Raw genomic sequence first — 57,671 nt, forward strand, 5'->3', positions numbered from 1 at the left:
AAATCCGGGCAGCGCTCGGCCGTGGTCGGGGAGTGTCGGGCGCCAGCACTACCACCGTGATGCGTAGACTGTAGACCCAACGCCCCATCGCGGCTCGTCGGAGAATGGCCGTTCGGGGCGGAGATACCGGCGGCGCGCACACCGGGCAACTCATTTCTCCAGCTTTGCCAGCCATCGCAAGTGCAAGCTCAGGCTGGCCCAAGGCGCACCGAAGACGATCAGGAAAGGCATAACCAGCAATAGTCCGGGGTCCCACCCAATCGCCGCAAAGAGCATCGCCGCAACTGCCGCCGCCTGGACTGCAGAAACAATGGGCAAAGCCTCCAACCAGGCAGCTTTGGAACACAGCCCCTGGGAACCTGCAGTCCGCCAGGTGTTCGCCAGCATCGGCGCTGTGTAGGCACTCCATACCGACATGAGCGCCCAACTTGCGGCGGCCATCAGAAACACTTCCGATGGCTGGCGGCTGAGCCATGCCATCAGAAGCACCAACGCGATCAATGCCCCCGCCAGAGCACATGGAATGGAAAACAGCAGGAGATGCAGAAGCAAACCAACAGGCTTCTGGCGACCCGGCGTGTTCATGGGCTACCCCGGAATGAAGACTGCGGAAAGGTTGAGCGGCAGGTTTTCCGCACACCATGCAATTTGTCTGAAAGTCAGCTGCGTGGGAGAGTCGACGTTCGTGCTCCCTGCGCAGCCACACCAGCCGCCCCTCCATCACAAGCAATCGCGGCCCATGCCCGAGCAACTCCAGCGTCGATATCTCTCATTGCTTGACGGTGATCTACAACGTGGCGGCGACCATGCCGAAGGCGAATCGGCACGCCTGGCTCAGGGGAATACCTGCTGGCACGGTCATGACTGAGTCGCAACAGCACTTGAGAAGGGCCCAACCAGCAAACTCGGCTTCACTTCACTTGTCCGCTGGCTTTCGACAGCCATCGGAAGTGGCAGGCAAGGCTGATCCAGGGAGCCCCCCAACCGATTGCCAATATCAGCAGTATCGGATGCACTCCAAGACTTGAAACTGTTATCACCAACGCGGACACAGCCTGAGCAGCTGAAACTAGAAACAGCGTTCCCAGCACTGGCGCGGCGGGCTTCAATCCATCCGGTCCGTGCATCTGCCACGTGTTTGTGAGCTGGTAAACAGGCGGGATCGCCGTCACGGAGAGCAGACCCCACATCGCAAGCAATCCAAGAACTGCGCTGTTGTCACCGCCACGCGCCCATACCCCTAGCAGCAACAGCAGCGAACCCAACAGGCCAGCCAACGCGCAGGGAATGGAAAAAAGAAGGCTGTGGAGAAGCAGGTAGAGGCCGTGTCGGCGGCGCCAGGGTTGCATCGGGGGCTCCTTTCAGTAGTTCGGAAGACCCTAGTTCTGACGCCTGCAGCACACCATGCAATTTCTCTGAAACTTCCAACCACCAGTCACACAGCGTCGGTCGCGCCCCGGCGCAGCCACACCAGGTGCCCGGCCATCACCAACAGCGGTGGGCCAAAGCCGAGGAAGCCCAATGTCGAGATCTCCCCGTGCTTGAAGGTGAAGTACAGCGTGGCGGCGACCACGCCCAACGCGGCCAGCACGCCCAGCGCCAGGCCGGCCCAGGCGGCAACCGGTGATTGGCGAAGGCCGGCAACACCGCGCCACAGGAACAGCCCGCTCAGCCACAGCCACGACAGCAGGCCGATGATGCCGGCCGACGACCACAGCAGCAACAGCGTGTACTCGTCGCCCGTCAGGTACTTGCCGTCCCATACGGCCATCAGCCCCAGCACGGCACCCGTGCCGCCTGCCGCCACGGTGGGCAGGCCCACCAGCAGGCCGGCGATCGCCATCCAGCGCTTGTGCAGGCGCTCATCCATGCGTTCGATGTCCTTCCATGGGCCACGTCATGCCCGGCGCTTGATCCACACCAGCATCGCAGCCGGCACCAGCATCGACGGGCCCAACAGCAGCAGGGCGATGCCTTCGGCGTGGACGGTGCTGCTCCACCACAGCGCCAGCCCCAGCGGGGGCACGGCGGCAAGACCGCCGGCCAGCAGCATCCACCACCAGAGGCGATGCACCTGCAGCCCGGCACGCCCCTGCAGCAGATACCCGGCGCTGAGCCACAACCAAGCCAGGCAGCCGGCAATGCCGGCCAGGCCCCACAGCGGCATCACGGTCACCGCAGCCAGCGTGCCATGGCCGAACTGGCCCAGCCCCGTCAGCAGCAGCATCAGTGCCGCAACGCCGCCGGCCACCAGGCTGGGCAGGCCGAACAGCACGGCCAGGGTGGCGTACAGGTATTTGAGGCGGCGCTCATCCATGCGCGATCGCTGCAATGCCGGGGTCAGAGCCCTTCCCTGCGGGAAGGGGTCCGACCCCAACCCGATCAGCCGTAGACCGGGTACTTGCGGCACTGCGCGCTGACGGCGTCGCGCACGCGGGCAATGACAGCGTCGTCGTTCGGTGCATCGAGCACGTCGGCAATCCAGTTGGCCAGGTCCACGCAGTCCTGTTCGACGTAACCACGGGTGGTCACCGCCGGGGTACCCAGGCGCAGGCCCGAGGTCACGAACGGCGAACGCGGGTCGTTCGGCACCGAGTTCTTGTTGACGGTGATGTGGGCCTTGCCCAGCGCGGCTTCCGCGTCCTTGCCGGACACGTCCTTGCCGATCATGTCCACCAGCATGAGGTGGTTCTGGGTGCCGCCGGAGACGATCTTGTAGCCGCGCGCGATGAGCGTGTTGGCCATCGCCTGGGCGTTCTTCACCACCTGCTGCTGGTAGGTCCTGAAGGCCGGTTCCAGCGCTTCCTTGAAGGCCACGGCCTTGCCGGCGATGACGTGCATGAGCGGACCGCCCTGGATGCCCGGGAACACGATCGACTGCAGCTTCTTGACCAGGTCTTCGTCGGCGCCCTTGGCGATGATGATGCCGCCACGCGGGCCGCGCAGGGTCTTGTGGGTGGTGGAGGTCACCACGTGGGCGTGCTCGAGCGGGCTCGGGTAGACGCCAGCGGCGACCAGGCCGGCCACGTGGGCCATGTCGACGAACAGGTAGGCACCGACCTTGTCGGCGATGGCGCGGAAGCGCGCCCAGTCGATCACCTGCGAATAGGCCGAGAAGCCGGCAACGACCATCTTCGGCTTGTGCTCCAGGGCCAGGCGCTCGACTTCGTCGTAATCGATCAGGCCCTGGTCGTTCACGCCGTACTGCACGGCGTTGAACAGCTTGCCCGAGGCATTCACCTTGGCACCGTGGGTGAGGTGGCCGCCGTGGGCCAGGCTCATGCCGAGGATGGTGTCACCCGGCTGCAGCAGGGCGAAGTACACGGCCTGGTTGGCCTGCGAGCCGCTGTGCGGCTGCACGTTGGCGTAGTCGGCACCAAACAGCTGCTTGAGGCGGTCGATCGCCAGCTGCTCGGCAATGTCCACGTATTCGCAGCCGCCGTAGTAGCGCTTGCCCGGGTAGCCTTCGGCGTACTTGTTGGTCAGCTGGCTGCCCTGGGCTTCCATCACCGCCGGGCTGGTGTAGTTCTCGCTGGCGATCAGCTCGACGTGGTCTTCCTGGCGCTGGGTTTCAGCGGCAATGGCCTTGGCCAGTTCGGGATCGTAGGATTCGATGCGGACGTCACGCGGGAACATCGGGTACTCCAGCAGGCAGGGAAAGGGGTACGGCTCAGCCCCTGATTGTAGCCCCGCACCGGCCCGCCGGGGCCGAAAAGGACGGGGCCGGCACTTCCGAAGGAATCCGGCCCCGTGCATGCCAGTGGATCCACGCCATGCGTGGACGTGGCCGCCGGCTCAGCGGCTGTTGATGATGTAGTCGGCGATGATGCCGGTTGCCACCGCCACCAGCAGCATGTTGCCGCGGTCATCGCGGATCCAGTGGTGCCCATGCGGCGGGCGGCGCAGGTGGTAGCGCGGGTAGTCGTTCACCACGTAGATCGGGCCACGGTAGTAGTCGCGGTAGCGGTGGCCGACCTTCCAGCCGTAGCCAGGGCCATAGGCCGGTCGATAGACCACGCGCGGCGGCGGTGCCGGGCGGTAGTAGCGGTCATGGTCGCGGTGCCAGTCGCGGCGGTCGCGTTCCCAGTCGCGCCGGGCCTCACGGCGGTCGCGTTCCCAGTCACGGCGGTCCTGTCGCCACTCGCGGCGGTCCTCGCGCCACTCGCGGCGGTCGTGGCCGCGACGGTGGTCGTTGTCGGCGAAGGCGGGAGCCACGGCACCGAGCGCCAGCACAGAGGCCACGGCGCTGGCCATTACTCGATTGATGCGCATGTCAGACCTCTGTTTGGGTGGTGGTGAGCCCATATTGCGCAACCGATCTGAACCGTTTCCGGCTGGAAACGCTTCCCGCTGCAGGACTGTGACGGAGTATTCAGGCCACGGCCAGCCGGCGCCCCTGCGCCGGGCGCGGCCCGGAACCGGTTCCGGCTATAATTGGCGGTATTCCATTCCAGTCTGTGCCCGCTGCCGCAACGGGATGTTCCCGTGACGGGTCGGGTGCAGGGCCGCGCCTACGGAGACCTCATGTCGTCGCAATACATCTACACCATGAACCGCGTGTCCAAGGTGGTCCCGCCCAAGCGGCAGATCATCAAGGACATCTCGCTGTCCTTCTTCCCGGGTGCCAAGATCGGCCTGCTGGGCCTGAACGGCGCCGGCAAGTCCACCGTGCTGAAGATCATGGCCGGCGTGGACACCGATTTCGAGGGCGAGGCCCGCCCGCAGCCGGGCATCAAGGTCGGCTACCTGGCGCAGGAACCGGAACTGGACCCGAACAAGACCGTGCGCGAGTCGGTCGAGGAAGGCGTGGGCGAAGTGCTGCAGGCGCAGGCTGCGCTGGAAGCGGTGTATGCCGCCTACGCCGAGGAAGGTGCCGACTTCGACGCGCTGGCCAAGGAGCAGGAGCGCCTGGAGGCGATCCTGGCCGCCGGTGATGCGCATACCCTGGAAAACCAGCTGGACGTGGCCGCCGATGCGCTCCGCCTGCCGCCGTGGGATGCCAAGATCGCCAACCTGTCCGGTGGTGAAAAGCGCCGCGTGGCGCTGTGCCGCCTGCTGCTGCAGAAGCCGGACATGCTGCTGCTGGACGAACCGACCAACCACCTCGACGCCGAGTCGGTGGAATGGCTGGAACAGTTCCTGGCGCGCTACACCGGCACCGTGGTGGCCGTTACCCACGATCGCTACTTCCTGGACAACGCCGCCGAGTGGATCCTGGAACTGGACCGCGGCCGCGGCATTCCGTGGAAGGGCAACTACACCGAATGGCTGGTGCAGAAGGATGAGCGCCTGAAGCAGGAAGAAAACCAGGAAAAGGCCCGCCAGAAGGCGATCCAGAAGGAACTGGAGTGGTCGCGCCAGAACGCCAAGGGCGGCCGTTCCAAGGGCAAGGCCCGTCTGGCCCGCCTGGAAGAGCTGCAGTCGCAGGATTACCAGAAGCGCAACGAGACCAACGAAATCTTCATTCCGCCGGGCGAGCGCCTGGGCAACATGGTGATGGAGTTCAAGAACGTCTCCAAGAAGTTCGGCGACCGCCTGCTGATCGACAACCTCTCGATGCTGATTCCGCCGGGCGCGATCGTCGGCATCATCGGCCCGAACGGCGCCGGCAAGTCGACCCTGTTCAAGATGATCACCGGCCAGGAAAAGCCGGATTCGGGCGAGATCGTGATCGGCCCGACCGTGCAGCTGTCCTACGTGGACCAGAGCCGCGACAAGCTGGAAGGCAACCACAACGTCTTCCAGGAAATCGCCGGCGGCCTGGACATCCTCAACATCAACGGCATCGAGATCCAGTCGCGCGCCTACATCGGCCGCTTCAACTTCAAGGGCCAGGACCAGCAGAAGATGGTCGGTTCGCTGTCCGGTGGTGAGCGTGGCCGCCTGCACATGGCCAAGACCCTGCTGCAGGGTGGCAATGTGCTGCTGCTGGACGAACCGTCCAACGACCTGGACATCGAAACGCTGCGTGCGCTGGAAGATGCGCTGCTGGAGTTCCCGGGCAACACCTTCGTGATTTCGCACGATCGCTGGTTCCTGGACCGCATCGCCACGCACATCATCGCTTTCGAAGGCGACTCGCACGTGGAGTTCTTCCAGGGCAACTACCGCGAGTACGAGGAAGACAAGAAGCGCCGCATGGGCGACGACGCTGCGCCGAAGCGCCTGCGCTTCAAGGCGCTGAAGTAAGGCAACCGGAAAGGCCGCGCTCGCGCGGCCTTTCTCCTTTCGGTAGGTCACCACCGTTGGTGGTGACGCTTCAAGGCGTACCGACCAACGGTCGGTACCCACCACCAACGGGTCGAGATTCCCCATGTCCCTGTTCGAGCGCCTGTTCCAGCTGCAGCAGCACGGCACCACCGTGCGCACCGAGCTGCTGGCCGGTGTCACCACCTTCCTGACGATGTCCTACATCGTCTTCGTGAACCCCGAGATCCTCGGCACCACCGGCATGGACGCCGGCGCGGTGTTCGTGGCCACCTGCCTGGCTGCTGCACTGGGTTCGGCGGTGATGGCGCTGGCCGCCAACTTCCCGGTCGGCATGGCACCGGGCATGGGCCTGAACGCGTTCTTCGCCTTCACCGTGGTTGGTGCTGCCGGCCTGCCGTGGCAGCAGGCGCTGGCGGCGGTGTTCATCTCCGGCCTGGTGTTCCTGGTGCTGTCACTGACCGGCGTTCGGGCATGGCTGGTATCGGGCATTCCTTCGTCGCTGCGCTCGGCCATCGTGGCCGGCATCGGCCTGTTCCTGGCGATCATCGCGCTGCAGAAATCCGGCGTGATTGTCGGCAATGAAGATACGCTGGTGGCACTGGGACCGTTGAACACGGCGCCGCCGCTGCTGGCACTGGCCGGCTTCCTGCTGATCGCGGTGCTGGAAGCGCGCCGCGTGCGTGGTGCGATCCTGATCGGCATCCTGGCGGTGACCGGCGCCGGCTGGGCATTGGGCGATGTGCAGTACCAGGGCCTGGTTTCGCTGCCGCCGAGCCTGGCGCCGACCTTCCTGCAGCTGGACCTGCCGGGCCTGCTGCACCACGACGGTGGTGCGCCGATCGCCGTATTGCTGCAGGTGGTGCTGGTGTTCGTGCTGGTGGAAGTGTTCGATGCCACCGGCACGTTGTACGGCGTGGTCGGTCGCGCCGGCCTGCTGAAGCTGCCCGGCGCGCAGAAGCGTTTCGGCCGCGCGCTGCTGGCCGACAGCACCGCCATCGTGGCCGGTTCGGTGCTCGGCACCAGCAGCACCACGGCCTTTGCCGAAAGCGCCTCGGGCGTGCAGGTGGGCGGCCGCACCGGCCTGACCGCATTGGTTGTGTCGGCACTGTTCCTGGCCGCGCTGCTGTTCTCCCCGCTGGCGTCGATGGTGCCCAGCTATGCCACCGCACCGGCGCTGCTGTTCGTGGCCGGCCTGATGCTGCGCGAACTGGTGGAGGTGGACTGGAGCGACCTGACCGAATCGGTGCCGGCCGCGCTGTGTGCGCTGGCAATGCCGTTCACCTACTCCATTGCCAACGGCCTGGCCTTCGGCTTCATCGCCTATGCCGCGCTGAAGGCGGGCACCGGCCGCTGGCGCGAAGTGCATCCGGCGGTGTGGCTGGTGGCGGTGCTGTTCACCCTGCGCTACGCGCTGGAATGATGCCTGGCTGAGGGTTGGTCGGAGCCCACTGCGCTGCGTAGGTACCTGACCCCGCAGCGCTGCAGCTACCAGCGCGGCTGCAGGCGGCCGTCGGTGGCGAAGCGCCAGCGTCCTTCGGCCCAACCCACGCCGAACAGGGCCAGCATCTGCGAGTAATAGGCCGGTGCATCGGCGCGTTGCTGCTCGGCGCTGGGCAGGCTGGCCCGCAGCGACTGCGCGCGCTCCGCTTCGCCCTGCGCGATCAGATAGGGCAGCAGGGCCGCGCGGAATCCGTAGTTGCCTTCGCCCTGCCCCTGGCCACTGCGGGTGTCGATCTTTTCCCACATCGGTGCACCACTACGCAGGCGCTGCAGCGGTCCGGACAGCGCCGCCAGCTGCGCGCGGAACAACGGATCGCGCGATGCGGTCATGCCTGCCCAGGTGTAGCAGCGGATGGCGTCGTAGCCGCCGACCGCACCGCGCACCGGATCGACGACGAAGCGATCGCCTTTCCACGCCGCCCAGTCCGGTGCGAACCCGTGCGGGCTGCTCTGCTGCAGCAACTGCACGCTGTTGCGCGCCAGCGCCTGCCACGGCCCGCTGCGATCCTCCGCCGCAAAGCGGCGCAGCAGCGGCAGTGGCAGATAGCTGGGGTTGACCCGCGTGGCGTCCCCTTCAATGAACCCCTGTGGGCCTGGCAACAGCATTGGGCCGAGCCCGGGCAGATCCACGATCTCGCGCGCCCGCACCTGCACCAGCATGCCCTCCGCGATGGCCTTCAGCGCCGGACGGCGCCACAGCCGCGCGCCTTCCAGCAGCGCGTAGGCCAGCCAGAGATCGGAGTCCGAGGCCGGGTTGTCGTCCAGCACCCGCCAGGCGCCGGCGTCATCGCGTCCCCACAGCCAGGCCGGCAGGCGCTTGCCCATGTCGCCACCGGCAAGGTTGTCCTGGGTCCAGCCCAGGATGCGGTCGAACAGCGCCTGGTCGTTGTCGACCAGGGCGAAGAACAAGGCATAGGACTGGCCTTCGGAGGTGCTGCGCTGATCGTCCTGGCTGCGATCGATCATGCGCCCGTCGCGGCTCAGACTGCTGTCGAGCAGTACCTGCCACGCCGGCCAGCGCGGGGCGGGCGCGGCCTGCACACGGCACACGCCGAGCAGCGGCAGCGTGGCGACCGCCTGCAGCAGGCGCCGTCGCCGCAGGTCAGCGGAATTCGCCATACGGCACCAGTGGTGATACGGGCAGCGGCAGGTTTCCCTGCCAGGGCTTGAAGGTGTAGCGCAGGTAGAGCTGGAACGAATTCGGCGAGAAATCGCGGCTGCGCTGGAGGGTGCCGGCAGCGCCCAGCACGAAGTGGTCGCCGAGGCGGCGCTCCACCGCGCCGTACAGGCGGTACCCGGTGCCCGTGCTGCTGCTGTCACCGGTGTACAGGCCGGCCTCGTCCAGCCGCAGCGGGCCGTACTGCGGCTCAAGCTGTGCAATCACGCGCTCGATCAAGGCCTGGTCGGGGAAACGGCTGATCGACGAGGTACGCGCACTGGACACACTGACCGAGCCATCCAGGCGCACCGACCACACGTCGTTGCGCCAGGCAAAGCTGACCGGCAGGCTCAGCGATGCATAGCGCTGCGGGCTGTAGTAGCCGCCCTGGCCCAGCGAGTAGCCGCCCAGGTCCTTCTGGTAGCGCCAGTACATCGCGGTGGTACCCACATCCAGCCGCATGTCGGGGCTCTGGATCAGCTTGTGGTACCAGCCCACCATCGCGCGTGCGCGGGTGTTGTCGACCACGTTGTGCCCGGTCAGCCGATGCCAGCTCCAGTTCGACCACACGCCATCGCGGCCGCCCTGGTCGTAGCCGAGGCTGAAGGTCACGCCGTTGGCGGTGACGCCGCCCCAGCTGATGCCGCTGCGCGGATCAACCGCACCGGCCTGCGACAGCAGCGAATTGGTCATCGGCCGCCGCGACAGCGTGGCGCCCCAGCCGAAGCGCCCGAGGTCGCCATTGAGGGTGACACCGCCAAGCCAGTTGCCGACCACGTAGTTGGACGGGGTGTGGCCGATATCGACGTTCCAGCGGTCATCCAGGGTGCGCCAGCCGACGGCGAAGCCGGCACCGGAGGTGCGCCGCTGGTGCACGAAGCGGGTGCAGCCCGGTGCGCGCAGGCGGCTGTCGTCGGCCTGCAGCAGATCCAGGTCACAGCTGCCGAAATCCTCGTCGTAGGCGCCGCTCTCATCGGTCTGGAAGCGGCCCGCATCGAAGCTGGCCTGCTCGATGCGCGCCCAGCCCAGGCCACCGGCGAATGGCGCGTCCAGATGCGCGATGCGGGTATCGCGCGACAGCCGCGAAATGCCCGGCGTGCCATCGCTGCGGCGACCGGTGTCCTGCATCACCGTCAGGGTGGGATTCTCCTGCTGGTACAGGGTTTCCACATCGCTGCGCAGGCTGCGCCGCAACCAGTCATCGCCGGCTGTCTCGCGGCTGGCCAGGGTCAACGCGCGGTTGTCGCGCGGCGTGACCTGGCCGGGAGCCAACACGCCGTTGTCGGCCATCGCCTGCGCGTACATGTCCAGCGCCTGCTGCGGATCATCGCGGCGCACCAGCCGTGCCGCATCACGCCAGGACTGTGCGTCGGGCCCGGTCTTGCGCGCAAGCAACGCGCGCAGGATCGCCAGGGCCTTCGTGTCCTCGCGCAGGTCGGTCCAGATGGTGGCGAGCTGACGCTGCTGGCCGATCTCGTCATCGTCCACTGCCGGCGGTGCGTCGTGCATCTGGCGGCGTGCGCTGGCCAGATCGCCGGTGCCAATCCAGGCCTGGACCTGGCCCAGCTGCGCATCCACATTGTCCGGCTGTGCGGCAAGCACGCGCTGGTAGTAGTGCAGCGCCTGCGCGTGATCGCCGCGCAGGCGCGCCCACTCGGCCATCATCAGATCATTGTCGGTGCTGGGCGGTTGCTGCTGCAGCAGCGCGATGGCTTCGGCCTCCCTGCCCTGCGCACGCAGATCCCACAGATGATCGACCAGCTGCTGCCGCTGCAGGCGCGCCGACAGCGCGCGGATGTCGTCGTTCCACTTCGCCTGCGGCAGCGCGTCGAGTACCGCCAGCGCCTGCGGCAGCCGATCGTATCCCGACAGGTAGAGCGCCTGCGCGTAGCGCGCTTCGGCGCTGTCGTTATGCGTGGCCATGTCGGCCACCGCCGCGTCGGCCTCGTCCTGCCGGCCAGCGGCGCGCAGCTCGTTGGCCAGCGCATAGGCCAGCCATGCATCGCCCGGCAGTTCGCCGCGCAGCTTCTGCCCCAGCATGATCGCGGTGGTCGCATCACCGGCAGCCAGCGCCTGCTCGCGACGCTCACGCAGGCGGCTGATCTGGAGCTGGCGCAGGTCTTCGGCATACAACCTGCGTTGCGCAGCGGGCAATGCGTTGATGAAGGCTTCCAGCCGCTGCGGGTCGGTGCGGCCGTACAGCTGCACCAGCTTGCGGATCACGTTGGCATCGTTGGGCGCCATCCGCCGCGCAACCTGCAGCTGGCGTTCGGCTGCGGCGTCGTCACCGCGGGCCACGGCCACGTCGACCAGGCCCAGTGCAGCATTGACGTCGCGGGGCTGCTGGCGATGCGCCTGCGCATAGAGGCGCTCGGCCTCGTCCAGCCGGCCGGCCGCCAGCGCCGCATCGGCCTGGTCCAGCTGCAGCCAGTAGCGGGTGCTGGCGATCAGGTCGCGCCACTTGTCGTTGCTGTCGCCGGCCGGGGTGGCCTGCACCGCACGCTGGAAATAGCTGATGGCCTGCTCGCGGCGGCCCTGGCGCATCAGCGCCATGCCCAGCCCCCCCAACAGGTCGAGCTCGCGCGGATAGCCGCGCAACGCCTGCAGGAAAGCGCGCTCGGCCTCTGCATTGCGGCCTGCGTCGAGCAGCTGCTGGCCGCGCAGGCCGGCGCGCCACGCCGGGTCGCTGACCCGCTTGTGCTGGTCGGTGTAGCGCTCGCGCACCAACGCGATGTCGGCAAACGCTGGGTTGCGGGTGATGAAGTCCTGCAGCCGGCGCACGCTGCGGTCGTCGGCCGGCTGATCCTTCAGGTAGGCCCATTCGGCGTCCGCCGCCATGCCGCGGGCCTCCGGATTACGCCCCATGCGCTGCAGCGCGGCGAGCGCCTCTGCATCGCGGCCGGCAGCGAACAGCATCTGCGACAGCGCCTGCAGCAATGGCACATTGCCCGGATAACTGCGGTCCAGTTCGCCCAGCGCACGGATCGCCTGTGCACGCCCATCCGCCTGGCCGCCGCGCAGGCGCCAGTACTCCAGGCCCAGCTGCAGGCCGGGTGGATCATCGTTGAACAGGCGGCGGTAGATCGCCAGCGCTTCGGCGCTGCGACCACCGGCAGCGAACAGGCGCGCCTGCTGCAGATCCTGCTGCAGATCACCGCGGTAGGCCCTCCAGAGGCGTTCGCCGGCGGCCAGTTCACGGGTACCTGTACCGATCTCGCGCAGGCGCTTCAGGGTCGCCTCGGCATCCTGCAGCTTCTGTTGCGAGAGCTGCACTTCCAGGATCGCCACCAAGGTGCCGCGATCATCCGGTGCCAGCATGCGCAGCCGCGCCAGTGCGTCTTCGATCAGGCTCTGGCGACCGGTGGCCTCACCGATGCGCACCTGCTGCAACAGCCACTGGCGCTGCTCGGCGACGGTTCCGCCCGGCGTATCGGGCAAGGCCTGCGCCGCGCAGGGCCCGGCACCGGCCAGTCCCAACAGGACGAGGCCGGACGCGGTGACCAGCGGATGCCGCGTACGTGCCATCAGTGCCCCGGGTCCAGGCGCTTGGCCGCGACCCAGCGCAGCGCGCGCCACAGCAGGAAGGCGACCATCAGCACCACCAGCGTGGCCAGCACCGCCAGCAGCGCCGGGTGGTCGGCCAGGTGGTACCACAGCAGCAGCCACCACGGCAGCGCGCCAACGTAGTAGTGATCACCGACGAACTGGCTGTGAATGCCCGAGGTACGCAGGATCGCCACCGATCCGGCGATGGCTTCGCGCTTGCCGGTATCGCTGAGCGCATCGTGGAGCAGGCCGTAGTCGGCGGCATTGCTGGCGGCCAGCGAAACGATGCTGCGCTGCGCATGCGTCGGTGACTGCATGCCGATGATCGCGGCAAACGGTGCCTGCGCGCTCACTGCCACTTCGGTCACCGCTGGATCGCCATCGCGGCTGCCACGGCGGGCCTGTTCCATCGCCTGCTGCGGCGACGGAGACTGGCCATTGAGCAGGCGCGTGCGCTGGTCGTCGATCAGCAGCGACAGCTGCTGGCTACCGCGCAGTTCGGCCGGCAGGGCGCCCAGCATCAGCAGGTCCGCATCCAGCGCGCTGGCCTGCTTCCAGTCATCGGACAGGCGCAGCCCATAGGCCGGATAGCCGCTCTGCACGCCCAGCCCACCGATCAGGTTCAGCAGCAGGCTGACCTGTGCCTCGTTGGCTTGGGGCGGCACCAGCACGACAGTCTCCGACAGATCGGCCATGCGGGTGAAGGGGAATCCACTGAGCGCGAACGCGGACAGGTCCGGCAGGCCCATGTAGTGATGGAATCCGGAGAAGTCGATGGTCGAGTCGTCTTCGATCGCTGCCTGCAGGTTGGGCGGCAGCACGGTCTGGCAATGATCGCGCTGCGCACTGCCCATCACGCTGGCAAAGTTGAAATCGAAACGCAGCTGGTTGCGGTCGCCCAGTTTGAGCGCCGGAATCAGCAGGCGACCGTCATCGGCACCGGCATCGCCGGCCAGCACCGGCAAGCGGATTTCCTCCAGGCCCTGCTTGCCGTTGCGGCGCACCAGCGGGAAGCTGGAGATGAACTGGTCGTTGATCGCCACGCCCAGCCGCGACTCATCGCTGCCAAACGGGGGCGTGTAGCGGTAGCGCAGGTTCAGCGGAATACCCTGGTTGCGCCAGATGAACAGATCCGGCGGCAGGTTGAGGTTGACCGTGATCGGCTGCGGCGACACGCCGTTGGCATGCAGTTGTTGCGGATAGTCGAGCAGTTCAGCCAAGCGGACGGCGCGGTCGGTGCGCACCCAGTTCGGTGCGTCGTACGGCTTGCGCGGGGCCAGTGGCTTGACCTCATCGACACTGACCTGGCGGCCGCGGAACAGCACGTTGCCGGCCGCCATCGCAGCCACGGCCTTCTGCAGGTCGTCATCGTTGCGGCCCAGCACCAGCAGCAGCTTTCGCTGCGGATCCTCCGGCAGCGACATCAGTTCGATCATCGGGCCCTTCACCGGAGCATGGTTGGCGATCACCGGCGGGAACCTGCCGTTGACCGCCAGCACCACCGCGTGGCCCTTGTCCGGCAACGTGCCGAAGCTGACCGGGAAACGTGCCTGGCGCCACCAGCCGGACAGGCTGCCGAAGTACGAGGACATCACCGCCGCCGCCCGCTGCTGTGCCAGGCTCGGCGCAGCGGCGAACACCACTGGCAGTTCCAGCCGTGCTGTATCACGCGGATCGAAGAACGGCAGCGGGAAGTTGGCCAGGTCGTCCTGCATCGCCAGCGGCTGGCCGCCCAGGCGCAGCGTGCTGTTGCTGGAGAGATTGACCCACAGCGAGCTGTGCGTCGGCTCTTCGCAGATGTCGGTGTAGTGGCCGACGAACTCCAGGCGGACCTGGTTGAAATCAGCAATCAGGCGCGCGTCCAGCGGTAGCTTGGCCTGCACCGGGCGGCCCAGCTGCTCGTTGCTGATCGGCACCACACCCATCATCGCGTCGTTGAGATAGACCCGCAGGTGCGACAGGGTCGGCAGCAGCGACGGTGAAGGCGTGAAGCTCAGATCCAGCTCGGCATCGCGGACCAGGCGGTCACGGCGGACCTGGAACTCGAAGGTGGTGGCATTGCGCACGCCCGACAGCAGCGTGTCCTGGCGGCGCCCCAGCTGCGCGAAGGTGTTCTGCCGCTGCCAGGGCCAGGCGCTGCCCGCCCAGGTCTGCGCCAGCGCGGGCTCGGTACCGGTGGCAGGCGTGGTGGCTGGCGCGGCCGGCACCCCCGGCGCCGGCGGAGCGGCAGGCGCGGTAGTGGGAGGGACAACCGGCGCCGGGGCAGGCGCGCTGTTGCCTGACGCCACGGGCAGGGCCAGCAGGGGCAGCAGCAGCCAACGCAGAGAGGACGGACGGGTCATGGACGAAGCCCTGGATCAGCGGCTGGGTCAGCCGGGTGGGAAGGAAGCGGACGTTGCGGAGCAAAACTGGCCAGCCATCGCAGCAGGCGACGGTTCCAATGTGCGGGGCGGTCGAGGTCGAACGGTGCGAAATCACCCATCCGCCGGTAGCCGCGCCAGCCCAGGACCAGCACGCTCCACAGGCTGCGCGGCAGGCTCTTGGGCTGGTAGCCGGCGTGCCAGTCAAGCCAGGCATCGGCGCGGGCGAAGGTGCATTGGGCGAACTCGACGCGCTGGCGCTCGTCCTCGAACAGCAGCAGCAGGCCCAGTCGCTGGCCGACCGTGCGTTGCACGCGCGCCGGGAATGCGAACTCGCGGCGACCCCGCCCCAGCAGCACCTGCACGCGCTGGCCTTCGGCCAGCTGTGCGTCTTCGCCGAGTTCGACGCCCACGCCATCGTTGGAGTAATCCTGCAGCACGCCGCGCAGGCGGCGGCCATCGGGCACCTGCAGCGCCATCGGCAGACGGGTGGTGACGCGATGCGTGCGTCGCACCTGCTGCACTTCGGCCGCCACCGCCAGCGCACCGCCGATGATCAGCAGGTTGTACAGCACCCACAGCGAACTCACGATCACCGTGCCACGTTCGTCAAGTGGGCCGTGCACGAAGCGCCACACGGCAAAGCACAGGCCCAGCACGTTCAGCAGCGCCAGCACCAGGTAGGGCTGCGCCACGCGCCAGTCGAAACGATCGCCGGCCTGGGTACCGCCCTTGTCGGTGACGTTGAACTTGCCGCGCCCCGGACTGAACAGCGCCACGGTGGTGGGCCGTGCGATGTACCAGGCCAGCACCGTCTCGTACACCTCACCCCAGAACGGACGCCGGTACTTGCCCTGGATGCGTGCGTTGGTCAGGCTGGCGTGGGCCATGTGCGGTACCACGAACAACAGGATGGCCAGCGCCGGTGCGTAGATGATGTACACATGCAGCAGCAGGAACGCCAGCGGCGCAGTGAGGAACACCAGGCGCGGAATGCCAGCCAGGAAATGCAGCATCGCGTTGGCATAGCAGAAGCGCTGGAACAGGCTCAGGCCCTTGCCCAGCAACGGGTTGTCGATGCGGAAGATCTGCACCATGCCACGCGCCCAGCGGATGCGCTGGTTGACGTGTGCGCCGAGGCTGTCGGTGGCCAGGCCGGCCGCCTGCGGAATACGCAGGTAGGCCGAGTTCCAGCCCTTGCGGTGCAGCCGCAGCGCGGTGTGCGCATCCTCGGTGACGGTCTCGGTGGCAAACCCGCCGATGGCATCGATGGCTTCGCGCCGCAGCACCGCGCAGGAGCCGCAGAAGAACGCCGCGTTCCACAGGTCGTTGCCGTCCTGCACCAGGCCGTAGAACAGCTCGCCTTCGTTGGGATCGCTGCGGAACACCTGCAGGTTGCGTTCGAATGGATCGGCCGAGAAGAAGTGGTGCGGGGTCTGCACCAGCGCCAGTTTGGGATCACGCAGGAACCAGCCGCAGGTGATCTGCAGGAACGACCGCACCGGCAGGTGGTCGCTGTCGAAGATGGCCACCAGCTCGCCATCGATCAGGGTCAACGCATGGTTGAGGTTGCCGGCCTTTGCATGGCGGTTGTCGGCACGGGTGATGTAGTTGACCCCGGTGCGCTCGGCGAATGCGCGGAATTCTTCGCGCTTGCCATCATCAAGGATGTGGATGCGCAGCTTGTCGGCCGGCCAGTCCAGGCCCATCGCCGCGTACACGGTGTGCCGCACCAGCGCCAGGTCTTCGTTGTAGGTGGGGATCAGCACATCCACCGTCGGCCACTGGCGGATATCGGCCGGCAACGGCGCCGGGCGGCGCCGCAGCGGCCAGGCCACCTGCACGTAACCGAGCATCAGCACGAGCCACGAGTAGGTTTCCGCCGCCAGCAGCACCACGCCACAGACCAGGTCGAAGGTGCTGTTCCAGTTCAACGTGGCCGTATAGCGCCACCACAGGTACCGGCAGGACACGGTGATCGACAGCACGACCAGCACCAGCGTCGCATAGCGCCCCTGCATGCGCCGCACCAGCAGCGCGATGGCCCACAGCAGCACCACGAACACGAACTGCGCCAGATAGGTGAACGGCTGGGTGATGCACAGCGCCGCCAGCCCCAGCGTGGCCAACCCGACCAGCAGGGTCAGCAGGTGCCGCGAACGCGGCGACAGGCTGCCCATCTTCCGGCCGAACCATGCCGCCACGCGGCTGTTCCAGAATTCACTGGGTGCATCGCGCATGGCGCGCAGGTAGCGCAGGCGGCCGCGACCGGCCGCACCGCGCAGTTCGGCAATGCGTTCGCGCCGGGCCCGGGCCAACCGTTGCCGCCTCAGCGAGGGCTGCGGTACCAACCGCACCACCGACAGCCACATGGCCTGGATCAACAACCGCAGTGGATCGCCCGGGCGCCAGCGGCGGTCACCCTGGATCTGCGGGAAGGCGTTGCGCAGGCGCGGGGCCTGTGCCTGCCATGCCGGCCCTTCCAGGCGCAGGAACGCCCAGCCCACGCACTGCAGCAGCCACAGCAGCGAGCGGGTTGGCCAAGGCGCATGCACGCGTTCGCGCAGGCGCCCCCAGTCCAGGTAGTAGACGCGGGCGCCCATCAGCGTGTCCCCGCAACGGGCTGGCGCCGTGCGGCCTCGGCCAGGCACCACAGCACCAGGCCATCGACATCGGCAGCGGCCAGCGAATCGGTCGCATAGCGCCCAGTGGCTGCTTGCTGGCCAGCGCGGAGGGCACCCGCGCATCCTCGTGCAGCGGCTGCGGCACCAGCCGCGGGCCGTGCGCGTGCAGCCACAGCTGCATCAGATCGCGCTGCACCGGGATGACCGGGTCATAGCGGTTGGCCAGCAACAGGCGTGTGTCCTCCGGCTGCCGCTGCAGGAACACGTGGCTGACCGGATCGACACAGGCCAGGCGCAGCGGCAGCGTGCAGCGCACGTGCTGGTTGATGGCCGCTGCATGCGCCGGCAGGCGCTGCGGCAGGTCGAACAGGATCCAGTCGAACTGGGTCTCCAGCAGCGGAATGCGTTCGGCCCAGGTGCCCGGTGCCTGTTGCAGCTGCTGTTCGATGCGCATTGCGGCCTCGCTATCGACGCGACCATAGGGCAGCACCGCAAGTCCTGCTGCAACGGCGTAGGCGGCATCACGCCAGTCCGTGCCGTCCAGCTGCGCGCGCCCCCAACCGTTGTCCACGTCGGCAGGCAGCCCCAGGTGCAGGCCGAGCATCTGGTCCGGACTGCATTCGACCAGCAGGACGCGCTGGCCCTGCGCGTGCAAGCCCTGGCCGAGTGCGGCCAGCACCGTGGTGACACCGGTTCCGCCATGGATGCCCTGCAGCGACAGCACGGTGCTCATCGGCGCGGCTCCAGTTCGGCCAGCAACGGCCAGCGCGCCAGCGCCTGGGCACGCTCATGCTGGGCAGAGAAGTCCACGTAGGGCAGCCCCGGCATGCCCAGGCTGCGCCGCAGCAGGTCGATATCGTCCTCTTCCACGGACAGCGTGACCGGTACGGCAAGGATGTCGGCAGGCATCAGCGTGCCTCCTCGGGGTAGGGGCTCCAGGCCTGGCTGCCCTGCAGCTGCAGCCAGGGCTTGCCGGCGTACTCGATGACCTTGGCGCCTTCGTTTTCCGACACCGACGGTGTCTGCGGCAGCCCCTTCAGCAGGCTGTCCCAGTTGCGCTCGCTCGGCGGCGACTGGGCATTGAGCGCGTACACGCGCGAAACCAGCTCGGACACGGCCAGGTAGCTGCTCGGTTCGGGGACATGACGCGGGCCGCCGGCCGCCGGCGCGCCCATGCCGATCAGCTTCACGCCCACCGGCACGTGGGTGATCGACGGGCTGGGAATCTCGCGCATGCCCGGAATCTGCATGCGGTCGCCATGCAGGGCCGCGCCATGCTCGGGTACCACCACGATCATCGCGCGGCGGCCACTCTTCTCCACCGCATCGACGAAACCGGCCATGTCGCCCAACACCATTTCCGCACGTGCCTTGTAGTCGGCGGCATTCGAACGGCCATCGGCGCCGACGATGCGGTTGCCATCGTGCAGCGAAATCGTGTTGTAGAACAGCGCCACCTGCTGGCTGGACCCGGCCAGCCGCTGTTTCCACCACGCCATCAGCACATCGCCATCGCGGCGCAGCGGCGACTTGTCGAACGCCACCAGCGCTTTAGGAAACGCGCTGATATCCATCGGCTGTGCCTGCAGCCCGCCGTACTGGTGCAGTTCACCGATGAAGTCGTCGAAGTGACCGTCGTGGTTCATCGCCAGCTCGCTCTGGAAGCCCAGACGCTGCAGGTTCGAGAACAGCTGGCACTCGGCCGGCACCGGATCGAACAGCCCGGTATGCGAGGTCTGGCCACAGCTGGCGCGCAGCAGGCGGATCGCCGCCGGGCCGCTGTAGGCGGTTGCCGAGTTGAAGTCGTCGAACACCACGTCCATGTGGTCGAGCAGATTGTTCTGGCGCAGCCCCACTTCATCCAGATCGCTCCATGCCAGCGAGCAGATGTTGAGGATGATGACGTCGAACGGCGCGCCGCTGCCCGGTGCGGGGAAGCTGGTCTTGAGGCTGGCCTGCTGCTGGTAGAAGCTGGCCAGCCATGCATTGAGCGTCTCGTTGTTGGCCGGCGGCAGGCCGGCACCTGAGGTGCCTCCGGCGCTGGCGGTGGCCGCGGTGGCGGTACCCTGCCCCCAGTTCCAGCCCGCCGGCATCGGTATCGCCATCACAGCCAGGCCAAGCATGCCCAGCACGCTCAGAGTGGTGATGCGCAGCCACGGCTTGAGCAGTACGTAGGCCAGCACCAGCATCGCCAGTACCGCCACCATCTGCCAGTTGATGAAGCGCTGGGCCAGCTCGAGCCAGTAATCCGCCGAGAAGTCCAGCACGCCAGGTTGCACCAACAGGCGCCGGAACGGCGGCCACCAGGTGTCCTGGTAGTACAGCGCCACGCCCACCGGTACCGCAGCGACAGTACGCGCGATGCGTGCCCAGCGCCAGCGCAGTGGAACCAGCAGCGCGCCCAGGAACAGCAGGTTGGGCAGGATCTTCAGATCCAGCGCGCCCATCCAGGCCAGTACCACCTTGGACAGGAAATACAGGTTCCAGCCGCGCAGGTCGGCCCAGGCGAAGGGCGATGCGGGAGCCACCTGCGGACTCATGCAGCCCCCCGCGGCGCACGCAGGCGTACACCGGCGCGGCGCAGGTGGCGAGGGGGCAGCCAGCGCGCGGCACGGCGGCGCAGCGCACGCCACAGCGTACCGAGCATGGCACCGAAGGGAATCATCACGAGCGCACAGGCGACGATCAGGGTCCAGAGTTGCTGGTCGGTGGTCATGCGCGATCTCCCAGTCGCAGCGGCTTCGGGACAGTGAAAACAGGCGCCTCCAGCGCCGGGGCCACCGGCGGCAGGACGGCGGGGGCTTCGGGCAGGACCTCGGCCTCCGGATCGCTGCTGCCGGCGTTCATCGCTGCAATGTCGTATTCGGCCAGACGCTGGTAGCCATCGAACAGCTCCCGCCAGGGCAGGCGGAACAGATTGCCCAGGGCCTGTTCGACCGCATCACGCCGGCACCCGAACAGGAACAGGCGCACCTGCCCGCGGTAGACACAGGCCAGATCGCCCTGGCGGCGGATGCGCAGCTGCTGCAACGTCTGCTCGGCGCGCAGGCCGGCCACCGGCTGCAACGCCAGCACGGCGCTTTCCACCGCGCTGCCGTCCTGGTCGATGCGTTCGCCGGCGATCTGGCGGAAGCGTGCGGCGTTGACCAGGCCGCTTACCGGTGGCGGCCGATGCGCACGGATCAGCGGCTCCGGATCGTCAGCCAGCTGGCCCTGCCAACGCTGACGCTGCACGGTTTCCAGCAGGGTCAGCAGGCGCGGCAACGGCGTGGCTGACGGCACTACCAGGCTGCAGCCGCACTGCATCAGCAACCGCTCATCAGCGTAGCGCAGGCAGGGCTGCAGCTCGCGCACCACCAGTTTCAGTGCATTGCCACGTTCCCGGCGCAGGCGGTGCAGCAGTCGGGCCAGTGCATCCACCTTGGCGTTCTCGTCGATGGCCAGCACTACGGTGGCCTCGCGCGCCTGCAGCGCGGCCGGCAACAATCCAGCCCAGCCGTCATACAGGTGCCAGGCTGCCGACAGTGGCGGCGCACCGTCCAGTACTTCGGTCTGGGCCAGGAAGACATCGCGATCACTGCCACTGGTGGCATCGACCCCAGTCCCGGCGGCATCGGCCTCGGCCAGATGGCGCAGCCCGCGGCTTTCCTGCTCGACGCCGAACGATCGCTGGGCCACCACGCCATGGCTGTTGGACCAGTAGTGCAGCAGCAGCTGCAGGGCACCACGATGCGGATGCAGCTGGGCCACACCGGCGCAGCTCCGGTTCAATGACAACAGGCGCGGGGCCAGGGTCGCCACTTCGCCATGGCACAGCAACAGCAGCACCTGCTGCGCCTGCCCGGCCCAGTCCTGCAGCTGCTGGCACCAGCGCGCCAGCCGGGCATCATCCCAGCCGTCCAGCGCCGCCACCGGGAACTGCACCACGCTGAGCCGGGTGCGCCCCGAGGCGGTGCGCGGCAGATCGCCGGTCAGCCCGCGCAGCGCCTGCTGCATGCCGTGATGCGACCGCTGGAACAGCCGCAGGCGGGCCGGCCCCTGATCGGCCGGCAGCAGCGTCAGCATCGATTCGGCCCCCCGCCCCAGCGTGACCAGCACGGCCTCATCCAGTGCGTCGGCCGTGGCCAGCACACCGGCACCGAGCAGATCCGTCGGCGCGCTGCCCGCGGCAACGACCCAATACAGGCCCCCGCTGCGCATCTCCACCAGTTCGGTGGGCAGTCCGGCAATGGCAAGGTGTGTTGCTGGCACGCCGGATCCTTTCATTGCCCCTCACCCAGACCGACGGCCCGGCAGCGGGGGCGCTGCAGTGGAGAGGGGATCATTTCCATGACGCACATCACATTCATGTGTCTGTACGGCAATGATAGCCCTGATCTTCACGTCTGCGGGATCAAGACGCAGTCAACGCCCCCCGCGGAGCGGGGGGGTGAGGCTCCAAACTCAGCAATGGGAGACCTGCGCTACTCGTACTGGATGGTGAACGTCGCCTGCCCGTTGGCGGTGCCGGCACCGACGGTACCTGCCTGGGTCTGCACATAGCGCGCGCGCAACGGCAGCGCCATGACGCTGGTACCCGGCGCCGTAGTGCCGACGTTGATGGTCTGGCCGAAGCGCACTTCTCGCTCGGTGCTGCCGTCGCGCTGGACCATCTGGATGCCGATGCGCGTGGCGCTGTTGCTGGTCGCGCTGAGCTTGAGCACGCCCGGCATGTTCGAGCTGTCCTGGTCGGCGTCGAGGCGGATGCCGATCTTGCTCTGGTAGGCGGCCACGTTGCTGCCCTGGCAGTTCAGGCGGATCTCGAAATCGCGATCAGCGGCCTTGGAGCCGACACCGGTGAAGGTGGTGTTGGGCACGCTGCCGAAATCGACGGCGATGTTGCGGCTGCCGGCCTGCACTTCGCAGGTGGGGCTGACCACGGTGGTACCCGAGCCCTTGAACGTCGAGGTCAGCTCCGGACGGCCAGGACCGTCGCCGTCGAGATAGTAGGTGGTGAAGCGGCCGTTGGGCGCGATGATGCCCGAACCCGTCTGCGCGGCGGTCTTGATCAGCTCCACGCGGAAGCGGCCACCATTGAGGGTCAACGTCCGGTTGCCCCCCAATTGCAGCGTGTGCGGGTAGTAGGTCTGGATGGTGCCCGAATCACGATAGACACGGATACCCACTCCCGCTACATCGGTCGCATAGACGTTGCTGAAACCCGGGACTGCGTTTTGCTGTGCGGCGTTGACGAAACGCCCGTTGGCACTACCGCCCCAGCGATCGCAGTAACCGATGCTGTCGCGCTGGTTGATCGGCACGATCAACTCCTTGATCACACCACCGACGGGCAGGCTGGGCAGGATCACGATCTGCCCCATGTCCATCTGCACGTCCTGCGCGACAAAGCCCTGCTGGGTGATATAGCAGGTCGCCAACGCCGGGCTGGCCACGGCGATACCCCCCATCACGGCCATGGCGGCAAGCAGGGTGCGGCTGCGGGAAGAAATCATCGGCATGCTGCCTCCAGCGGGATGAAGCCGGTCTTGGACGCATCGGCGCCCGACGGAACCTGGTAATCGATGGTGCAGCGCTGGTCTGCACCGGCGCCCCACTCCACCAGCAGGCGGCCCTGGCTCTTTTCACTGCGCACGTACAGGCGGCCACCCTGGCTGACCATGCCCACCGGCTGGCCCTGCTCATCCTTGACCTGCGCACCGAACGGCATGCTGCGGCCATCGGCATTGCGTACCTGGATCAGCAGCGCATTGCCTTTGCGGGTATCGAAGCGCAGGTAGCTGATGGCACCGGCGAACGGCGCGATCGACTGGCTGGTGCTTTCCAGCTCGACGTCATGGGCCATGCCCTGCGGGTCAAGGGTGACGGTGTTGAGGCGGTACGGCGATACGTACGGAACCACTGCATATCCACGGCCATCTACGCGCAGGCCCGGGGCGTTGCTGACGATCGCATCGCGCGCACCCGGCGCTTCCACCAGCACCATGGTGTCGCCCCGCTGCGGAGTGAAGGTGAAGCCGCCCGGATGCACGACCACGCTGCCGTTGGCACCGACCGAAGCCTGGCGGAAATCGCGCGAGTGGCTGTAGGTCGCGTTCAACGCGGAGTAGCGGCTGCGGTACTCGGCGTTGCCGACCGCCGTGGTGCCCCCCTCGCGGGAATCGGACAGCGCCACGCCGTAGCTGAAGTTGTTGTCGACGCCGGCCGACCCGGTGATGCCGACGCGGCTGTTGTCGTAGCCACCGCGATCGCGCATGCCCAGGTCGGCGCTGAACGATACCGGGTGAGTGCCACGGCCCAGCGGCACGCTCATCGACAGCAGGTACTGGGTGTCGGAACGGCCGAGCACGCCCTCTTCGGTGCGCAGCGCCGAGAAGCCGTAGTTCACCGAGCGCCAGGCGTTGTTGTAGCCCACCTGGTACTGCTTGGAGGTGCCCGAACGATCATAGAAGTCGCGCACCGAGCCGGTCACGTACAGCGCGCCGCCGCGACGTCCCAGCGGCTGGTTCAGCGTTATCTGGAACTGGCTGCGCTGACGGCCACGGGTGGTCGGATCGATGCCGCGCGTGTCCGAATCACGGCCATACAGCGCATCCTGAAGGCTGTAGAAGCCTTCGGTCGAATAGCGGTAGGCGGCCAGGGTCAGATTGGTGCCGGTCTCGCCGATCATGTTGCTGTAGCTCAGCCGCACGCTGGCGCCGGTGTGGCTGCCGTAGTGGTCGAACGAGGTACGCGCATGGGTGACGTCGGCAGCGAACGCACCGACCGGCGTGGACAGGCCGACGCCATACAGCAGCGACAGGTAGCCGTCGCTCAGCGCAGTGCCCCCGTACAGGGTCAGCTGGTTGCCGATGCCACGCTGGTAGGTCCCCTGCACCAGCCAGGGTTCGTCGGCCAGCAGCTTGTTGCGCACCTGGCCGGCGGTCAGCGAGTAGCGCGACACGCCTTCGCGCAGCATCTGCGGCACCGAGCCGAACGGCACCTTGAATTCGCGGCGGCGGCCATCGGCCTCGATCACGCTCACTTCCAGGTCACCGCCGTAGCCGGTCGGGTACAGGTCGTCGATGACGAAGCTGCCCGGCGAGACGGTGGAGGAGTAGATCAGCTGCTGGTTCTGGCGCACTTCGATGCGCGCATTGGTCTCGGCGATGCCGCGCACCACCGGCGCGTAACCGCGCAGCGAGTCCGGCAGCATGCGGTCGTCGCTGGCCAGGCTGGCACCACGGTAGCCGATCGAATCGAACAGTTCGCCGGTGGTGTAGGCCTCACCGATGGTGAGCATGCCGCGCACCTGCGGGATGCCGCGTTGTGCGTAGGTGGCGATGCTCTGCCAATGGCGGCCGTCACCCTCGGACCAGGTCAGGTTGGAATCATGGCGGAACTGCCAGCCGCCCAGGTTCAGGCCGGCGTTGAGGCCGAGGTAGGCGCTGCGGTTGCGCTGGCCACCTTCCACACGGCTGTTGCTGTCGATGGCGTTGAAGCTGTAGCCGACGAAGCCGGCATTGATGCCACGGTCCCACAGCGCCGGGTTGACGTAGCCGCGCGCCTCACGGCGCAGGAACACCTGCGGGATGCTGAGGTCGTAGCGCAGGTTGCCGCTGTCATAGACACCATAGGCATTGGCCATGCGCTGCTGGACCGGCACGCAGCTGGTCTTGTCGGTGGGCACGGACGGATCCTGCTGCAGCAGCACGGCCTCGCTGTCCACGCCCATTTCTTCCAGCATCGGCAGCGGCAGGCAGGCGTCGACACGGCCCTGCGCATCGGCCTTGAACTGCAGATCGCGACGGCCCTGCCAGGCACCGTTGACGTAGACGTCGACACGATAGTTGCCGGCCACCATCGGATTGCCGTTGCTGAAGGCCGCCAGGTCGACCTGCTTGGCCTGGCCAGACAGGAAGCTGGAGTTGAACTGGGCCGATTCCGGTGCACGCGCATTGGCCGCACCACTCTGCGCCATCAGCGCCTGTTCGCCGAGATTGGCCGGTGCCGCCAGCGCCCATCCTGGGCAGGCCACACCAGCAACCAACAGGCAAAGCGCCTGATGGATCGACAATGTCAATCTGTTTCCGATCACACTGACATTCCTTCAATTCGCCGCACAGCGGCGGTGGCGGGATGCGCAGGCCAGGGGCCGGCGCGGCGCGTTCAGCCCCCGGTGCTGCCGAGGCGGATGGTGTGTTCCACCCGGCCGCCGTAGTCGTTGATGGTGATGAAGCGGACGTGGTCGGTGCCCGCCGGTGCGGCGAACTCCAGGCTCTGCTTCGGCGCGACCATCGCGCCCTTGTCCTCGACGGCCTTTTCACTGCTGCCGGTTACAGCATGTACTTCGGCCAGAGTGACGTGGAAGGGGCTCGGGTTTTCCACCCGCAGGCGGTCGCCATTGCGGGTCCAGCGCAGCGCTGCCGGCGCGTCGTTGGCGACGCCCTTCAGGCCCTGCGGCCGGTAGAAAAGCTTCAGGCGCGAACGGAACGCGACCTGCAGGTAATTCTGTTCGCCGCTTTCGGCGTTGTCCGGGGACGGCGGCACATCCAGCACGTTGAGCCAGAACACCGACTCACGGTCGGTCGGCAGCTGCGCGCCGGAGAAGATCAGTCGCAGCGCCTGGCTGCGGCCCGGCTCGACACGCGCGATCGGCGGTGTAAGCACGAACGGGGCATCGCTGGTATCGGCGGTCTGGTTGGCGTCGCCGCTGTCGATCCAGGCCTGCACCAGCGCCGGCGAATCGCCCACGTTGTCGACCTGCACGGTGACTTCGCGCGCCTGCGCCGGATAGATCACTCGCGTGCCATTGACCACCACGCCGGCCAGTGCGTTCTGGCAGAAGGGCAGCGTGAACGCTGCCAGCAGCAGCGCCCGGGGAAAGAGTGCTTTCATCGGAAGTACTACGCTCGAGGGGTGTGGCCAGCGGCCGCGGAACACCGGCCGGCGCGAACGCCGGCCAGTGGGGGCATGACTGCGATCAGTTGTAGATGATCGTGTACTTGACGCTGCTGGTGACGTCGCCCGGGGTGGCGGCGGCAGTGGCGTAGTACTCAGCGTAGTAGTTCAGGTCGGCCGAGCCGTCGGTGCCGACGGTGACCCACTGCGAGTTGGTCTGGGCCAGGCCAGCACCAGCCGCCTTGATCGGCAGGAACTGGTTGTTCGAGCCCAGCAGCTGCAGCTGCACGTTGGTGGCAGCGTTGGCCGAGGCCTGGTTGACCAGGCGGCCACTGTTGAAGTCGACGGTCGAACCCGGCTCGAAGTAGGTGGCGACGTTGCCGGCGCTGCACTTGGTCAGGTTGATGGCGAACGGGGTGCGGCCCGCAACGGCGCCGGCGGTGGCCAGGGTGTTCTTGGACACGGTCGGCAGCGTCACGGCGAAGTCCTTGCCGCCCGGGGTCGAGATGGTGCAGGTCTTGTCGGTCACCTTGCCATTGAAGGTGATGGTGCCGTCGGCGGCGTTGGCGGCCAGCGGAGCGGCGGCCAGCATCAGAGCGGCGATGATATTGATCTTGTGCATTCGCTTTTACCTAACCCTACTGAAGAGATGAGAAGTAGAGGAGGAAGCAAGGAGCACTGCCGGGCTAACAAGACCCATCCTTGCGTCTCACCTGTGGCCGGACTCGGACGTAGCTTTCCCTGAATCCGTGACGCACGTATAGGTGCAAGTGTGATGAAAGTCTCATTATTTTTCTGAACGTCAATTCATTGACGCTGGAAATGTGACGTGATAGCCGAAATCAGGACCCACGGGGGTTCGGGAACCCGACGGTCGCCGGATCAGGTCAGAAGCGACCCTGGATGACGCTTCGGGTGGCGCGTTCGGCATGCACGGAAACAAACCTTTTCCCGGCGGAAATCGCCTTCTTTGATGCGCATCACTCTTTCTTGGTGATGGCCCTAGCAGATTCGGAATCGTCCTATTAAAGGCTGATCGAAGCTGTCGCTAACTAGGACACACCGAACCAGAGAACGTGTCATGAGGAATTCCATTCTGCTGTGCGTGGCCCTGATGTCCGTCAGTGCGCTGGCCCAGGCCAGCAGCGGCAGCATCCGTTTCAGTGGCCGCATCGCCGAGCCGGGCTGCACGACGAATCTGTCCCAGGGCGAGCTGAGCCTGGCCGCCTGCCCGCCGTCGGCCAAGGGCTCGACGGTGGAAGTGACGGCGCTGGCCAACGGCCAGGCCGCGACGCTGCGCGACGGCAAGCGCCACGGCCAGAAGCTGTCGGTGTCGGCCAGCGCGCTGCGCGCCGGCGATATCGCCTTCTCCGAGCGTTACAGCGTGCAGGCGTCGACGCAGCAGCCGCTGCAGGGCGCCTATCTGGTGGTGGTCGACTACCTGTAAGCCGGCACGCTTACGCCGGCGGCAGCTCGAACACCTGGCGCAGGTAGGCCAGGTAGCCCGGGTCGTCGCACATGCTCTTGCCTGGCGAATCGCTGAGCTTGGCCACCGGCTGGCCGTTGCAGCGGACCATCTTGATGACGATGTTGAGCGGCGTTGGCCCCAGATCATTGGTCAGGTGGGTGCCAACGCCGAAGGCGACCTGGCAGCGACCACGGAAGTAGTCGTACAGGCGCATCACCTTGGCGATGTCGAGCCCATCGCTGAACACCAGCACCTTGGTGCGCGGATCCACCCGGCGCTGCTGGAAATGCGCCAGCATGCGGTCGCCCCAGTCGAACGGATCGCCCGAGTCGTGGCGCACGCCGTCGAACAGCTTGCAGAAATACATGTCGAAATCGCGCAGGAACGCATCCAGGCCGACCACGTCGGACAGCGCGATGCCGAGGTCGCCGCGGTACTCGCGTGCCCACGATTCCAGTGCCGCCACCTGCGAATCACGCAGGCGCGGGCCAAGTGCCTGGAATGCCTGCAGGTACTCATGGGCCATGGTGCCGTGCGGGGTCATGCCGTACAGGCGGGCGAAGTGCACGTTGCTGGTGCCGACCAGTTGCGGGCCAAGCGCATCGCGCAGCAGCGGCAGCAGGCGCGCATGCCAGTCACGCGAATAACGGCGGCGGCTGCCGTAGTCGGCAATGCGGCACTGTTCGAAACCGGGAGTATCACGCAGCAGCGCTGCCTTGGCCTGCAGCCGACGCTCGCCCTCGGCAAAGTCAGCGGTGGTGGTGTTGCGGAACCAGACTTCGTTGATGATCGCCAGCAGCGGGACTTCGAACAGGATGGTATGCAGCCACGGGCCAGTGATGTCCAGTTCGATTTCGCCGGGCACGGCCGTCGACGCGCGCAGCTGGATGTACTTGCGGTCCAGATGGAACAAGCCGAGGAAATCGGCGAAGTCGGGCTTCACGAAGCGCAGGCCGCGCATGTAGTCCAGTTCCGCGTCGCTGAAACGCAGGCTGCACAGGTGGTCGATCTCTTCGTCGATCTGGTCGATGTAATGGGCCAGGTCGATGCCGGGCGTGCGGCACTTGAACCGGTACTGCACCTGGGCACCGGGGTGCTGGTGGAGCACCGCCTGCATCATGGTGAACTTGTACAGGTCGGTGTCGAGCAGGGACTGGATGATAGGCATGAGGCGAATTATGCGCCCGGACGGGTGAACCGGGGTGGCCGCGGGCACGCTCGGCTCTCCGCGTGGGTAGATCCGCGCCATGCGTGGATGCAGGTTCGGCCCTACAACGACCTGCGCAACAGGCGCGGTACCAGCATCAGGGCGTGCCCCCAGATCGCGGCCCACACCGCCACGCGCACCGGCAGCGAACGCTGCCTGGCCTCGAACTTCTGAAAGTAGCGCCACAGGCCCCTGTGCTTGTGCCATTCAACGAAGAACGGCCGCGATCGGCTCGAGACGCCACGTACATGGGTGACCTGCAGGTCGTTTGCAATCGCCACCACGGCCCCGGCTTCGCGTGCACGCCGGCACAGGTCCAGGTCTTCGGCGTGCAGACGATACCCGGCGTCCCAGCCTCCGATCCGGTCGAACAATGCACGCGGCATCATCAGCAGTGCGCCAGACAGTGCCGGCACCCGCTGCAGCACCTGCTGCGGGTCACGCGGCAGCGCCAGCTTCGAGCCCTTTCCCGGCGAGCGCAGCATCATCAGGAAATCCGGGTCGCGGCGGCGCACGGCTTCGTCGGCATGGCCCTGCTCGTCCACCTGCTCGACACCGAGCAGGCAATCGCCCAGTGCTTCCGCCCGGCTGCGCAGTGCGGCCAACGTCTCCGGCTCGACCATTAGGTCCGGGTTGATGAAGGCCAACCAGGGGCTGCGCGAATCGGCCACGCCCTGGTTGTTGGCATCGGCGAAGCCGGGATTGTCCGGGTTGCCGACGAAACGCACGCGCGGATCGTGGCTGGCATGGCGCTGCACGATGTCCAGCGTGCCATCCATCGAGCCATTGTCGATCACCCGGATCTCGGCCACGTCCTGCGCCTGGCGCAGGCGCGAGAGGCAGGCATCGATGGTGCTGGCACTCTGGTAGGTCACGACGATGGTGGCAATGGCAACATTCAAGCGAGTGACTCCGGCGCGGAAGGAACGAACAGGTCGCCCTGTTCCTTCGGCATTATCGCCTGCCGCATGCGCTGCTGCAGGTCGGCGCGCAGCCCGTGCAATGGATCGTGCATCAGGAAATCGGCCAGGCGCGGCACCCAGCCAGGCCAACGCGCAGCCAGCGCCTCAAGGTCGCCATCGCGGCTGGCCGCCTCGCCCGCCCGGCTCACAAAGGCGGTCTCGCACAGTACGTTGCGCCAGCCCAGGCCGGCCATGCGCAGGCTGAGGTCGACCAGGGCCGCGTTCCAGCCAGCGTAGCTGTCCACATCCAGGCCACCGGCGCGGCGGCGCGCATTGCCACGCACCAGAACCGCATGGGTGACCGCCGATGGCAGTTCCGGGTGCAGCGCCGGCAAGGCGGCGCAGGTCTGTGCCAGCAGCGCCGCATCCTCGGGCTCGGGATTGATCTCGCCCAACCGTGGCCACGCTGCGGTTTCGCCGGCATTGCACCACGGGGTTGCGGTCGCGATGGCGGCATCGCGGGCGAAGGCGTCCTGCAATTGTTGCAGCCAACCCGGCGCAGGCACGCTGTCCGGTGCCAGCACGGCCACGTCCAGGCCATCGCAGGCGCGCAGCATCTCGTCCAGATGGGCGACCTCGCCCAGTGGCCGCGCGCGCCGGGTGTACTCGGCCTGTAGTGGCGTATGTGCCAGCCAGTGTTCCACCACCGCCTGCGCACGCGGCCCGGTCTGCGCATCGTCGGCCAGCCAGACCGCGGTGCCCGGCGCGGTGCCCGCATCCAGTGCGGCCAGGCAGCGGTCGAGCGCGGCATCGTCCACGCACAGCGGCAACAACACGATCGCCCCCATCCCGCCTCCGTGGTTGTCGGTGGCCACAGCCTAGCACCGGGAGGGTATCGGCCGGGTTGCTCCCAGCACCCGCTTCAGGCCAGGGCAACAGCAACAGCCGAAGCAAGAGCTGGGTTCCTGGGGTTGGCGGGGTGGGTCCGGTTGCGGGGGACGCTGCAAGTACGTCCATGTAGGTCGGTCGCCGCATCCATGCGGCTCACGCCCCCACAACCGGACCCACCCCACCGTCGACAGTTTTCCGCGACCTGCCTGCTCTTCTGTAGAGCCGAGCCGTGCTCGGCTCAGATCTCAGATATCGAAATATTCGATTTCGATGGAGAGTCATCCACGCATGGCGTGGATCGTGTCGACCAAGGTCGACACCTACCAACAGCAAGCAGGAAACTGTCGAAGGCGGGGCACTGTGGGTTTGAGGGGTGTGAGCCGCATGGATGCGGCGACCAAGCCTACATGGACGTATTCACGGCGTCCCCGCAAACCCACAGTGCCCCGCCATCCCTCAGTAAACCCGCTGTTGCTGTTGCTCCGGCCTCGGCGGGTGCCGGGCGCAGCCCGGCCGCAAACCCCTTACTTCTTTGCGCGCGGCTGGTTCAGTGGCTCCATCGCGCGGAAACGCTGGCTGTACTCGTCGGTCAGATTCCGCGCTTCCAGGCTGTTGCGCACGATGCTCGGGGTCAGCAGCACGATCACTTCGGAACGGCGGCTGGAGCGGCTCTTCTGCCCGAACAGCGCGCCAACCACCGGAATCCGGCTCAGGCCGGGAATGCCGCTGCTGCCATCGGTTCCCGAATCGGTGATCAGGCCGGCCAGCATGATGGTGTCGCCGCTCTGCACTGCCGCTTCGGTCGACAGCTTCTTTGTGGAAATGCGCGGGTTGCAGTTGCGCTCGGTCGGATTGCAGTTGTCGGGCACGTTCGAGGCGCTGCTCACTTCCTGCACGATGTCGAGGAACACCGTGCCGTCGCGGGTCACGCGCGGGCGCACCTTCAGGATCACGCCGGTGTCGATGTACTGCACCGAACTGTAGCTGCTGGTGCCGATGCCGGTATTCACCGTGGTGGTGTTGATCGGCACCTTGTCACCGACGTTGAGCGTGGCCTCGGCGTTGTTGCGCACGAACACCGAAGGCGTCTGCAGCAGGCGTACATCCGTGACCTTGTCCAGCGCACTCACCACCGCCGCGCCATTGTGGCCGGTGAATGCCCAGCCCAGGCCTTCGCCGCCCGTTGCGGCACCGGCGAAGCTGCTCCACGAGCCACCCGCTGCCGCCGGCAGGGTCACGCCGCCCAATGCGCCCGTCAGGGCACGCCCGGCCACGGCGTTGTCGAAGAACCAGTTCACGCCGTACTTCAGGTCGCCATCGAGCGAGACCTCGGCCACCTGGGCTTCAATGTGCACCTGCAGGGGCATCACATCCAGCTTCTCGATCACCTCGCGGATCGACCGCCAGGCCTGCGGGGTCGAACGCACCAGCAGGGTGTTGGTCTCCTCCACCGCCGACACGCCCACGCGGTCGCCTTCCACTTCCAGGCTGACACTGACGTTGCCGGACTGGCGCTGCGGCAGGTTCATGCTGCCGTTGCCACCGCCACTGGAGCTGCTGCCCGGGACCGAGCCGAAGCTGCTGCTGTTGTTGTTGGTGCTGTCCATGCCACGATCGGAGTCGCTGCCCAGCTGCGACGGCATCGCCCCCGGGGCCAGCGAGGCCGGACTGGAACCGCCGCGGTTGCCACTGCTGGCAAATGCTTCACTGAGCCGTTCGGCCAGGTCACGCGCCTTGATGTAGCGCAGCTCGTAGGAAAACAGGCGGGCACTGCCACCGGCGGTATCGATGCGGTCCAGCCACTGCTGGATCTGGTCCAGGTAACGCACCTGCGGGGTGATCACCAGCACCGCGTTGGCGTTTTCCAGCGGCAGGAAGCGGAACATGCCGGCACTGGGCGTCTTGCTCTCCTCGCCGAATACTTTCTCCAGGTCGGCAGCCACCTGCTCGGCCTTGCCCGACTGGATCGGGAACACGCCCACCGACATGCCCGACAGCCAGTCGACGTCGAAGATCTCGACGGTGCGCATGTAGTTTTCCAGCTCGGCGCGGGTACCACCCAGGGTGATCACGTTGCGGCCGCTGTCGACGTTGACGATGGCATTGGGCCGCGCATACGGCTCCAGTACCTTCTTCATTTCGGTGGCGGAGATGAACTGCAGCGGGATGACCCGTACCTCGAAGCCTCGCGCACTGGCAGCGGGCGCCGTGCTCGGCGCGACCGTACCGGCCAGCGCCTGGTCGGCGGCGACGATGTTGTAGCGGCCACCGCTGTAGACCATGCGTGCGTTGTTCCAGCCCAGCACCATCTCCAGCAGGTTCAACGCCTGCGCCGGCGACACCGGCTTGGGCGTGGCCAGGGTGACCGTGCCCTGCACCCCCGGTGCGATCACGTAGTTCTGGCCCAGCATGTCACCGAGGATGGCCTTGACCACCGCATGCACCGATTCGCCTTCGAAATTGAAGGTTGCTTCACCGGTGCTGGCGCCATGCAGTGCCGGTGCCGGTGCGCGTGCTGCTTCGCGGTTGATCATGGTGCCGGTGCCACGGCGGATCACCGCCTGCGGAGCGCCCTGCGCGTCACGGGCAGCATCTGCGGCGACATTGGCCGCCTGGCCGGCCTCGGCAGTGGGCGACAGATTGCCCTTGCGCTGCACATGCGGCGCGGACACGGTGCTGCAGCCGACCAGCAGCGCGAGGGCAAAGGACCAGGGAAGGAAACGCAGGCTCATGCATTCACTCTATCGGTTGGTGCCATCGCCCGGGGGCGGCGACGGTTGTTGCTGCTGTTGTTGCTGCAGCTGGCGGCGACGGGCCTGGATGCGTTCGCGGATGGCCTGCATCTGCGCTTCGCTGGGGCCGTTGTTGGTGGCAGGGGCGGATGCCGCAGCCGAGGGCGCTGGCGCACTGCCAGCAGGCGACGGCGATGGGGTTGCCGCAACCGGCGGCGGTGCCGGCGGAGCGCCTGCCGGGGGCGGCACAACGATCGCACCTGCCGGCGGCGCACCGTTGGCGCCGCGCAGCACGGTCGGCGGCTCACCGCCCTGGCCGTTGAAGACCGCCAGTTCCAGCACCTGGTTGCCACCGGGGCCGATCACGGTGGCCTGGCGCGGCTGCAGTGCCACCAGCTGCCAGCCGTCGACGGCTTCACCGTTGAGGCGCAGGCGCAACGAACGGTTCTGTTCGGTGGTGAAGGTGGCCATGCCGAAGTCGCCGGTCAGCAGCACGCCGGTCAGGCGCAGCGCGGCGCTGGCGGCAGGCTCGCTGCCACCGAGCAGATAGGGCTTCGGCCTGCGGTCCTCGGCGAACAGCGGTCGCTCGCCGATGGCACTGTAGCTGTCGGCGCTGGGCATGCGTTCTGCGGCCAACGGCGGCAGCACCGGCAACGAAGGCACCGCATCGGCATCGCCATCCGCACCTGGCAGCTGGCTGCCCAGGCCGAAGCCGGTGGCCAGCCAGACCGCTGCCGCCCAGCCGGCCAGTGCCAGCAGGAAACCGGTGCGCAGGCTGATCTGCTCAAGCTTCATCGGCCACCTCCTGCCCCTCTTCCGGCACAGCCGGTGAGGGTGCCGGTGCAGCCGAAGGCGGTTGCGGCGCCGCGCCCGGCTCGGCTGCTGGTGCCGGCGCAGCGCCATCGGCAGCGGCACCGGGCAGCAGGTAACCGGCCAGTTCGAACGACACGTCCAGGCCCAGCCCGGATTCATTCGGCGACTGCTGGAAGCGCTGCGCGATCAGGTTGAGGTTGTCGACGAACAGGCGCGGGCTGCCGGTTTCCAGGCTGTGCAGCACCGTGGCCAGTTCGGCCACACCGCAACGCAGGCGCACCTGCATGGCAACGCGCACGAACTCGGCGTCACGACGGTTGTCGGCCAGTGGCGTGCGGTTGCTGATGGTGCAGCTGCGGTTGCCCGGGCTGGCCATCGCCACCGCATCCTGCAGCTTCGCGCCGAGCGCAGCGGCTGCAGCTTCGGCGGTCGCTTCACGCAGGAAGCCCGGCCGCTGCTGCAGTGCCTCGCGGGTGGCGCGCAGGCGTTGTTCGATCTGCGGCTGCTGCCGCAGCTGCGCCTGCACGCGCTGTTCGCGCTCGCGCAGGGCGGCCACGTCGGCATCGATTTCGCGCAGCGGCTGGGTGAACCAGGGGTGCACCAGCAGCAGGTAGGCCAGGCCCAGCACTGCCAGCAGCAGCGCCAGTGCCAGCCAGCGGTCACGGCGTGCGCTTGGCATCGGCATCGGCCGCCTCCCGGGTCGGGGCCGCAGCCGGCAACGGCTGCAGTTCGGCGGTCATGGTGAAGCGGTCACGGCCACTGGCGGCGCCATCGGCCTGCAGTACGCCGGTCAGATTGACCTTGCGCCACTGCGGCGCATCCTGCAGCAGCTGCACCAGCTGCGAGGCCTCGCGGCTCAGGCCGATCAGCTGCAGGTTGTTGTTCTCGATGGCCAGCTTTTCCAGATAGGTGCCCTCCGGCAGGCGCCGGGTCAGTTCATTCCAGATTTCCACCGTTCCGGCACGCTGGCTGCGCTGCTTTTCCAGGAATGCGGCACCATCGATCAGCGCCTGCAGCTGCGCGCGTTCGCTGGCGACACCACGCGCACTGCGTGCACTGCGCTCGACCTGCGCACGCAGCGCATCGGCAGCGTCACGGCGGTTGTCGAGCAGCTGCACGGCGGCCAGCACCAGCATCACCAGCGCGGCCACGGCCAACAGCACGTTCCAGCGCCGCATGGGATCCGCGCGCAACTGGCGCTGCGCCGGTGGCAGCAGGTTCACCTGCAGAGGCTCACCCTCGCTGTCGATGGCATCGACACCGGCCAGTGCATCGGCCCACTCGCCCACGCTGGCCCGCCACGCTTCCAGCTGGCGCAGCGGCCAGGCGATCAGTTCGACCTGCAGCTGGCCCTCGGCTGCGCCCCCCAGCTCACGCACGTCAAAGCTGACCTGGCTCGATTCGAACGGCGTCTGGCGGTCGATCTCGAAACCGACCACGGCGCGCAGGCGGTCGGCCGCAGCCGCGGGCAAGCGCAGATGACGACGCAGTACCTCGCTGGCCGGCAGCAGCCACACCCGTGGCAGGCTGCGCAGCCGCGGTTCCAGCACGCGGTCCAGTTCCACCGGCGACAGCGGCCATGGCACGCTGGCAACCGCTTCGCGGCGTTCACCGGCCTCACGCCAGACCTGCAGCTGGTCACCCTGGCGCTGCAGCAGCAGGCGCGCCTGTGCCCAGCCCAGCGCCCACTGCCAACGGGCCGGCACCCACGCCAGCAGCGATTGCCGCCACCAGCGCAGGAAACGACCGGCGCCCGGGCCGATCCGGCCCTGCACCTGCCGCACACTGTCCTGCCATGCCGTCATCTTGCTGTCATTCCCTGCTCCCAGCGAAGCACTGTGTAGGACCGCCCGGGAACCCCGCCCGAGCCATTGCGTACCACTGCCTGCAACACCGACCGGCGTCCACTGCTGTCGGTTGCACGGGACTCGATACTATAGGTGCCGCTGCTGCTGGCAAGCGTTGTCGCACCGCCAGCGGTATCTGCGTCACGCTCCTGCTGGGCGCGCTGCGCCAGCACGGTATCCGCATCCAGCCCCAGTGCGGTCAGCACCGGCGCGCTGGCGAACTGGGGATCCGGGCGCGCCTGGCGGCTGTACAGGGTCAGGTGGGGCAGCATGGCCTTGTACAGCGGGCCGCGCATGCCCAGCACCCGCTGCAGTTCGCCGAGTGTCTCAAAGCGCTTGTTGCGCGGGCCATACGGCAACCCGGCCGCCGCGTAGTCCGGCGCTTCGGCACCGCCACCGGGCTGCAGCAGGCTGTCTTCATCACGCCAGTCGACAATGGCGCCGGCCATCTGCCGGGCAGCGCCTTCGTCTTCACCGAGTGCCTTGAGGAACGCCGTCAGCAGGGTCACGTCGGCCAGGTTGAGGTTGATCTTGCCATTCTCGTCCAGCACCTTGATCTCGATGCTGGCGTCATCGAACTGCCAGCGGTAGGTGCGGCCATCGGCACGCCAGGGCGCCCGCAGCGGATCAGCGGACAGGCGCAGCAGCGCGTACTCCAGGCCGGCGCGCGCACGTTCCTGCCCGCGTGCCTCGTCATCCAGTACCCGCTGCTGCAGATGCTCGACCCGTGCGCTCAGCGCGAACGCACCGACCAGCGCGGTCATCAATGCGATCAGCCACAGCACCAGCACCAGCGCCGCACCGTGTTGCCGGTTCATCGCGCACCTCCACTGCCACCGGCGCGCGGTGCCACCACCAGCAATGGCCAGGGCTCGCCCTTGGCGGGCACGATCCTGATCTCCACCAGCATCGGCAGCCGCCGGGTATCGTCCCAGCGCGGCATCCAGTCACTCATCTGACCGGTGCCCGCATCGATGCCGCGATAGCGCAGCTGCACCGACTTCAGGTTCTCAACCAACACCTCCGGCGGGCGTGGCGGATTCTCGGCGATGCGCTCGCCTTCCTGCAGCAACACCAGGTCCAGCAGCAGGCGCTGTTGCCCCTCGCGTCCGTCCACCTGCAGCGCGTGCAGGTAGGAGCCTCCACGGCCGAGGTAGCCGGGCAGGTCGGCGGCGAACAGCATGCGCTGTTCTTCCCCTTGGAAGAACACCGGTTCGCGGGTGGGGTCCGGGACCTCCAGCGGGGTGCGCAGTGCGCCGGCCAGCTGCCTGCGCAGCAGAGACTCGACCGCCCGCATGCGTTCACTTTCGGCGGCGATCTGTTCGCCGCGCTGGCTGACCGCCATCGCCGAGCGCACGCTGGCAAAGGCCAATGCCAGGCCGCCGGCCAGCAGCACGGTGGCCAGCATTACTTCGACCAGGGTGAACCCTGCGGCGCGGCGCTTCACCGCGCATTCTCCAGGTCGGGCGGCAACAGGCGCAGGCTGCGCCAGCGCAGCTGTTCGCGCTCGCTGTCACCCCAGCGCACCTGCAGCTGCAGTTCGGCCAGCCAGGGGGTTCCCGGTGACGTTGCCTGCGCGACATTGCCTGCGCGCGGCTCCGCCCACGGCTGGACCTGCAATTCCCAGTGGTAGCGCCCCTGCTCCCAGTCTCCCTGCTGCCTGCCTGCCTGCAGCGGCGAGGCGACGCCGGTTTCGGCCAGCAGCGACTGCGCATGCAGCACCGCGCGCGTGCGCAGCTCGGCATCGCGCACCTGTTTTGCGCCGCCGGACAGGCTGCCCAGCAGCAGCGTCAGCGCCAGGCCCAGCAGGGCGAAGGCGATGATCACTTCCAGCAGGGTGAAGCCGCGGGCGCGCCGCTTCATTGCGCCCGCCAAGGGCCAGAGCGGACCTCACCGGTCAGCCAGCCCACGTCGATGCGCCATTCGGCGTCGTCACGCTGCAGCCGGATGCGGCCACCGCTGGAGCCGCCATCGGGGTGGAACTCGATCACGCCCTGCCCCGGCGCGGTGGCCAGCTGCGCGGCGCCTTCGAACTGCACCTGCAGCTGTGCCGGCACGTCACCGTGGCGCTGGTTGGCGCCTTCCCAGCGCCGCTTGGCCGGCTCGATGACAAAGCGCTGCGGCTCGCCGCGGGTGATCGCCTGCGCGCGCACCATGCGCAGCTGGTTGGCGATGTCCTTGCCGGCGCTGCGCAGCTGCATGCCAGCGAAACCGCGTGACAGGCCGGCAGCGGTGATCAGGCCGATCGCGGCGATCAGCGCGATCACCAGCAGTATTTCCAGCAGCGACAGGCCCGCTGCGCGCCTGCCGGGCAGGCGCGGGCGTTGCAACCGGCGCGGCAGGAAACGCGACATGCCCGGTTACGGCTGGTAGCGGATGTCGGCGTCGACACTGCTGCCACCGGCCTTGCCGTCCTTGCCCAGGCTGATCAGCTCATACGGCTGGCCCTCGCCCGGCGTGCGGTATTCCAGCGCATGGCCCCACGGATCGTTCAGATCGGCCGGCTTGGCATAGGGCCCCAGCCAGCCAGCCACGCCAGCCGGTGCAGTCACCAGATCATTGAGCGAGCCGGGCAGCTTGCCGGTATCGATCTGGTAGTTGTCGACCTTGGATGCGACGGTCTGCACCTGTGCCTTGGCAATGTTGGCCTTGCCGCGGTCGGCGCCACCCAGCACGCGGCTGGCGACCAGGGTCAGCACCGCGCCGATCAGCACGATGACGATGATGATCTCCAGCAGGCTCATGCCCGACTGGTTGCGCGCTGCGGTGAAGGAAAGGCGGATCGGTCGACGGGAAGCAATCATGGTCGGTCCTTTCAGTTGCGGAGTGTCGGGGTTGCGTAGGGATCCATCGTCAACCGATGGCATTGGTCAGGTCGTACAGCGGCACCAGCACGGCAACGATCACCGCACCCACCACCGAGGCCAGCACCAGGGTGATCGCCGGCACCATCGCCGCCAACAGGCGGTCGATGCGGCGCGCGCTGTCCTGTTCGAAGGTGTCAGCCGCTTTCAACAGCATGGTATCGAGCGCGCCGGACTCCTCGCCAACCTGGATCATCTGCAGGGCCAGGCGCGGGAAACGCCTGCCTCGCGACAGTGCCAGCGACAGGCCGGCACCGTTCTTCACTTCATCGGCGGCGGTTTCCACATCGGCAGCCAGCGCGCGGTTGCCCAGCACGTTGCGGGCGATGCCCAGGGCACCCAGCAGCGGTACGCCATTGCGCAGCAGGGTACCCAGCGTTCGCGCCAGCCGGGCAGTCTCCAGTTCACCCAGCAGGCGGCCGATGCCGCGGCGCTGCAGCAGCCAACCATCCAGCGCCAACCGGAAGGCCGGCTGCCGCGCCTTGCGTTCGAAGAACAGCGCCACCAGCGCCGGCACCACCAGCAGCAGCACCCACCAGTCACGCACGAACAGGCCCAGCTGCAGCACTGCGTTGGTGAACCACGGCAGCGCCACATCCAGGCTCTCGTACATCTGCGCGAACTGCGGCACCACGTAGCCAAGCAGGAACAGGAGCGCACCACCCACCACCACCAGCAGGATGGCCGGGTACACCAGCGCGTTGATCACCTTGCCCTGCAGGGCCCGGCTGCGTTCGAGGTAGTCGGCCAGGCGCTCCAGGGTTTCGTGCAGGCTGCCGCCGGCCTCACCGGCACGCACCATGTTCACGTACAGGCGCGAGAACAACCCGTGCTGGCGTTCCAGTGCGATCGACAGCGGCGCGCCACCGCGCACCACATCGCGGATGTCGGTGATCGCACGACGCGAACGATCGTCTTCGGGCAACCCGAGCAGGATCGACAGCGCGCGGTCCAGCGGCTGGCCCGCACCGAGCAGTGTCGCCAGCTGCTGGGTGAACTGCAGCAATGCCGCGCCCTGCAGCGGCCGTTGGCGGAACAGGTTGCGCCAGGTACCGCCACCGATCGCACCGCCATCGGCCAGCTGTGTCTCCATCGGCAGATGGCCCTGGTCCTGCAGGCGCGCGACCAGCTCGGCCTCGCTGGCCGCTTCCATCTGCCCGTCGAAGATCTCGCCGTGCGGATTCAGTGCCTTGTAACGGTAGGTCGGCATGTCAGCCCCGTCGTCCTGCGCGCATCAGCTTTCCTCGGTGACACGCAGGACTTCCTCGATGGTCGTCTGCCCACTGAGGGCCTTGGACAGGCCGTCTTCGTACATCGTGCGCATGCCGGCTTCGCGGGCAATGCGTTCGATCTCGCCCATGCCGTCGCGGCGCATCACCGCACGCCGCAGCGCATCGTTCATCACCAGGAATTCCATGATGGTGGTACGACCGAGGTAACCGGTCGGCGCCAGCGCCGAGGGCCTGGGGCGGAACAGATGGATCGGCCCTTCCGGCTGCAGGCGGCGCAGCTCGAAGCGTTTGATTTCCTCCGGCGAAGCCTCGTAGCGCTCGGCGTGGGTCGGTTCCAGCCGGCGCACCAGGCGCTGGGCCAGAATCCCGTTGATGGTGGAGGTGAGCAGGTAGTCTTCCACGCCCATGTCGAGCAGGCGGGTGATACCACCGGCGGCATTGTTGGTGTGCAGGGTGGACAGCACCAGATGGCCGGTCAGTGCCGACTGGATCGCGATGCGCGCGGTTTCCAGATCGCGCATTTCGCCGATCATGATGATGTCCGGATCCTGGCGCACGATGCTGCGCAGCGCGTTGGCGAAGTCCAGGCCGATCTGCGGCTTGGCCTGGATCTGGTTGATGCCCTCGATCTGGTACTCGACCGGGTCCTCGACCGTGATGATCTTGACGTCGGCGGTATTGAGCTGGCTCAGCGCGGTGTACAGCGTGGTGGTCTTGCCCGAGCCGGTCGGGCCGGTCACCAGCAGGATGCCGTGCGGCTGTTCCAGCACCTTGCGGAACTGCGGCAGGAACGCATCGGTGAACCCCAGCCGGTGGAAATCAAACACCACTGTCTCGCGGTCGAGCAGGCGCATCACCACGCTTTCGCCGTGCGCGGTCGGCACGGTGCTCACGCGCAGGTCCAGCTCCTTGCCCTGCACGCGCAGCATGATGCGGCCGTCCTGCGGCAGGCGGCGCTCGGCAATGTTGAGCCGGGCCATGATCTTGATGCGGCTGATCACCGCTGCGGTGAGGTTGGCCGGCGGGCTTTCGCCCTCCACCAGCACGCCATCGACACGGTAGCGGACCTTCAGGCGGCTCTCGAACGGTTCGACATGGATGTCCGACGCGCGCAGTTCCACCGCACGCTGGATCACCAGGTTGACCAGGCGGATCACCGGCGCTTCCGAGGCCAGGTCGCGCAGGTGCTCGATATCGTCGACCGCGCCGCCCTCGCCGTCTGCGGTCTCCACGATCGCGCCCATCGCGCTGCGGCCCTGGCCGAACCAGCGCTCGACCAGGTCATCGATCTCCGCGCGCATGCCCAGCACCGGTGTCACCGGAACCCCCAGCGCCAACTGCACGGCCTGCTGCGGATAGGCATCGTGGGCATCGGCCAGCCACAGACGCACCCCGTGTTCATTCAACTCCAGCGGGCACACATGGAACTGCTTCAGGAAGCGCAGCGACAGTGGCATGCCCTCGGCCAGTGCCTGTGGCGGGGCCTCCGGCACCTGCCTGCCCTCCAGCAGCGGCAGGCCCAGCACCTCCGCGCTGGTCTGTGCCTGGTCGCGTTCAGACACCAGGCCCAGGCGCACCAGCAGGCCCAGCAGGCTGCCGCCGGCCTCGGCGTGCAACGGCCGCGCGCGCGCCAGGTCTCCTTCCTTGAGCCGGCCGCGTGCCAGCAGCGCATCCAGGATGCGGCCTTCGGCATCGTCGGTAACGGTTGCAGCGAGCGCGTTCACGTGACTCTCCTGTCAATCGGACCGACTTTAGCAGTTAAGCCATGATTTCCGCCGCCCTGCGGCCAGCTTTCGTAAAAAGACGAAGCCCGTCACACAGGATGACGGGCCTCGGCCGTTCAACTACGACACGTCAGGCTTACTGCGTGGCGAGGATGCTCACGCCGTTATAGGCCGCTTCGCCCACTACCTTGATGTAGTAGGTGCCTGCCACCGGCTTGTTCACCCGTACCGTTTCGGACGTGCCGGGACGGGTCGACTTGCCATCGTTGTCGCTGGCGCTCGGCTCGCGACCCTGGGCGATGTAGACCGACACGTTGCCGGTGCCACCGTAGGTGATCACGCTGAGCTGCTTGCCAGCGGCTGCCTCGAAGCTGTACAGGCGGCTGCTGCCGGCCGTGCCGTTCAGCCCCCCCACGGCGGCCTTGTTGGTCAGCGGCGTCGCCACCGGTCCACAGTTCTCGGTGCACGGCTCTTCCAGCGCCTTTGCCAGCGCCGCCTTGGCATCGACGATGCCGGTGCCGATCGGAGTGGCGGTCGGAATGCTGACCGGGAACGGACGCGCGGTTTCCTTCAGCAGGGTGCGCATCGCGGCGGGGGCCAGCGGATCCTTGCCCTTGGCGATCAGCGCGCTCTGCACCAGTGCAGCGACGGCAGCCACGTGCGGCGAGGCCATCGACGTGCCGCCCATGCCCATGTAGCTGTAGCTGCCCGACTCCGGCGTGGTGGCCGCATCGGAACCGGACTGCCAGACGTAGCCGCCGGGATTGCCGTCGACGCTGCCACCACCCCCCGGACCGGACAGGTCCACGCGGGTGCCGTAGTTGGAGTAGTAGGTGATGCCGCCGGTAATGCGGGTGGCGCCGACGGTCACCACGCCGTCGCAACTGGCTGGACGGTATTTGGAGGCGTTGTCGGTCTCGTTGCCGGCCGCCACGACCACGGTGGTGCCACGCGAGATCGCGCCATTGATCGCTTCCTGGTAGGTCCCGTCGCAGCTGCCGCTGCCGCCGAGGCTCATGTTGATGACCTCGGCCGGGTTGGCATTGGCGGGTACGCCGGCCACCGTGCCGCCGGAGGCCCAGGTGATGGCGTCGGCTATATCGGAAAGGTAGCCACCGCACTTGCCGAGCACGCGGACCGGCAGCACCTTGGCCTTGTGCGCGACACCGGCCATGCCGACGCCGTTGTTGGTCTGCTCGGCCACGGTACCGGCCACATGGGTACCGTGCCAGGAGCTGTCCTCGGCGACGGAGCCGGTGTAGCACTCGTTGTCGTTCTCGACCCAGTCACCATAGTCCTGCGCGCCCGGCACGCGGTCGTTGGTGGCACGGCGCGACGTCTCGGCATCGCTGATGAAGTCGTAGCCTTCCAGCAGGTTGCCGACCAGGTCCGGGTGCTGCGGCAGGATGCCGGTGTCGAGTACCGCCACCACCACGCCTTCGCCCTGCGATACATCCCACGCCGACGGTGCGTTGATGCCGCCGGTGGCGTTGTGCAGGTGCCACTGGTACTGCTGGTAGTAGGGATCATTCGGCGCCAGCGCCGGCTGCACGTCACCGGCACGCAGCTCGGTACGGCGCAGCTTCACATCGGCCTCGGCGTACTGCACGGACGGATCGGCCTTCAGTTCCTTCAGCACGCGCTGCAGTTCGGCAGGCGCCAGGCGCCCCTGCAGGCGGATCAGGTCGGCACCGACGCCCAGCCTGCGCACGACCTGCGGGCCGAGCGCGCTGGCGCGGGTAGTGCCACCGGACAGGCTGGCGCGGGTCAGCGCGGACTGCACGGTGGACAGCTTGGCCGACCGGTCGCCCGCCGCAGCGGTGCCGGCACGGTACTTGACGATGATGCGCTGGGTGCCCGGCTCGGCGGTGCTGGCCTGGCGCACCGGTTCACGGGTCGGCAACCCGGCGGCGTGGACGGCACCGACGGCGGTCATCGACAGCACGGCGGCGGCAAGCACATTGATGCGAAGGTTCTGCTTCTTGATCACGTCGAATTCCTCTTCTGGGTCATGGATCGAACCAACACTGCGGCCATCATTCCTTGACGACTCCCGGCCGGCCCAGCCGGGATTGCCGTGACCTCCCCCCAGGCCCTGTTTGCAGGTTTGGCGCCGGCGTGGGTGGCCGCCGGCGCAGTGGTTTGGCTTACCAGCCGAAGCCGGCACCGACGCCAACCGAGCTGTCGTCACTGCTGAAGGCACCGCCGAAGGTAACCGTGGCGCGATCGCTGATCGCACGCTGGTAGCCCAGCGACAACGCCGACTCGCCGCCCTGGAAACCGATGCCGACGCCGACCCGGTTCTGGGTGCGGATACCGGCGGCACTGGTGGCCATGTTGAGCATCGCCGCACTCATCGCACCCTGGCGGTCGATGCGGCGGTCCATGTGGCGCAGGCGTCCATCGATTTCACCCTTGAACACATCGAAGCTGTCGGCGACGGCTTGGACGCGGCTGTCGGTGTAGCTGTTCGCCGTGGCCACGCCACGGTCCAGCTGGCCCTTGTTGACGGCGTCGGTGGCGGTGGTGCCGGCGGCGACGTTGGTGACCTGGCGTTCGTTGCCTTCGCTGCCGACCGACACGGTGTTGGCACGATCGGCGACCGAACCCTGGCCCAGTGCCACGGCGTTGGCAGCCGTGGCACTGGCACCCTGGCCGACGGCGGTGGACGACGCGCCGCTGGCGACGGCGCCCTCGCCCATGGCCACCGCATTGGCGCCGGTCGCCGGGGTCCCGACCGGAATGCCAGCACCCGCCGCGGCGGCCGTCGGCGTACCCTGCACCCGCGCGGTGCCGGCCGGTGCTGCATCGGCTGTTGCACGCGCATCCGCGGCGCTGGCCAGCGGGCTGTCATCCAGCGAGGCACTCATCGCGCGCAGGCTGGCGGTTCCGGCACGCGTGCCACCGGCGGTGCGACGGTCGATCTCGCTGACCTTGCGGTCCAGCGCGCCCAGCGCATCGCCGACGTTGCTGTAGGTGGCGCCCTGGATCACGTAGTTCGGCGCCACGAACACGCCCTGCATGCCAACGCTGGCGCCACCGCCGAGGAAGCTGGCGGCATCACTTAGCGACTGGAACAGCTGCCCGCCGTTGATCGCCTGGCGGCTACCGGCGGCGATGCTGCCGGCACCGACGTTGTCGATGGTGGTGCCCTGGAAACCGGACAGGGTCAGTCGGTCACGGCTGGCGTCGTCGTAGCCGACCGCACTGGCCGCCGTGGTCTCGACCGTCGCGATGCGCGAGTCGAAGTCACCCACGCGGGTTTCCACTGCTCCCACCCGCTGGTTGGTGACGTTGAGCTGGGAGCCGGTGATCGCATCGGTGCTGCCGGCAGCGATGCGGCCGTCGGCGACGTTGACGATGCGCCGCGTGGCCGGACCGGCGGTGCCGTTGCCACCGCCGACCGAGACCACGTTGGCCTCCAGCGCGCGCGAACCGGCACCCAATGCCACCGAGTTGTTGCCGCTGGCGCCGCTGTTGGCACCCAGTGCCAGCGTCGCATTGCCGATGGCCGCGGCACCGCTGCCCAACGCATTGCTGCGGCCGCCACTGGCGTTGGCGTTGCCGCCAATGGCCACGGCATCGGTGCCGGTGGCACTGGCGGTACCCGAACCGTTGGCCTTGAAGCGTTGGCCGACCGCATCGGCGGTGGCGGCCACTGCATCGAGCTGGCCCTTGTTCACCGCATCGGTGGCCTGCGTACCCGCCGCGACATTGGTGAGCTGGCGGTTGATCGCGCTGTGGGTGACGCCGGCGGCATCGACCCACTCCTGCGCAGCACCCACCGACACCGTGTTGGCGCGGTCGGCCAGCGAGCCCGCGCCCAACGCGACGCTGTTACCGGCGTCCTTGGTGGTCCAGGTGTTGCTGCCGAGCACCGTCGCGTTGCTGGCCTGCGCATAGCTGTTGTAACCGACCACGGTGGCGCCATCTTCGGTGGCCCACGCTTCACTGCCGATGGCGGTAGTGAACTGGCCGGCGCTGGCGCTGGCGGCATCCTGTCCGGCCAGTGCGTTGAAGCCGACCGCCACGCCGTTCAACCCGGTGGCGGCGTTGTTGCCCAGAGCGGTGCCGTACTCGCCAGCCTTTGCCTGCACGCCGAAGCCGGCGCCGGCGATCTGCGCGATGGTGCCCTGGCCCACCGCCGTGGAAACATCGGCGGCCTGCGCAGCACTGCCTACGGCGGTGCCGAAGAAGCCGGCGCTGGCACCTGCACCAAACGCCGTGGCGCGCCAGCCGCTGGCCTGCGCGAAGTTGCCGACTGCGGTCGTTTCGCGGCCATCGGCGATCGCGCCGTAGCCCACTGCGGTAGCCGCAAGGCCGGCGGCCTCGGCCATGCCGCCGACAGCGGTCGCCCCGATGCCCTGCGACTGCGACTGCGCGCCGATCGCAATGCTGGCGGCGCCGCCACTGCTGCTCTGTGCACCCAGCGCAACGGCACTGTCTGCGGTGCTGCTGGCACCGCTGCCGATGGCCACGCTCTGCTCGGCCGTGGCCAGTGCGTCGACGCCGACCGCCGTGGCATTGGCAGCGACCACCGTTGCGCCGCTGCCCAACGCGGTAGCGCCGTTGCCAATTGCATTGGCCGCATTGCCAGCGGCGAGCGCGTTGTCACCCTCCACCAGTGCGCCTGCTTCGCCATCGGCATTGCCGCTGGCCTGGAACTGGCGGCTGGTCTTGTCGGCAACGCTGGCCACCGCGTCCAGCTGGCCCTTGTTCACCGCATCGGTGGCTTCAGTGCCGGCTGCAACATGGGTCACCTGGCGCTCACCGCCCGCGGTTCCCACAGCCACGGTATTGTCGCGCTCGGCCTTGGAGCCGGCGCCCAGCGCCACGCTGTTCAACCCACTGGCGGTGGCACCGGCACCCAGCGCAGTGGCATCCGCCGCATCCGCCCACGAGTTCCAGCCGATCGCGGTCGCGTAGTCTTCGGTCGCCCACGCACCCGCACCGAATGCCGCTGCACCAGTGCCGCTGGCACGCGACGGGATCAAGCCGAAGAAGGTGCTGCCACCAATGGCCACACTCTCCTCGCCACTGGCCTCGCTGGACTGACCTACGGCCACGGCACCGGTACCGGCCGCGGCAGCGCCGAAGCCGACTGCCGTGGTGTTGGCACCACTGGCCGCCGAGCCATAGCCCAACGCGGTGCCGAGGCGTCCGCTTGCTTCGGCATAGCCACCGACGGCGGTGGTGCCATCGGCCGAGGCGGCGCTGCGGAAGCCACTGGCCAGTGCCTGCGTGCCGCTGGCGTTGGATTCAGTGCCGGTCGCGGTGCTGTATGCACCACTGGCCTGTGCACGCGCACCCACGGCACTGGCACCCAGCTCGGTGGCGCTGGCGCCGGTGCCGAGCGCAAGGCTGTCTTCGCCGTTGGCCTGTGCGGCACTGCCCAACGCTGCGGCGTTGTCGCCGGTGGCCAGCGCATCGAGGCCCACCGCCGTGGCGTTGGCCGCCAGCGCATTGGCGCCGCTACCGAGTGCGGTGGCGCCGTTGCCGATGGCGTTGGCCGCATCACCGGCGGCCAACGCGTTGTCGCCCTCAACCAGGGCGCCGGTTTCACCATCGGCGTTGCCACTGGCCTGGAACTGCCTGCTGGTCTTTTCCGCTGCAGCGGCTACGGCGTCGAGCTGGTTCTTGTTGACCGCATCAGTGCCCTGCGTGCCAGCAGCCACGTTGGTGATCTGGCGGGTATTGCCACCACCGCCCACCGACACGGTGTTGTCGCGGTCGGCGATCGAATCGGCACCCAGCGCCACGCTGTTGGCCGCGCGCGATTCGGCGGCGTTGCCCAGTGCGGTGCTGTTGATGCCACCGGACCAGGCGCCACCACCGACGGCGGTGGAGTAGTTGCCCGATGCTTCGGTGGCCAGCACGCCGAACAGCGAACCGCCGACGGCAACACTGTTGGTGCCGGTGGCCAGGCTGCCCTGGCCGGTGGCCGTGCTGTAGGCACCGGAGGCTTCCGCATCGCCACCCACTGCCACACTGTTGGAACCGGAGGCATTGGCGAAGTTGCCGAAGGCGGTGGCGTTGAACGCCGAGGCCTGCGCATAGCCACCGATGGCGGTGCTGTAGCCACCGGTCGCTTCTGCACCGATGCCGAACGCTGCCGACGCGGTGCCGCTGGCCACGCTCTCGCTGCCGACAGCGGTGGCCGCATCGCCGATGGCATTGCTGAAGTAGCCCACGGCTACGGCCTCTTCACCGGACGCTTCGGACAGAACGCCATTGGCAGTGCTTCCGGCGCCACTGGCAACGCTGGCCGCGCCGAACGCCGCGCTCTGCTCGCCGCTGGCTTCGCTTTCCGCGCCCTGTGCGGTGGCGTAATCACCGGTGGCCTGCGCGTTGGCACCGACGGCGCTGGCGTTGGCGGCGCTGGCCAGCGCGTTGAAGCCGATCGCCTGCGCGTTGTTGGCCAGCGCATTGGCACCACTGCCGAGCGCGGTGGCGCCGTTGCCGATGGCGTTGGCCGCATCACCGGCGGCCAGCGCGTTGTCACCGTCCACCAGGGCACCAGTCACGTCGTCGCCGTTGCCGCTGGCCTGGAAGAAGCGGCTGGTGGTGGTGGCGGTGGTTGCCACTGCATCCAGCTGTGCCTTGTTCACCGCGTCCGTGGCTTGGGTACCGGCAGCGACGTTGGTGACCTGGCGTTCGTTGCCGCTGCTGCCCACCGACACCGTGCGTGCACGGCTGGCAACTGAACCGGCACCGAGCGCGACAGCATTGCTGGCGCTGGCGTTGCTGCCGGCGCCCAACGCGATCGCACTTTCGCCGCCGGCCACCGTATTGGTACCGATGGCGATGCTGTTGATGCTGTTGCCCAGCGCCTGGAAGCCCAGTGCCACGCTGTTGTCGCCATAGCCGAACGCACCGCGGCCGACCGCAGTGGAACTGGCCCCATTGGCCCAGCTGTTGTAGCCGATGGAGGTTGCGCCGCTGCCACTGGCCCAGGCCGCGTTGCCAAAGGCCGACGCGTTGGTGGCGGTGGCCCACGCACCCGAACCGAACGCTGCTGCGCCACTGGCCGTCGCCCAGCTGTAACCCCCTACCGCGGTGCTGTCATCGCTGCTGGCGAAGGCGCTGTCACCAACCGCGACCGCATAGCTGCCGGTTGCACGAGACGTGCCGCCAGCAGCGAAGCTGTTGTCCCCGCTGGCCTTGGCCGCATTGCCGAACGCGCTGCTGGCGGCGCCGGTGGCCTGTGCGCCGCTGCCCACTGCGGTGGCGTTGGCGACGGCGGTGGTGCCTACCTGCTGCGCCGTGCCGTCGGCACCGATGATCGGCTGGTTGTACTCGTCGTAGGCCTGGCCGAGGCCACCGATGGCAACACCGCCGTTGCCGGTGGCGCTGCTGTTGCGACCCACCGCCACGCTGTCATCACCGATCGCCGAAGCGGCGGCGCCATGTGCAACCGCACCGGCGCCGATCGCATTGCTCGACGAACCGGCCGCCACCGCGCCTTCGCCCTCGGCGAGCGCACCGGCATTACTGCCCGCTTCCGGCTGGGCCTGGAAGAAGCGCGCGGTGTTGTCCGCGGTACTGGCCACGGCGTCCAGCTGCGCCTTGTTCACTGCATCGGTGGCTTCGCTGCCGGCAGCGACGCTGGTGATCTGCCGTTCGTTGCCGGCACTGCCGACGGCCACGCTGTTGGCGCGCACCGCTTCGGAATTCGCGCCAAGCGCGACGCTGTTGGCGCCACGCGCGGTGGCGTAGTACCCGACGGCCGTGCTCTGTGCGCCGCTGGCCCAGGTCTGCGCGCCGAGTGCGCTGGCATTCTCACCCGGGGCGTAAGCGAAGTAGCCGACGGCGGTGGATTCCGCGCCGGAGGCTTCGGTCAGGCTGCCGTTGGCCACCGCGCGGTCACCGCTTGCGATGGCACCGGCACCGACGGCTGTCGCCGCTTCGCCGCCGGCCTGGGTCTGCACGAAGAAACCCAGGCCGGGAATCAGGTCGGCCGGGCCACCGATGGCCACGCTGCTGGTGCCGGTGGCGTTGCTCTGCGTACCCAGCGCCGTGGAGTAATCACCGATGGCATTGGCGACCGCACCGAACGCGGATGCCTGCGCGCCGGCGGCATAGGCACCTACCCCGTAGGACGACGCCGCAAACCCGCTGGCTTCGGCACTGGCGCCCACCGCGGTGCCACCGACACCGGCACTGGTGGCGCCGGTTTCCACCGGTACGCCGCCACTGGTGATCAGCGGATTGCCATCGGCATCGACAGCGGCACCACCGACGGCGACGCTGCCCGGGCCGTTGGCCTGTGCGTTGTTGCCGAACGCGGCACTGTTCTGGCCCGAGGCCAGTGCGTTGTTGCCCACGGCGGTCGCGTTCTGCGCAATGGCGTTGGCGCCCGCGCCCACAGCGGTGGCGCCGTTGCCGATGGCGTTGGCCGCCTCGCCGGCCGCCAGTGCCTCGTCACCTTCGGCCAGCGCGCCGGCATCGCTGTTGCTGCTGCCAGTAGCCTGGAACCGCTTGGCGGTGGCATCGGCCACGGCAGCCACGTCCTTCAGCTGGCCGACATTGACCGCGTCGGTATCTTCAGTACCTGCCGCAACGCTGGTGATCTGCCGGGTCAGGCCGTACTCGGTCGCACCGACGGACACCGTATCGACACGGTCGGCCAGCGAGCCTGCGCCCAGCGCCACGCTGCCGGTGGCAACCGCCGCCGAATTGGAGCCCAGTGCGGTGCTGTATTCGCCCACGGCGGTACTGAATGCACCCACCGCAATCGAGGCTTCGTTTGCGGCAGTGGCGCCTCGACCCAGTGCGGAACTGCCTGGGCCCATCGCCACAGCGCCACCACCTACGGCAGTGGCGCCGTCGGCGCTTGCTTCGGACAACGCACCCAGCGCGGTGGCCGCGCCGTTCTCGCTGGCGGCATAGGCGCTGGCGCCAACGGCGGTGTCACCGAGACCGAACGCTGCGGCGCTCTGCCCGACCACCACGCTGGCATCGCCGATCGCCAATGCGCCTTGTCCGAACGCACTGGCGCCGAGACCGGCGGCAATGGCCTGGGTGCCGACGGCGGTGGTGGCATTGGCCAAGGACTGGGCGCCGGCACCGGCGGCTACCGCGCCTTGCCCGTCGATCTTGGCCGCGTCGCTGTCATCACCTGCGCCATCAGCCTTGAAGTAGCGGTCCCCAGCTGCGGCGACATCCGCCAGCGCGGCCTGCGTGGCGCGCGCCTGCGCATCCAGCTGCCCCTTGTTCACCGCATCGGTGGCCTGGGTACCGGCGGCCACGTTGGTGATCTGCCGTTCCTTGCCGGCATCGCCGACAGACACCGTGTTGGCGCGCGTAGCCTTGGAGCCTGCGCCCAGCGCAACGCTGTTGGCTGCACTGGCGCTGCTGTTGCCACCGATCGCCACCGCGTTGCTGCCCTTGGCACTGGCCGTGCCTTCAACCAGGCACTTTTCCAGCAGCTTGCCGCTGAGTGCCACACAGGTGGCGCTGCCACCGATCTGCACCGACTGTGCAGCGGCGGAACTGCTCATGCCCAATCCCAATACCAGGCCCAGTGCCACCGCCAACAGCGCGGGCGTGGCCTGTGTCGTATCGCGGCGCTGGTCGACAACACCACCGCTGCTGTCGGAGGAGGCCAGCTCCGAGGCCACCACCAACTGACCCAATGCTTTGTTCCAGACCTTGCGATAAATCCGATTCATCGGTACGGCTCCTGATTGGACTGGTTTTGGGCAAAGCGACGCCATCGCCGAGCCTTCTGGCCCAGCGTCCCCTGGGGGCGTCTATTCGCGTGATTTACTGCGGGTAATGCCGAACGGCGCGCAGCGACAGAAACCCGAGCGCATGCGCCAAGCGGTTACTGCGAAATGAATGATTCTGAAACGGGCTTCAAGTGTTAACGGCAACTTTGCAGATCGTCAAGACTTTGACACGGCAAATCCTATTGCCGTGAAGCAGTTCACCATTTCGCGTGTTTATAAAAGAACTTCGTTATGCACACGTGACGAACTGCTGGCGCATGAAAATCGATGTAACTAGCGGGCGCGACAAGGGTTTCGCGCGCGCAAAGAAAAACCCGCCGGCAACGCGGCGGGTTTTCCATACGCGATGGCATTGCGCCGTGCGCGCAATGCTGCGATCAGCCGCACCACACCCGTGCGTTGCGGAACATGCGCATCCACGGCGAATCACCCTGCCATTCGGCCGGCGCCCAGCTCATGTTGAGCGCGCGCGGGGTGCGCTCGGGGTGCGGCATCATGATGGTGACCCGGCCGTCGCTGCTGGTGAGGCCGGTGATGCCATCCGGCGAACCATTCGGATTCAGCGGATACTGGCTGGCAACGTTGCCATGGCCATCAATGTAACGCAGCGAGACGCGGGCCGCGGCCTGGTCGACGGCCGTGTCGAACACGGCCTGGCCTTCACCATGCGCCACCGCCACCGGCAGGCGCGAGCCGGCCATGCCACGCAGCAGGATCGACGGCGACTCCACCACTTCCAGCAGTGCGGTACGGGCTTCGAACTGCTCGCTGGCATTGCGGCGGAACTGCGGCCAGTGCTCGGCACCCGGAATGATGTTCTTCAGCTGGCTCATCATCTGGCAGCCATTGCACACGCCCAGCGCGAAGCTGTCTTCGCGTGCGAAGAACGCGGCGAAGGCATCACGCAGTGCGCTGCGCTCCAGGATCGAGGTAGCCCAGCCACGGCCGGCACCGAGCACGTCGCCATAGCTGAAGCCACCACAGGCCACCAGGCCGGTGAACTCCTGCAGCGCCACGCGGCCTTCGATCAGGTCGCTCATGTGCACGTCGAAGGCGCGGAAGCCGGCGCGTTCGAAGGCGTTGGCCATTTCGATCTGGCCATTGACGCCCTGCTCGCGCAGCACGGCCACGCGCGGGCGCGCACCGCTGCTGATGAACGGTGCGGCCACGTCTTCGTTGAGATCGAAGCTGAGCTTAGGCTTCAGGCCCGGTGCGTTGAAGGCACGTGCCACCTCGCGCTCTGCGTCGGCATTGGCCGGATTGTCGCGGCGCTTCTGCATCGCGTGGGTAACCGACCACCACGCGTCGAACAACGCTTCCCAGCGCCATTCGGCCAGGTTTTCGCCACCCAGCGACACGCGCACCATCGGTGCGGTGGTCGGCTTGGCGATGCGCTGCGCGCATTCGGTCAATGCATGGCGTTCGACAAGGTCGGCAAACGCGGCGCGGTCTTCGCGTGCGATCTGCACCACCGCACCCAGTTCTTCGTTGAACAGGCTGCGGAACGGATCGTCACCCCAGGCATCGAGGGTGATGTCCAGGCCCAGGCGCGAGGTGAAGGCCATTTCGCACAACGCGGCGAAGGCACCGCCGTCGCTGCGGTCGTGATAGGCCAGCAGCAGGCCGGACTGGCGCGCATCGCGGATCAGCTCGAAGAAACCCCGCAGGCGCTGCGGATCGTCCAGGTCCGGGGCGGCACCGGCGAAGGCCGGCAGGTCGCCGTGGTCGGCATGCACCTGGGCCAGGATCGAACCCCCCAGGCGCTGCTTGCCGGCACCGAGGCCGATCAGCCACAGCTCGCTGTCCACCTCCCGGTCGAGCAGCGGGGTCAACTGCTGGCGCACGTCGGCGACCGGCGCGAACGCCGAGATCACCAGCGACACCGGCGACACACTCTTGTGCGCTTCACCCTGGTCGTGCCACTGCGCCTGCATTGACAGCGAGTCCTTGCCCACCGGGATGCTGATGTCCAGCTGCGGGCACAGTTCCATGCCCACCGCCTTCACCGCGTCGTACAGCAGCGCGTCTTCGCCCGGGTGACCGGCCGCGGCCATCCAGTTCGCCGACAGCTTGATCTCATCCAGCGCATCGACCGGGGCCGCGCACAGGTTGGTCAGCGCTTCGCCCACCGCCATGCGTGCCGAAGCAGCGGCATCGAGCAGGGCCAGCGGGGTGCGCTCGCCGATCGACATCGCTTCGCCGGCGACGCCGTCGAAGTCGGCCAGGGTGATCGCAACATCGGCCACCGGCAGCTGCCACGGACCGACCATCTGTTCGCGTGCGGTCAGGCCACCGACGCTGCGATCACCGATGGTGACCAGGAAGTTCTTCGAGGCCACGGTCGGGTGCGCGAGCACGCGCAGGCCTGCTTCCTGCAGATCCAGGCCACCGGTCTTCAGCGCCGGCCAGCGCGGTGCCGGCGGGTGCGCGGTATCGCGGTGCATCTTCGGCGGCTTGCCGAACAGCACGTCCATCGGCAGGTCGATCGGTGCATCGGCCGGGGTGTGGCCCGGCACGGCACCGTAGGCCACCACCAGATGTTCCTCGGCGGTGGCCACGCCAACTGCAGCGAACGGGCAGCGCTCGCGGGCGCACAGCGCGGCGAACTCGGCCAGGCGTTCCTGGGCCACGCCCAGCACGTAGCGTTCCTGCGACTCGTTGCACCACAGCTGCATCGGCGACAGCGACGGATCATCGGTGGGCACCTTGCCCAGGTCGATGACACCACCGACGTTCGAGTCGTGCAGCAGTTCGGGGATGGCGTTGGACAGGCCACCGGCGCCGACGTCGTGGAAGAACTTGATCGGGTTGTTGGCGCCCATCGCCACGCAGCGGTCGATGACCTCCTGGCAGCGGCGCTCCATTTCGGGGTTGTCGCGCTGCACGCTGGCGAAGTCCAGGTCCTCGGCGCTTTCACCGGAGGCCACCGAACTGGCCGCACCGCCGCCCAGGCCGATCAGCATCGCCGGGCCACCCAGCACGATCACCGCATCACCGGCCTGCAGCGGGATCTTGTCGACCTGCACGCGGTCGATCGCGCCGAGGCCACCGGCCAGCATGATCGGCTTGTCGTAGGCGCGCACCAGATCGGCGCCTTCGGGCAGCTCGAAGCTGCGGAAGTAGCCGAGCAGGTTCGGGCGGCCGAACTCGTTGTTGAACGCCGCGCCACCGAGCGGGCCGTCGGTCATGATTTCCAGCGCCGGTGCCATGCGCGGGTTCAGCGCGCGCGGCGCCTCCCACGGCTGCGGCAGTTCCGGAATGCGCAGGTGCGAAACCGTGAAGCCGGTCAGGCCGGCCTTGGGCTTGCCGCCGCGGCCGGTCGCGCCTTCGTCGCGGATCTCGCCACCGGCACCGGTCGAGGCGCCCGGGAATGGCGCGATCGCGGTCGGGTGGTTGTGCGTTTCCACCTTGATCTGGAACGCGCTGGGCACCTGCGGCTCGCGGCGGTACTCGCCGCTGGCCGGATCCGGGCGGTAACGCGACGCCGGATGGCCTTCAATCACCGCGGCGTTGTCGCTGTACGCGCTGAGCGTGTGCTGCGGGGTCTGCTGGTGCGTGTTCTTGATCATCCGGAACAGCGAGCGGTCCTGCTCCTGGCCGTCGATGGTCCAGCTGGCGTTGAAGATCTTGTGGCGGCAGTGCTCGGAATTGGCCTGCGCGAACATCATCAGTTCCACGTCCGACGGCGACCGGCCCAGCGCAGTGAAACGCTCGCGCAGGTAGTCGATCTCGTCCTGGGCCATGGCCAGGCCGAGGCGCTGGTTGGCGGCCTCCAGCTGGTCCACCGGCACGCGCTCCAGTTCACCCCGGGCCGGTGCCGAGAACAGCGCCTGGCCCTGTTCCACGGTCTCCAGCACGGACTGCGTCATCGGGTCGTGCAGCGCCTTGACCAGCGCCTGCTGGGCGGCGGCATCGGCCGGCCAACCCTGCACGTCGATGCGCAGGCCACGCTCGACCCGGCTGACCGGCTGGCCGGCACCTCGGACCAGTTCGGTGGCCTTGCTCGACCACGGCGACAGCGTGCCCAGGCGCGGCACCACAATGCGGCTGACTGCGCCTTCGGCCACGGCTTCGGCCTGCGGCGCCGCTTCGAGGATGCGGCACAGCGTGGTCAGGTCGGGGGCGGCGCTGCCTTCGGGCTGCACGAAGTAGACGTGCCAGGCACCGCTGATGCGCAGGGAGGGAGCGATGGACTGCAGGCGGGATTCAAGACGTTCGCGGCGGAACGGCGACAGGGCGGGCGCGCCCTCGAGGACCATCATGTCCGGGGAACCGTAGTTGGGAAACGGGCCCGACATTGTACCGGAAGCGGGGGAAGGGCTCTGGCCGGGCGGCGCCCGGCACCCGCCGAGGCCAGGGCAACGGCAACAGCAACAGCAAGAGCTGGCTTCCTGTGGGCTGGCGGGGCGGTGGGGGCCAGCAGGACACGCCGTAAACCCATCCATGGGGGCTCGATGGCGCCATCCATGGCGCCAACGGTCCTGCTGGCCCCCACCACCCCGCCCCCGACAGATTTCCGCGATCTGCGGCCATGCGTGAATGCTCCCCGGTAGTGCCGGCCGCTGGCCGGCACCCAGGAAATGTCAGAAATCAGGCATTGAAGAGCGCAGCGACCGGCTTTTGCCTTTGTTTTTTCTTCTGTCTTTCGTGGCTGGCCGCGCAGGAACCTGTCCGTGGCCGGGCGGGTGGGCTGCGCAGGGGCGTTAGCCGCATGGGCCCGAGGCATGCCTCGGGCGGGTTGGGCAGGACGCCCAACCCTGGCCTTGCCGCGCGTGCAGGACTGCGCGCAAGAGCAAGCGGCGACCGAGCTTACATGGACGTACTTGCAGCGTCCCCTGCGCAGCCCACCCGCCCGGCCAACCCCCAGAAATCCGCTGTTCGCGGAAAGCCCCAGCCACGAGGGGCTCCGCCGATGGCCGCCGACCGCGCGCAGCGCGCTCTCCGCCCGATTCCCCGAACCATGCGCTTGCTCACGGATTGACCACGCAATTGATGACAACGTTGTCCCCACCTGGTGCCGGACTCTCTCCCCGGCCTCCCAGGTGCCCTTCCGTCCGGCCCCTCCGTCGCCTTCCCCGGCGATGCCCGGACCTGCGTCACGCGCGGCGCCATCGGGGCCCGCGCGCCCTTTGATCGGAGACTTACCCATGTACGACCCGATTGTGCGCAGTGCCGACCGTTCGACCCGAAGCTGTCGTCCCCGCCGCCTGGCCTGGCTGCTTGCCTTGGCCGCCGGTGCCGCCGTCCTGCCCGGCCTGGCGCAGGCCGCCAGCTGTGCCGGGGTGGCCGAATGGGACCAGGCCAAGATCTACCGGGCCGGCGATACCCTGCAGAAAGGAGGCGTCCTCTATCGGGCGAACCAGGACATCTGGAACGCGCCGCCGGACCATCCGGCCGGCGCGCCCTACTACACCAACCTCGGCGCCTGCGATGGCGGCGGCGCCAACCAGCCGCCGGTGGTCAGCCTGACCTCGCCGGCCAACGGTGCCACCTTCAGTGCCGGCAGCACGGTGAACGTGACCGCCACCGCCAGTGATCCAGACGGCAGCGTCGCCAAGGTCGAGTTCTTCCGCGATGGCAGCACGCTCGGCGTGGCCACCAGTGCGCCGTATGCGGCCAGCTGGGCCAACGCCAGCGCCGGCAGCCACACCCTGCGCGCGGTGGCCACCGACAACAACAACGCCACCACCAGCACGGCGACCATCACCATCACCGTCAACGCCGCCAGCGGCGACACCACCGCGCCGAGCGTGCCGGGCGGGCTGGCGGTCGGCACCCGTACCGCCAACAGCATCGCGCTCAGCTGGAGCCCGTCCACCGACAACACCGGTGGCAGCGGCGTGGCCGGCTATGACGTGTACCGCAACGGCAGCCTGGTCGGTTCACCGTCCAGTGCCAGCTACGTCGATGGCGGGTTGACTGCATCCACCACCTACCGCTATCGCGTACGCGCCCGCGACAATGCCGGCAATGCCTCAGCGCAG

39 protein-coding genes and 1 pseudogene (1 of these 40 only partly in view) are annotated in these 57,671 nt (G+C 67.9%); 4 read left to right on the top strand and 36 right to left on the bottom strand.

Going from position 1 to position 57,671, the window contains the following annotated elements; all coding sequences use genetic code 11:
- Window positions 1-150 precede the first annotated feature (150 nt).
- The 6 genes from AC5P6A_RS11025 to AC5P6A_RS11050 form a co-directional block, all read right to left on the bottom strand.
- A complete protein-coding gene (locus AC5P6A_RS11025) occupies window positions 151-585 on the bottom strand; it encodes a hypothetical protein (RefSeq protein WP_146257500.1) in 435 nt (144 codons plus the stop codon).
- A gap of 326 nt (window positions 586-911) precedes the next feature.
- Window positions 912-1,349: a hypothetical protein gene (locus tag AC5P6A_RS11030; RefSeq protein WP_005415254.1), complete on the bottom strand. Its 438-nt coding sequence runs from the start codon at window positions 1,347-1,349 to the stop codon at window positions 912-914.
- Between the two features lie 86 nt (window positions 1,350-1,435).
- A complete protein-coding gene (locus tag AC5P6A_RS11035; protein WP_171953415.1) occupies window positions 1,436-1,870 on the bottom strand; it encodes a hypothetical protein in 435 nt (144 codons plus the stop codon).
- A gap of 27 nt (window positions 1,871-1,897) precedes the next feature.
- Window positions 1,898-2,317 (bottom strand): hypothetical protein, encoded by a 420-nt coding sequence (locus AC5P6A_RS11040; protein ID WP_111098850.1) that lies wholly within the window; start codon window positions 2,315-2,317, stop codon window positions 1,898-1,900.
- A 65-nt stretch (window positions 2,318-2,382) separates the two neighbouring features.
- A complete protein-coding gene (gene glyA / locus AC5P6A_RS11045) occupies window positions 2,383-3,636 on the bottom strand; it encodes a serine hydroxymethyltransferase (protein WP_019661033.1) in 1,254 nt (417 codons plus the stop codon).
- Window positions 3,637-3,795: 159 nt separating this feature from the next.
- Entirely contained in the window at window positions 3,796-4,272 is a 477-nt protein-coding gene (locus AC5P6A_RS11050) for an RcnB family protein (protein ID WP_019661032.1), read from the bottom strand.
- Window positions 4,273-4,524: 252 nt separating this feature from the next.
- Between AC5P6A_RS11050 and ettA the strand changes: the two genes are divergently transcribed.
- Together ettA and AC5P6A_RS11060 are read left to right on the top strand one after the other, a co-directional pair.
- Entirely contained in the window at window positions 4,525-6,189 is a 1,665-nt protein-coding gene (gene ettA / locus AC5P6A_RS11055; RefSeq protein WP_005415249.1) for an energy-dependent translational throttle protein EttA, read from the top strand.
- Between the two features lie 124 nt (window positions 6,190-6,313).
- Window positions 6,314-7,630 (top strand): NCS2 family permease, encoded by a 1,317-nt coding sequence (locus tag AC5P6A_RS11060; RefSeq protein ID WP_019661030.1) that lies wholly within the window; start codon window positions 6,314-6,316, stop codon window positions 7,628-7,630.
- A 65-nt stretch (window positions 7,631-7,695) separates the two neighbouring features.
- Here AC5P6A_RS11060 and bcsZ read toward each other — a convergent pair whose 3' ends face one another.
- The 13 genes and pseudogenes from bcsZ to AC5P6A_RS11125 all read right to left on the bottom strand — a co-directional run bounded on the left by bcsZ (window position 7,696) and on the right by AC5P6A_RS11125 (window position 26,898).
- The gene (bcsZ, locus tag AC5P6A_RS11065; protein WP_134731600.1) at window positions 7,696-8,829 is read right to left on the bottom strand and encodes a cellulose synthase complex periplasmic endoglucanase BcsZ; all 1,134 of its coding nucleotides are present in this window, start codon (window positions 8,827-8,829) and stop codon (window positions 7,696-7,698) included.
- A complete protein-coding gene (gene bcsC / locus AC5P6A_RS11070) occupies window positions 8,813-12,394 on the bottom strand; it encodes a cellulose synthase complex outer membrane protein BcsC (protein WP_495222314.1) in 3,582 nt (1,193 codons plus the stop codon). Before bcsC ends, bcsZ begins: the two co-directional genes overlap by 17 nt.
- Window positions 12,394-14,757: a cellulose biosynthesis cyclic di-GMP-binding regulatory protein BcsB gene (gene bcsB, locus AC5P6A_RS11075; RefSeq protein ID WP_026347130.1), complete on the bottom strand. Its 2,364-nt coding sequence runs from the start codon at window positions 14,755-14,757 to the stop codon at window positions 12,394-12,396. Before bcsB ends, bcsC begins: the two co-directional genes overlap by 1 nt.
- Window positions 14,754-17,378, bottom strand: coding sequence for a UDP-forming cellulose synthase catalytic subunit (gene bcsA, locus AC5P6A_RS11080; RefSeq protein ID WP_019661026.1), 2,625 nt, complete (start codon window positions 17,376-17,378; stop codon window positions 14,754-14,756). Before bcsA ends, bcsB begins: the two co-directional genes overlap by 4 nt.
- A 100-nt stretch (window positions 17,379-17,478) precedes the next feature.
- Window positions 17,479-18,132 (bottom strand): annotated as a pseudogene (locus AC5P6A_RS11085) (cellulose synthase operon protein YhjQ/BcsQ); the annotation flags it as partial.
- Window positions 18,129-18,308: a cellulose biosynthesis protein BcsR gene (gene bcsR, locus AC5P6A_RS11090; RefSeq protein ID WP_021204328.1), complete on the bottom strand. Its 180-nt coding sequence runs from the start codon at window positions 18,306-18,308 to the stop codon at window positions 18,129-18,131. The pseudogene AC5P6A_RS11085 and the gene bcsR, both read right to left, overlap by 4 nt.
- Window positions 18,308-19,939: a cellulose biosynthesis protein BcsG gene (bcsG, locus tag AC5P6A_RS11095; protein WP_167692778.1), complete on the bottom strand. Its 1,632-nt coding sequence runs from the start codon at window positions 19,937-19,939 to the stop codon at window positions 18,308-18,310. The genes bcsR and bcsG overlap by 1 nt, the downstream gene beginning before the upstream one ends.
- A complete protein-coding gene (gene bcsF, locus AC5P6A_RS11100; RefSeq protein ID WP_019661022.1) occupies window positions 19,936-20,115 on the bottom strand; it encodes a cellulose biosynthesis protein BcsF in 180 nt (59 codons plus the stop codon). The genes bcsG and bcsF overlap by 4 nt, the downstream gene beginning before the upstream one ends.
- On the bottom strand, window positions 20,112-21,650 hold the full coding sequence (locus tag AC5P6A_RS11105; protein ID WP_134735104.1) for a BcsE family c-di-GMP-binding protein: 1,539 nt from the start codon (window positions 21,648-21,650) through the stop codon (window positions 20,112-20,114). Before AC5P6A_RS11105 ends, bcsF begins: the two co-directional genes overlap by 4 nt.
- 212 nt (window positions 21,651-21,862) lie before the next feature.
- Window positions 21,863-22,897: a fimbrial protein gene (locus AC5P6A_RS11110; protein ID WP_019661020.1), complete on the bottom strand. Its 1,035-nt coding sequence runs from the start codon at window positions 22,895-22,897 to the stop codon at window positions 21,863-21,865.
- Complete coding sequence (locus AC5P6A_RS11115; protein ID WP_155030410.1) at window positions 22,888-25,452, bottom strand: fimbria/pilus outer membrane usher protein; 2,565 nt, start codon at window positions 25,450-25,452, stop codon at window positions 22,888-22,890. The genes AC5P6A_RS11110 and AC5P6A_RS11115 overlap by 10 nt, the downstream gene beginning before the upstream one ends.
- A gap of 92 nt (window positions 25,453-25,544) precedes the next feature.
- Window positions 25,545-26,273 carry a fimbrial biogenesis chaperone gene (locus AC5P6A_RS11120; RefSeq protein ID WP_171953410.1) on the bottom strand — a complete coding sequence of 243 codons (729 nt, stop codon included), beginning with the start codon at window positions 26,271-26,273 and terminating at the stop codon, window positions 25,545-25,547.
- An 85-nt stretch (window positions 26,274-26,358) separates the two neighbouring features.
- Window positions 26,359-26,898 carry a fimbrial protein gene (locus tag AC5P6A_RS11125; RefSeq protein ID WP_019661017.1) on the bottom strand — a complete coding sequence of 180 codons (540 nt, stop codon included), beginning with the start codon at window positions 26,896-26,898 and terminating at the stop codon, window positions 26,359-26,361.
- Between the two features lie 459 nt (window positions 26,899-27,357).
- On the opposite strand from AC5P6A_RS11125, the gene AC5P6A_RS11130 reads away from it, so the two are divergent.
- Window positions 27,358-27,723: a hypothetical protein gene (locus AC5P6A_RS11130; RefSeq protein ID WP_111098855.1), complete on the top strand. Its 366-nt coding sequence runs from the start codon at window positions 27,358-27,360 to the stop codon at window positions 27,721-27,723.
- Window positions 27,724-27,733: 10 nt separating this feature from the next.
- On the opposite strand, the gene pncB is transcribed toward AC5P6A_RS11130, so the two are convergent.
- From pncB to purL, 17 genes are all read right to left on the bottom strand, one after another.
- Window positions 27,734-28,912: a nicotinate phosphoribosyltransferase gene (pncB, locus tag AC5P6A_RS11135; protein ID WP_021203170.1), complete on the bottom strand. Its 1,179-nt coding sequence runs from the start codon at window positions 28,910-28,912 to the stop codon at window positions 27,734-27,736.
- Window positions 28,913-29,013: 101 nt separating this feature from the next.
- Window positions 29,014-29,853, bottom strand: coding sequence for a glycosyltransferase family 2 protein (locus tag AC5P6A_RS11140; protein WP_346714935.1), 840 nt, complete (start codon window positions 29,851-29,853; stop codon window positions 29,014-29,016).
- Window positions 29,850-30,701, bottom strand: a complete 852-nt coding sequence (locus tag AC5P6A_RS11145; RefSeq protein WP_021203169.1) for a glycosyltransferase family 2 protein — start codon at window positions 30,699-30,701, stop codon at window positions 29,850-29,852. Before AC5P6A_RS11145 ends, AC5P6A_RS11140 begins: the two co-directional genes overlap by 4 nt.
- A gap of 567 nt (window positions 30,702-31,268) precedes the next feature.
- A complete protein-coding gene (gspD, locus tag AC5P6A_RS11150) occupies window positions 31,269-33,476 on the bottom strand; it encodes a type II secretion system secretin GspD (protein WP_329859338.1) in 2,208 nt (735 codons plus the stop codon).
- Window positions 33,477-33,485: 9 nt separating this feature from the next.
- Window positions 33,486-34,271, bottom strand: a complete 786-nt coding sequence (locus AC5P6A_RS11155) for a type II secretion system protein, XpsN-like (protein ID WP_346714936.1) — start codon at window positions 34,269-34,271, stop codon at window positions 33,486-33,488.
- Window positions 34,261-34,974, bottom strand: a complete 714-nt coding sequence (gspM, locus tag AC5P6A_RS11160) for a type II secretion system protein GspM (protein WP_227845005.1) — start codon at window positions 34,972-34,974, stop codon at window positions 34,261-34,263. The genes AC5P6A_RS11155 and gspM overlap by 11 nt, the downstream gene beginning before the upstream one ends.
- On the bottom strand, window positions 34,949-36,094 hold the full coding sequence (locus AC5P6A_RS11165; RefSeq protein WP_312543482.1) for a PilN domain-containing protein: 1,146 nt from the start codon (window positions 36,092-36,094) through the stop codon (window positions 34,949-34,951). Before AC5P6A_RS11165 ends, gspM begins: the two co-directional genes overlap by 26 nt.
- Window positions 36,091-36,954, bottom strand: a complete 864-nt coding sequence (locus AC5P6A_RS11170) for a type II secretion system minor pseudopilin (RefSeq protein WP_134735097.1) — start codon at window positions 36,952-36,954, stop codon at window positions 36,091-36,093. Before AC5P6A_RS11170 ends, AC5P6A_RS11165 begins: the two co-directional genes overlap by 4 nt.
- Window positions 36,951-37,583 carry a type II secretion system protein J gene (locus AC5P6A_RS11175; protein ID WP_134735096.1) on the bottom strand — a complete coding sequence of 211 codons (633 nt, stop codon included), beginning with the start codon at window positions 37,581-37,583 and terminating at the stop codon, window positions 36,951-36,953. The genes AC5P6A_RS11170 and AC5P6A_RS11175 overlap by 4 nt, the downstream gene beginning before the upstream one ends.
- Window positions 37,580-37,999 (bottom strand): type II secretion system protein XpsI, encoded by a 420-nt coding sequence (xpsI, locus tag AC5P6A_RS11180; RefSeq protein WP_019661006.1) that lies wholly within the window; start codon window positions 37,997-37,999, stop codon window positions 37,580-37,582. Before xpsI ends, AC5P6A_RS11175 begins: the two co-directional genes overlap by 4 nt.
- Complete coding sequence (gene xpsH / locus AC5P6A_RS11185) at window positions 37,996-38,490, bottom strand: type II secretion system protein XpsH (RefSeq protein WP_134731614.1); 495 nt, start codon at window positions 38,488-38,490, stop codon at window positions 37,996-37,998. The genes xpsI and xpsH overlap by 4 nt, the downstream gene beginning before the upstream one ends.
- 6 nt (window positions 38,491-38,496) lie before the next feature.
- Complete coding sequence (gene gspG / locus AC5P6A_RS11190; protein ID WP_021203164.1) at window positions 38,497-38,940, bottom strand: type II secretion system major pseudopilin GspG; 444 nt, start codon at window positions 38,938-38,940, stop codon at window positions 38,497-38,499.
- 49 nt (window positions 38,941-38,989) lie between these two features.
- A complete protein-coding gene (gene xpsF / locus AC5P6A_RS11195) occupies window positions 38,990-40,210 on the bottom strand; it encodes a type II secretion system protein XpsF (RefSeq protein WP_346714937.1) in 1,221 nt (406 codons plus the stop codon).
- Between the two features lie 24 nt (window positions 40,211-40,234).
- Window positions 40,235-41,956, bottom strand: coding sequence for a type II secretion system ATPase GspE (gspE, locus tag AC5P6A_RS11200; protein ID WP_058980469.1), 1,722 nt, complete (start codon window positions 41,954-41,956; stop codon window positions 40,235-40,237).
- Between the two features lie 136 nt (window positions 41,957-42,092).
- Window positions 42,093-43,946 (bottom strand): S8 family peptidase, encoded by a 1,854-nt coding sequence (locus AC5P6A_RS11205; protein WP_021203162.1) that lies wholly within the window; start codon window positions 43,944-43,946, stop codon window positions 42,093-42,095.
- Window positions 43,947-44,103: 157 nt separating this feature from the next.
- Window positions 44,104-51,627, bottom strand: a complete 7,524-nt coding sequence (locus AC5P6A_RS11210; RefSeq protein WP_346714938.1) for an ESPR-type extended signal peptide-containing protein — start codon at window positions 51,625-51,627, stop codon at window positions 44,104-44,106.
- Between the two features lie 437 nt (window positions 51,628-52,064).
- Window positions 52,065-55,949 (bottom strand): phosphoribosylformylglycinamidine synthase, encoded by a 3,885-nt coding sequence (gene purL / locus AC5P6A_RS11215; RefSeq protein ID WP_258009888.1) that lies wholly within the window; start codon window positions 55,947-55,949, stop codon window positions 52,065-52,067.
- 885 nt (window positions 55,950-56,834) lie between these two features.
- On the opposite strand from purL, the gene AC5P6A_RS11220 reads away from it, so the two are divergent.
- On the top strand, window positions 56,835-57,671 hold the 5' portion of the coding sequence (locus AC5P6A_RS11220; RefSeq protein WP_180877066.1) for a glycosyl hydrolase family 18 protein. The gene runs 1,263 nt beyond the window's last position; the window shows 837 of its 2,100 coding nt (coding positions 1-837); the start codon lies at window positions 56,835-56,837; its stop codon lies beyond the right edge, outside the window.

It is taken from the genome of Stenotrophomonas sp. YJH_SMC_20 (genome assembly GCF_059367845.1).

Coding starts and splice junctions, on each gene's coding strand:
- AC5P6A_RS11025 (WP_146257500.1), bottom strand. CDS start 585: ATGAACACGCCGGGTCGCCAGAAGCCTGTTGGTTTGCTTCTGCATCTC.
- AC5P6A_RS11030 (WP_005415254.1), bottom strand. CDS start 1,349: ATGCAACCCTGGCGCCGCCGACACGGCCTCTACCTGCTTCTCCACAGC.
- AC5P6A_RS11035 (WP_171953415.1), bottom strand. CDS start 1,870: ATGGATGAGCGCCTGCACAAGCGCTGGATGGCGATCGCCGGCCTGCTG.
- AC5P6A_RS11040 (WP_111098850.1), bottom strand. CDS start 2,317: ATGGATGAGCGCCGCCTCAAATACCTGTACGCCACCCTGGCCGTGCTG.
- glyA (WP_019661033.1), bottom strand. CDS start 3,636: ATGTTCCCGCGTGACGTCCGCATCGAATCCTACGATCCCGAACTGGCC.
- AC5P6A_RS11050 (WP_019661032.1), bottom strand. CDS start 4,272: ATGCGCATCAATCGAGTAATGGCCAGCGCCGTGGCCTCTGTGCTGGCG.
- ettA (WP_005415249.1), top strand. CDS start 4,525: ATGTCGTCGCAATACATCTACACCATGAACCGCGTGTCCAAGGTGGTC.
- AC5P6A_RS11060 (WP_019661030.1), top strand. CDS start 6,314: ATGTCCCTGTTCGAGCGCCTGTTCCAGCTGCAGCAGCACGGCACCACC.
- bcsZ (WP_134731600.1), bottom strand. CDS start 8,829: ATGGCGAATTCCGCTGACCTGCGGCGACGGCGCCTGCTGCAGGCGGTC.
- bcsC (WP_495222314.1), bottom strand. CDS start 12,394: ATGGCACGTACGCGGCATCCGCTGGTCACCGCGTCCGGCCTCGTCCTG.
- bcsB (WP_026347130.1), bottom strand. CDS start 14,757: ATGACCCGTCCGTCCTCTCTGCGTTGGCTGCTGCTGCCCCTGCTGGCC.
- bcsA (WP_019661026.1), bottom strand. CDS start 17,378: ATGGGCGCCCGCGTCTACTACCTGGACTGGGGGCGCCTGCGCGAACGC.
- bcsR (WP_021204328.1), bottom strand. CDS start 18,308: ATGCCTGCCGACATCCTTGCCGTACCGGTCACGCTGTCCGTGGAAGAG.
- bcsG (WP_167692778.1), bottom strand. CDS start 19,939: ATGAGTCCGCAGGTGGCTCCCGCATCGCCCTTCGCCTGGGCCGACCTG.
- bcsF (WP_019661022.1), bottom strand. CDS start 20,115: ATGACCACCGACCAGCAACTCTGGACCCTGATCGTCGCCTGTGCGCTC.
- AC5P6A_RS11110 (WP_019661020.1), bottom strand. CDS start 22,897: ATGCCGATGATTTCTTCCCGCAGCCGCACCCTGCTTGCCGCCATGGCC.
- AC5P6A_RS11120 (WP_171953410.1), bottom strand. CDS start 26,273: ATGAAAGCACTCTTTCCCCGGGCGCTGCTGCTGGCAGCGTTCACGCTG.
- AC5P6A_RS11125 (WP_019661017.1), bottom strand. CDS start 26,898: ATGCACAAGATCAATATCATCGCCGCTCTGATGCTGGCCGCCGCTCCG.
- AC5P6A_RS11130 (WP_111098855.1), top strand. CDS start 27,358: ATGAGGAATTCCATTCTGCTGTGCGTGGCCCTGATGTCCGTCAGTGCG.
- pncB (WP_021203170.1), bottom strand. CDS start 28,912: ATGCCTATCATCCAGTCCCTGCTCGACACCGACCTGTACAAGTTCACC.
- AC5P6A_RS11145 (WP_021203169.1), bottom strand. CDS start 30,701: ATGGGGGCGATCGTGTTGTTGCCGCTGTGCGTGGACGATGCCGCGCTC.
- gspD (WP_329859338.1), bottom strand. CDS start 33,476: ATGAGCCTGCGTTTCCTTCCCTGGTCCTTTGCCCTCGCGCTGCTGGTC.
- AC5P6A_RS11155 (WP_346714936.1), bottom strand. CDS start 34,271: ATGAAGCTTGAGCAGATCAGCCTGCGCACCGGTTTCCTGCTGGCACTG.
- gspM (WP_227845005.1), bottom strand. CDS start 34,974: ATGCCGATGCCAAGCGCACGCCGTGACCGCTGGCTGGCACTGGCGCTG.
- AC5P6A_RS11165 (WP_312543482.1), bottom strand. CDS start 36,094: ATGACGGCATGGCAGGACAGTGTGCGGCAGGTGCAGGGCCGGATCGGC.
- AC5P6A_RS11170 (WP_134735097.1), bottom strand. CDS start 36,954: ATGAACCGGCAACACGGTGCGGCGCTGGTGCTGGTGCTGTGGCTGATC.
- xpsI (WP_019661006.1), bottom strand. CDS start 37,999: ATGAAGCGGCGCGCCCGCGGCTTCACCCTGCTGGAAGTGATCATCGCC.
- xpsH (WP_134731614.1), bottom strand. CDS start 38,490: ATGTCGCGTTTCCTGCCGCGCCGGTTGCAACGCCCGCGCCTGCCCGGC.
- gspG (WP_021203164.1), bottom strand. CDS start 38,940: ATGATTGCTTCCCGTCGACCGATCCGCCTTTCCTTCACCGCAGCGCGC.
- xpsF (WP_346714937.1), bottom strand. CDS start 40,210: ATGCCGACCTACCGTTACAAGGCACTGAATCCGCACGGCGAGATCTTC.
- AC5P6A_RS11210 (WP_346714938.1), bottom strand. CDS start 51,627: ATGAATCGGATTTATCGCAAGGTCTGGAACAAAGCATTGGGTCAGTTG.
- purL (WP_258009888.1), bottom strand. CDS start 55,949: ATGATGGTCCTCGAGGGCGCGCCCGCCCTGTCGCCGTTCCGCCGCGAA.